Origin of the sequence: Nonomuraea sp. KM90 (genome assembly GCF_052246675.1) — a bacterium.
In the GTDB taxonomy this organism is placed as follows: Bacteria; Actinomycetota; Actinomycetes; order Streptosporangiales; family Streptosporangiaceae; genus Nonomuraea.
This window is the reverse complement of record NZ_JBQQCB010000018.1, coordinates 1-56,379: the sequence shown is the minus strand read 5'-3', so window position 1 is coordinate 56,379 and position 56,379 is coordinate 1. Positions and strand designations below refer to the sequence as shown.

Genomic DNA, 56,379 nt, shown 5'->3' with positions numbered 1-56,379 from the left:
CAACACCGCCACCTCAGCGGTCCACCGCTTCCCGCTCACCGCCGACCCGCGCAAGTGGGCGGCGGGCGCCACCAGCACCATCACGCAGACGGTCACCCTGCCCACGTCGATGGCCGCCGGCACCTACGCGCTGTTCCTCAACCTGCCCGACCCGCAGCTCTCGTCCCGGCCCGAATACTCCGTCCGGCTCGCCAACCAGGGCACCTGGGAGGCCGCCACCGGCCTGAACAACCTCCTGCACACCGTGACCGTGAGCTGACCCGCTCCGGCCCGGTACGTCCTCGGTGACCGGCCCCGCCCGCGCATCCCGGGCGGGGCCGCACCACCGGGCCGCTCACGCCTGGGCGGTGGGTCGTATGACCTGGGTCGCTCACGCCTGCGCGGTGGGCCGCACGACGACCTCACTCACGTCCACCTCGGCCGGCTGCTCGATCGCATACGCGATGGCGCGGGCGACGGCGTCGGGCGAGATGGCGAACGTGTCCCGGGAGACGGCGAGCTCGGCTCGCACCTCCGGGTTCGGCACCCCGTCGATGAACTCCGTACGGATGAAGCCCGGCGACACGATCGTCACCCGCAGCTTGTCGCCGGCCTCCTGCCGCAGCCCCTCGGAGATGACCCGGACGGCCGTCTTCGTCCCGGCATAGACGACCTGATTCGGGACGATCCGGAGCCCCGCCGTGGACGCCACGTTGACGAAGTGCCCGAACCCCTGGCCGCGGAACACCGGCAGCGCGGCCGCGATCCCGTACAGGACGCCCTTGAGGTTGACGTCGATCATCTCGTCCCAGTCATCGACGCGCAGGTCGTCGAGCGGCGAGATCGGCCCGATCCCGGCGTTGCTCACGAGCACGTCGAGCCGGCCGTACCGCTCGCGGGCCAGCCCGACGAGCGCGGCCAGGTCCTCGCGCCGCTTGACGTCCGTACGCACGCAGACGGCCTCGCCGCCCGCCTTCTCGACCCGGCGGACCAGCTCCTCCAGCCGTTCCACCCGGCGCGCCCCGAGCACCAGCCGGGCACCCCGCTCGGCCAGCAGCAGCGCCGTGGCCTCGCCGATCCCGCTGCTCGCGCCCGTGATCGCGACGACCTTGCCGTCGATTCCCATGGTGAGATCCTCTTTCGCATAGACTGAAGAAGCGGAGGCGCCGCCGCTTAGCTTCCACCATAAGTGGGCGCGCCTCCACTTAGCAACCGAGGGAGAGACCGGTTGATGACCGAGGAGATGCAGTGACGCCCGAGGAGACGCAGTGAGCGGGGAAGACGCAGTGAGCGGGGAGACGCAGTGAGCGGGGAGACGCAGTGAGCGGGGAGACGCAGTGAGCGGGGAGACGCAGTGAGCGGGGAGAGCGAGCGGCCACTGCGCGCTGACGCGCGGCGGAACCGGGACAAGATCCTCACCGCCGCGGTCCGCGTGTTCGCGGAAGAGGGCCTGAACGCCCATCTGGAGCGCATCGCCAAGGAGGCCGGGGTGGGCACCGGCACCCTCTACCGCAACTTCCCCACCCGGGAGCTCCTCATCGAGGCCGCCTACCGCAACGAGCTGGCCCGGCTGTGCGAGGCCGCCCCCGACCTGCTGGCCGCGCTGCCGCCGCAGGAGGCGCTGCGCGCGTGGATGGGCCGCTTCATCGACTACGCCTCGGCCAAGCTGGGCATGGCGGAGGCCCTGCGGGCCGTCGTCGAGTCGGGCGTCAACCCGTACGCGCAGAGCCGGGAGATGCTGCTGTCCACCCTGAAGCTCCTGCTGGACGCCGGGGTGGCGGCCGGGGTGATCCGGTCGGACCTCGGACCGGACGACCTGTACGCCGCCCTGGCCGGCGTCGCACTGTCCACGGGCCGGCCGGAGCAGCGGAAACAGGCCGAACGCCTCCTCGACCTCACGATGGACGGCCTGACCACCATCCGACCGTGAGATAAATGGCTGGACGGCGGGCGCCGGCCATCAGGATGATCGGGTGCGTGCACATCGAGTTCCCGAGATTCTCGGCCCGCGACGACACCGAGGCGCTGGTGGATTTCCTGACCGGCGAGGAATGGCCCTTCCACGCGAGCGTCCAGGAGGCGGAGGCGATCAGGCGCCGGGCCGCCGAGGGGCTCTACGACGACGGGGAGAGCCGGACTTTCTGGCTGCTCGCGAACGGGGAGCGGGCCGGGCTGGTGCGCCTGCAGGACCTCACCGACGACACGCCCATGTTCGACCTGCGGGTACGGAAGGCGTGGCGGGGGCAAGGGCTCGGGACGGCGGCGGTCGCCTGGCTGACCTCCTACCTCTTCAGGGAGTTCCCCGAGGTCACGCGCATCGAGGGGAACACCCGGCAGGACAACCACGCCATGCGGACCGTGTTCCGGCGGAGCGGCTATGTGAAGGAGTCGCACTACCGCGAGGCCTGGCCGAGCCCGGACGGGAAACGGTACGACTCGATCGGCTACGCGATCCTGCGCCGGGACTGGCTCTCCGGCACGGTCACCCCCGCCGACTGGAACGACGAGCCTCCGCTTTCCTGATCCCTTCGCGATCGGCTTTCCGCGCTCCCACTCGCCATGACCCTTGCGAGAGCCGCTGGTCACAACTTGGTCGTTCCGGGCCGGGGCGGCGGTCTACGCTGATCACATGGCCCACGCGAAGACGTCCTTCGTCTGCCTGCCCTGCCGCGCCTCGTACAAGCAGCCCTACCCGGCCGGCCCCCGCCACCGGGACCGGCGATGCCCGCGCTGCGCCGAGCCGCTGATCCACGTCGGCTCCGCCTTCGCCGCCCCGCCTCGGCGGGACGCGGCGGCCTGGCGCGTGCTCACTCTCCTGCTGCACGCGGGCGTCCGCTTCCACAAGAGCTGCTGCGGCGGCTCCGGCTACCGCCCGCGCACGCTCGGCGAAGTGCGGGCGCGGATGGCACACGCCCGCAGGACCGGCGAGCCGTTCGCCAAGGCCCTGGTGCGCCACGACCTGCCCTGACCGGGCCTCGCCTCCGGCACCTCTGCACTTGGTCCCTGATCAGACAGTGAGCCAACGCGGCATGAGGGGCACTATGCGACCGGCAAACATCCTGCGGACGGCGGCGACCGTCGGAACCGCGAGCCTTGCGGCGCCAATCATCGGAACGACGGGCACGTCCGGCTTGACTGTGGACGGTCAGGCACTTCTCCAAGGGGCGGCCAGCCTGAGCCAGGCCGGCCACCATGAGATTCTCAGTAAGACGGCCATGTGACGGGCGATCAGGTGAGGGGAACGGCGCCCTTTCCGGCGAGGGTTTCAGCTGAGGCCGTGGGATTCGCCGTCGAGCGCCTTCCTGCTGCTGCCGGGGTCATCGGCTCAGCCCGGTGGCGGCCGGAGCGTGGACGCCGACCCGAAAAGGCGGTCCAGGTAGTAGTCGATGATCGCGGCGGCGGCCTCGTGGCTGCGCTGCCGGCTGAGGACGCTGGAAGTCAGGCCGTTGGCGAGAGCCAGAAGGGCAACAACTTCGGTACGCGGGTCACGATCGGAGTCGATCTCCCCGGCCTGCTGCGCGGCGGCAAGCCGTGCGGTGAGAAAGTTCTCCAGTGCGTTGGGTAGCGTCAGCCCGGCCGCAGCGAGCGCCGGATCGGTGAGGGCAGCGGTGTAGTAGGCGGTCCAAGCCAGCGAGTCCAGGCGGCTCTGCTCGTCGGAGGGAAGAATAGCGCCGGTCGTATCCTAACATCGGGGTTAGGCGACTTGCGGCTTTCGACCACGCCGTGCGCATGGATATCCGTCTGGACGGATCGCAGCCGACCTGAAGCTTCAGATGATCGCTTACACCGGCCATGGGCGTGGAACGGTCCGCCACCGGACCGGTCAGGAATGGAGAAGCAAGGCCAGGGTGCCGCCGCCTAACGTTGGCGACATGGCCGTCGCTCTCCCCTGACGCCAGATCACCGACCAGGGCCGGCGTTCCCGTCGGGTCGCCGCTGACGGCGCGACCCAGCCGTGTGGCCGGCCGGGAACCGGCGTCCGGTACGGCAGGGGCCAGGCGCGGTACGCGGTCGTGCGAGCGCCTCCCGACGGCGTTCGGTGTCGCGAGACGGATGGACTCACCGGAGGTAACCCATGGCCCAGAACCAGCAGGCAAGCAGTCCCGCAGGACGCAAGCCCGGTACGCCCGGGGCGTTCTCACGGTGGATGCAGAACAGGGCGAACGCCCGCATGAACCGCAAGATCCGCCGCGGCAACGGCACCTTCATGGGCATGAACGTGCTGATCCTCAACACGGTGGGCCGCCGGAGCGGGCAGCCGCGGGAAACGCCCGTGGCGTGGTTCGCCGACGGCGAGGACTCCTGGCTGATCGTCGCATCGGGCGGCGGAAGCCGGCACCCGGACTGGCACGCCAACCTCATGGCGCACCCCGACCGGACCTCGATCGAACTGCCCGGCCGCGAGGCCCTGCCGGTGACGCCGCACCGGCTCGACGGCGCCGACCGCGAGGAAGCCTGGCAGCTCATCGCCGCCGCCCAGCCCCGCATCGCGAAGTACCAGAGCAAGTCCGAGCGTCAATACCCGGTGATCCGGCTCACCCCGCGGTGACCGCACCCCATTGACCGCCATCTTGGCCCGGCTATTCCGAAATCCGCACCGCCCCCACGACCTTCTCGATTACCCAGGGAGACGAATTGCTCCGTGTCTTCTCGTCGGTACGGGTTCTCTTGTTCAGGCTTTGACGGCCGGCATCGCCTGAAGCTCCCGGGAACAACTACCTCTCGATGTCACGCTGACTGCCCGTAAAGATGGACCTGCTGGTGCCGGTAGGTGATGTCGCGTAGATGCCGGTGACCGATGCGTTCGGCGACCGAGATGGAGCGTTCGTTTCCGGGCAGGATGAGGGAGATCACCTCGCCGGCTCCGAGTTCCTCGAAACAGTACTGGAGCGCGGCCCGCGCGGCCTCCGTGGCATAACCCTTGCCCCAGTGCTTACGCGCCAGGCACCAGCCGACGCCCAGCCCGGGGAATCCGTACGGCTGCCAAGGTCCGGCGCGGCCGACGAACTCGCCGGTTGCCTTCTCCACCAGCGCCCAGTGTGAGTAGCCACGGATCTCCCGGTGGCCGATGAAGGTGGCCAGGCTCCGCCAGGCATCCGCCGGCGCGGTGCCAACCGACTCTGCGAGCCCTCCGGCTACCTCGGGGTCGGACAGCATGGCTGCGTAGTCGTCGAAGTCCGCTCCGGTGAGAGGGCGCATGATGAGGCGTTCGGTTTCCAGGCGGGTCATGGGTGCCAGTTTGCCGGGGGATGCCGTGGTGGGGGTGTCAATGGTGATCATTGGTGCTGGGTGTGCGGCTTGGCTGTGCCCACGGTTGAGGCTCTCGGGCAGGCGGGCTGTTTGATCGTGCTTGGCGCACGATCCGACCGCTCCCGGGGCTCATGGCGGAGCCGCGAGGCCCGGAGCGGACGGAGCCCGAGCGAAGCGAGGTCCACTCGGGGCGGGCATAGGCGGCCCAGCCGGTAACCACCCCACGGGTGGGGACTGGCGAGCGTAGCGAGCGGGCTTTTCCGGGCGGGCGTAGGGGGCCAAGCCGGTAACCAGCCCACGGGTGGGGGCACGGAGGAAACGCCCGAGCCGAAGGCGAGGACCGCGCAGTTGCGGGGTCGAAGGGGCGGAGCCCCTGGGAGGCAGGGCCCGAGCCATCGCAAGGCGCGCAGCGCCCCCGATGCGAGGTCCTCGCAGTTGGGGCCGGACCCCCAGAGGGGCCCGGAGGGTCTCCTAGCGGGTGTCGGAGTCGGTCTCGGCGAGGGCGGCTCGGCCGGCTTCCAGGCGGGCCACCGGGATGCGGAACGGCGAGCAGGACACGTAGTCCAGGCCCACCTCGTGGCAGAAGTGGACCGAGTCCGGGTCGCCGCCGTGTTCGCCGCAGATCCCCAGGTGCAGGTCGGGTCGGGCCGCGCGGCCCTCGGCCACCGCGATCTCCATCAGGCGGCCGACGCCCTCCCGGTCCAGGGTCTCGAAGGGGGAGACGCCGAAGATGCCCAGGTCGAGGTAGCGGGAGAAGAAGGCGGCTTCCACGTCGTCCCGCGAGAAGCCCCAGGCCATCTGGGTCATGTCGTTGGTGCCGAAGGAGAAGAACTCGGCGGCCTCCGCGATCTGGCCTGCCGTCAGGGCTGCTCTGGGGACTTCGATCATGGTGCCGATCAGGGCCTCGACGCCCACGTCCGCGAGGATCTTGACGGCCTCCTCGCGTACCGCCTCCAGCTCCTGTACGGCCGCCACCAGCGGGATCATGATCTCCGCCTTCGAGCCGGGAACCTCCTTGGCCGCCTGGGCGATGGCCCGCACCTGCATGGTGAACAGGCCGGGGATCACCAGGCCGAGGCGTACGCCGCGCAGGCCCAGCATCGGGTTCTGCTCGTGCAGGCGCTTGACCGCCGTCAGGAGCTTGTGGTCCTTCTCCGTGGCCTCGTCCTTGGCGGCCTTGATCGACAAATCCACGATGTCGGGGAGGAACTCGTGCAGGGGCGGGTCGATCAGGCGGATGGTGACGGGGTCGCCGTTCATGGCCTGGAAGATGCCGGTGAAGTCGGACTTCTGCAGGGGCTCCAGGGCGTCCAGGGCGGCCTGGCGGTCCTCGTCCGTCGCGGCCAGGACCAGGTCCTCCACGAGCTGGCGGCGCTCGCCCAGGAACATGTGCTCCGTACGGCACAGGCCGATCCCCTCCGCCCCGAAGCGGCGGGCCCGGGCGGCGTCCTCCGGGGTGTCCGCGTTGGCCCGTACGCCGAGCCTGCGGGCCCCGTCGGCGTGCCGCATGACGCGGTCGACCGCGCGTACGAGCTCGTCGTCCGGCTCGGCGCCCTCGAAGTACTCGACCACGGCCGAGTCCACGACCGCGACCTCGCCGAGGAAGACCTCGCCGGTCGTCCCGTCGATGGAGATGACGTCCCCTTCGGAGACCACGACGTCGCCGGGGGCGATGAAGCGCTGCTCGGCCGTCCTGACCTCCAGCTCCTCGGCCCCGCACACGCACGTCTTGCCCATCCCGCGGGCCACCACGGCGGCGTGCGAGGTCTTGCCGCCGCGGCTGGTCAGGATGCCCTTGGCGGCGATCATGCCGGCCAGGTCGTCGGGGTTGGTCTCGCGGCGGACGAGGATGACGTCCTCGCCCTGCTCCGAAAGCTCCACGGCCCGTTCGGAGGAGAAGACGGCCTTGCCCACGGCGGCGCCGGGCGAGGCGTTCATGCCCTTGGCGATCTTCTTCTTGGGCGCTCCGCCGTCGAAGCGGGGGAACATGAGCTGGGCGAGCTGGTCGCCGGTGACCCGGGTGACGGCCTCGTCCATGGTGATCAGGCCCTGGTCCACGAGCTGGGTGGCGATGCTGAAGGCGGCCGCCGCCGTGCGCTTGCCGACCCGCGTCTGCAACATCCACAGCTTGCCGCGCTCGATCGTGAACTCGATGTCGCACAGGTCCCGGTAGTGGTTCTCCAGGGTCCGCATGATCCCGAGCAGCTCGTCGTACGAGTCCTTGTCGAGGCGCTCCAGGTCTTCCAGGGGGATGGTGTTGCGGATGCCCGCCACCACGTCCTCGCCCTGGGCGTTCTGCAGGTAGTCGCCGTAGATGCCCTGCCGGCCGGAGCCGGGGTCGCGGGTGAAGGCCACGCCGGTGCCGGAGTCGTCGCCGTAGTTGCCGAAGACCATGGCCATGATGTTCACGGCGGTGCCGAGGTCGGCGGGGATGCGTTCCTGGCGGCGGTAGAGGATGGCGCGCGGGGCGTTCCAGGAGTCGAAGACGGCCATGACGGCCAGGCGCATCTGCTCGCGCGGGTCGGCCGGGAAGTCCTTGCCGGTCTGCTCGCGGACGATCCCCTTGTACGTCTCCACGAGCCCCTGCAGCTCGCCCGTGTCCAGGTCGGTGTCCTGGCGCGTGCCCTTGAGCGCGTCGAGCGCCCGCTCGAAGAGGTCGCCGTCGATGCCGAGGACGGTCTTGCCGAACATCTGGATGAGCCTGCGGTAGGAGTCCCAGGCGAAGCGCTCGTTGCCGCCCGCCTGCTTGGCCAGGCCGTGCACGGACTCGTCGTTGAGCCCGATGTTGAGGACGGTCTCCATCATGCCCGGCATGGAGAACTTCGCCCCGGAGCGCACGCTCACGAGCAGCGGGTCGTCGGTCTGGCCGAGACTCCTGCCGATCTGCGACTCCAGCGCCTCCAGATGCCCGGCGACCTCCTGGTCCAATCCGTCCGGTACGGAGCCTTCCGCCAGGTAGTGGCGGCACGCCTCGGTGGTGATCGTGAATCCAGGGGGAACGGGCAGCCCGAGGTTGGTCATTTCGGCGAGGTTCGCACCCTTACCGCCGAGAAGATCTTTGAGATTCCTGTTGCCCTCGGTGAAGTCGTAAACGTACTTGGCCACCACAGCTCCAATCCAACGCCTCTGTCCCGGACTCTACCGGTGAAATTGATGATGAAACTGCACTCCTCGCTTAGGCAGCTGTTTGTGCTGGTAAACCTAACTCCAGAGGTCTAATCCAATTATACGACCGGGAGATGGAAAATTGGATTAGACCAATTGGTTTACACCAATTCTTGAGAAAGGCGAGCAGGGGGTGCAGAATCGGATCACACCCCCATCAGGAGGCCCCCATGGCCACTCCTACCCAGCCCAAGCGGCGGGCTCGGATAGTCGCCGGTTCCGCGAAGGCGGCCCGCGATTCGGCGATCTACCTCGACGAGCGGCTGCCGTTCGGGCGCTGGCTGCGGCCACAGCTGCGCAAGCTGTTCCCGAGCCACTGGTCGTTCCTGCTGGGCGAGCTGGCGCTCTACTCGTTCGTGCTGCTGGTGCTCACCGGGACGTTCCTGACGCTGTTCTACAAACCGAACCCCGACGTGGCCTACACGTCGGTCGTGGAGATCAGCCTGGAGGTGCGCGGCGGGCTGCTGATGCGGCAGCTGCACCACTGGTCGGCGACCGTGTTCGTGCTGGCGATCGTGGCCCACATGTGCCGGGTGTTCTTCACCGGGGCGTTCCGGAAGCCGCGCGAGCTGACGTGGATGCTGGGGGTGCTGCTGTTCGGGCTGGCGTTGTTCGAGTCGTTCCTGGGCGTCTCGCTGACCGGTGACCAGCTCGCGATGACGGGGCTGCGGCAGGGCCAGGGGTTGCTGCTGTCGGTGCCGCTGGTGGGGACGTACCTGTCGGCGTTCGTGTTCGACGGCGCGTTCCCCGGCCAGGTCATCCCGCGCCTGTTCGTCACGCACGTGCTGCTCGTGCCCGGCATCCTGCTGGCGGTGGTGCCGCTGCACGGGCTCGTCCTCACGTGGCGGCAGAAGCACACCGAGCGCCGCGCCACCGCCGCCGACGAGCGCAAGGTCACCGGCGGGCCGTTCTTCCCGTACTTCGCGGTCAAGAACGGGGCCACGGCGCTGTTCACGATCGGGTTCATCGCGCTGCTGGCCACGCTGGTGAAGGTCAACCCGGTGTGGGAGCACGGGGCGTACCGGCAGGAGGCGCACCCGCCGTCGGCGCAGCCGTTCTGGTACGCGGGGGTGCTGGACGGCGCGCAGCGGATCGTGCCGGGGTGGGAGATCCCGGTCGGCGGGTACGTGCTGCAGGTCGGGCTCTGGATCCCGCCGCTGGTCCTGCTGGCCTTCTTCGGCGTGCTGCTGTTCTATCCGTTCATCGAGCGCCGCTACACCGGCGACGGCGACCACCACCACCTGCTGGACCGGCCCTCGCAGGCCCCGGTGCGCACGGCGCTGGGCGTGGCGGTCATCACGTTCTTCACCACGTTGTGGGCGGGGATGTGGGTGTCGGCGGCTCCGCCCGCGATGCACTCGGCCCCCGGGCTGCCGCCGCCCCCGCCGGCGCCGGCCGCGCTGCTGACCGTCCCGCAGGACACCTACGAGCTGGTCATCGCCGGGCTGCGGGTCGCCGTGTTCGTGCTGCCGGTGCTGGCCTTCCTCATCACCCGCGCGGTCTGCCGCAGGCGGTCAGCCTAGGGGGTTGTCCTCGGGCGGCGTGCCGGGCACGCCGTCGCGGGGCGGCAGCCAGAGCACGAACGTCGCCCCCTGGCCGAGCCGCGAGAACACCGCCACCCGGCCCCCGTGGGACTCCACGATCTGGCGGACGATGGCCAGGCCCAGGCCCGTGTGGCGGTCGCGGCGGCTGGACTCGCCGCGCCAGAAGCGGTCGAACACGCGGGCCTGGTCGGAGTCGTCCAGGCCGGGCCCGTCGTCGCGGACCGCGACCCACAGCCAGCCCTCCCAGCGGCCCGCCGCGACCCGGATCGTGCCGCCCGGCGGCGAGAGGCGGACGGCGTTGGAGAGCAGGTTCGCCACCGAGCGGCGCAGGGCGTCGGCGTCGCCGGTCATCTCCAGCCCGGCGCCCAGGTCACGGGTGATCGTCACCTGGCGGGCGGCGGCCGGGGTGGCGTACTCCTCGCACGCCTCCCCCACCACCCTGGCCAGGTCGAGGTCGGTGTCGGCGAACGCGGTGCCCTGCCGCCTGGCCGTGGCCAGCAGGTCCTCCACGAGCCTGGTCATGCGGGTGGTCGCGCGGTCCACGATGGCCACGGCCCTGGTGCGCTCCTCCTCGCTGGCGTCGGGGGCGGCCAGGACGGCGTCCACGTTGGCCCGGATGATGGTCAGCGGGCTGCGCAGCTCGTGCGAGGCGTCGTCGATGAGCTGGCGCTGCGCGCTGAACGCCTCCTCCAGGCGGTCCAGCATGGTGTCGATCGTGTCGGCCAGGTCCTTCAGCTCGTCGCGCGGGCCGGCCAGCTTGATGCGCCGCTTCAGGTCCGTGGCCTGGATCTCCTCCGTCGTACGGGTGATCGATCGGACCGGCCGCAGCACCCGGCCCGACAGCACCCAGCCGATGCCCAGGCTGGCGACGTAAAGGCCGGCCAGGGTGAGCAGGGAGTAGTTGCGCAGCGTGGCCATCGTCTCGACGTTGACCGCGTTCTCCACCTCCTCCACGAAGACCACCTCGCGCTTGCCCAGGTACTGGTTGCCGCTGTAGGTCTTCGCGAACTCGGTGGTGACCGGGCGCTGGTCGGTGGTCTTGGAGACGGCGAAGTAGATGCCCCCGAGCACGAGCGTGGCCAGCACGAACAGCAGGCCCGAGTAGAGCACGGTGATCCGGAAGCGGATGGTGTGGATCACGTCGGCTCCTTGAGCCGGTAGCCCCGGCTGATCACGGTCTCGATCAGGCCGTCCTCCTGCAGCTTGCGGCGCAGGTTGCCGACCGTGACGCGTACGGTGCTGGTGAACGGGTCGGTGTGCTCGTCCCACACGTGTTCGAGCAGTTCCTCGGCGGACACGACGTGGCCGGGCCTGGTCATGAGGTAGTGCAGCACGCCGTACTCCTTGGGGGTCAGCGCCAGCGACCGGCCGTCGAGCGACACCTCCAGCCTGGCCGTGTCGATCCGCAGACCGCCCACTTCCAGCACCGAGGTGCCGCCTCCGGCCTCCCTGCGCAGGAGCGCCCGCACCCGGGCCAGCAGCTCGGGGAAGGCGAACGGCTTGACCAGGTAGTCGTCGGCGCCCTCGTCGAGGCCGCGGACGCGGTCGTCCAGCCGGTCGCGGGCGGTGACCATGATGATCCGCACTCCCTGCCCCGTCGAGCGCACGGTCCGGCAGAGCTGGAAGCCGTCGCCGCCGGGCAGGTTCAGGTCGAGCAGGACCAGGTCGTAGGTGTTGACCTGCAACTTCTCGTGCGCGGAGGGCGCGTCGTAGGCCGTGTCCACGGCGTAGCCGGCCCGGACGAGGCCCACGCGCAGCGCGTCGACCAGATCCTCCTCGTCCTCAACCACAAGCAGTCGCATGCCCTGCACCCTAATTTCGGATGATTCGTTCTGCGATGGGGGCCGCCCGGTCGATGGGGATGGCGAAGCCGATGCCGATGTTCCCACCTCCGCGGGAGGCCGCTATCGCGGTGTTCACCCCCACGACCTCGCCCCGGGCGTTCACCAGCGGGCCGCCCGAGTTGCCGGGGTTGATGGAGGCGTCGGTCTGCACGGCCGTGCGGCCGGAGCCGCCCAGGCGTACCTCCCGGTCCAGCGCGCTGACGATGCCGGCGGTGACCGTGCCCGACAGGCCCAGCGGCGAGCCGATGGCGAGCACCTGGTCCCCCACGGACAGGTCCGAGGACCTGCCCAGCGTGGCGGGCGTCAGCTCCCTGGGGTAGTCCACCTCCAGCACGGCCAGGTCCTCGTCGTCGTCCACGCCGATCACGGCGGCCGACAGCCGGCTGCCGTCGCCGGTCACGACGGTCACCTGGCTGTTGCCGCTGACCACGTGGGCGTTGGTGAGGATGTGGCCGCGACCGTCCAGGACGAAGCCGGAGCCGCCCGAGCGGCGCGTCTCCACGGAGACGACGCTGGGCAGCACGCGGGCCGCCGTGGCGCTCAGCCCGGACAGGCTGGTGGACGGCGCGGCGGCCACCCTCGGCAGGGCCGCGGGGGGGGCCGGCTCGGTCCCTTCGAGGATCCGGGCCCCCACCACGCCCGCCGCCGCCCCGGTGAGCGCCGCGACGAGCGCGGCGGTCACCAGGAGACGCGCCTTGGGCGGCGACGCGGGGGAAGGTCTCGCCGCGCTCCCAGCGGCCGGCGGCAGGGTCAGGGGCGGTACGCCTCCCGGGGCCTCCGGGTGGGCCCCGAGCGGCACCGTGCGGAACTCCGGCCCACGGGGGCTGCCCAGGCCCATCATGGGAGCCTCGAGAACCACAGCATCGACGTCATCGCCGCGATCAGCGCGAAGACCAGCCCCGCTCCCACGAACCACTGCCAGACCTCCTGCTGCTCGGTGCGGTAGCCGACCGACGTGCCGATGTCCTCGTAGACCGCCTGCAGCTCGTCGCCGCTGGCCGCCTCGTAGAACCCGCCGCCGGCCGCCTCGGCCAGGCCGCGCAGCGCGGGCCCGTCCACCGGCACCGGGACCTCCCGGCCGGACAGGCTGATGGTGCCGTCCGGGGTGCCGTAGGCGATGGTGGTGACCGGGATGCCGCGGTTCGACGCCTCCGCCGCCGCGTCGCTCAGCGTGCGGCCGGTGGTGTTGGAGCCGTCCGACAGCAGCACGATGTGCGCGGGCGGCGCCTCCTCCTCGGAGTCGAGCGAGGCGACGGCCTCCAGCGAGGAGTAGACGGCCTCGCCGATGGCCGTGCCCGAGGCGGTGCTGAGCCGGTCGAGCGCGGTCAGCACCGTCTGGCGGTCCAGCGTGGGCGGCACGGCGACCGAGGCCGCCGACGAGAACGACACCAGGCCCAGGTTGAACCGCTCGGGCAGCCCCTGGACGAACTGCCTGGCCGCCTGCTTGGCCGCCTCGAACCGGTTCGGGGCAACGTCGGTGGCGCCCATGGACGCCGACACGTCGAACGCCACCATGATCGTCGCCCGATCCCTCGGCACCTGCACCTCGGCCGTCGGCCGGGCGAAGCCCACCACGAGCAGCGCGAACATGAGCAGCAGCGCCGCCGCGGGCACGTGCCTGCGCCAGCCCGGCCGCCGGGGCGCCACCTTGTCGAGCAGGTCGAGGTTGGTGAAGCGGACGGCGTAGGCGGTCCTGCTGCGCAGCGCCATGACCACGTACATCAGGGCGATCAGGGCCACGGGGACGAGCAGCAGCAGCCAGAGGGGTGCGATGAGCGTCATGCGGCGTCACCTCCTCCCCCGGGCACGCCGCCCGGCCGGGCCGGGCCGGCGGCCAGCATGGCCAGGCGGCGCTGGCCCATGACGTGTTTGACCAGGTCACGCACCCAGTCCCGGTCGGTACGCAGCCGCAGGTGGGTGGCCCCGGCCCGGCGCAGCGCCTGCGCCACGGCGTCGCGCTGCACGGCCGCCGCCTCGGCGTACCTGCGGCGCAGCCGCGCGTTGCCCGTGGCGACCTCGCGCCGCCGGCCCGTCTCCGGGTCGATCAGCGTGAGGATCCCCACGTCGGGCAGGGTCAGCTCGCGCGGGTCGAGCACCTCCACGGCCAGCAGCTGGTGCCGGGCGGTGAGCCGGCGCAGCGGCAGCTCCCAGGTCTCCGGGGCGTCCAGGAAGTCGGACACGACGACGACCAGGCCGCGGCGCCGTACCACCCGGCCGAGCTGGTCGGCCGCCACGCCTATCAGCGGCTCGGCCACCCCCGGCGAGGTGCGCGGCAGCGCGAACGCCGCCTGCAGCAGCGCCATCAGGTGCGGCCGGCCCGTCCGGGCGGGCAGCGTCCGGACGCCGCCGCCGTGCAGCAGGTGGGTGCCGATCCGGTTGCCGGTCCGCTGGGTGAGGAAGCCGACCGCGGCCAGGGCGGACAGTGCCAGCTCCCGCTTCTCCATCGCCGCGGTGCCGAAGTCCATGCTGGCGGTGGCGTCGAGCAGCGCCCAGATCTCCAGCTCCCGGTCGGCGACCAGGTCCCGGATGTGCGGCTCGTTCGTGCGGGCGGTGACGTTCCAGTCCATCCGCCGTACGTCGTCGCCCGGCTGGTACGGCCGGGACTCCGCCGGTTCGCTGCCGGGACCCGGTACCAGGCCGAGGTGTTCGCCCTGGAGCAGTCCATCCAGCCTCCTGGTGATCGTCAGCTCGAGCCGGCGCAGCGCCGGCTCTGCCATCAGGTACGGCTTCATGCCACGGCGTCCTGCTGCTGGGGCGCGATGACCGGCATCGGCACGGCCGCCAGCACGCGGTCCACGATCTGCCGGGGCATGACCCCGTCGGCCAGCGCGTCGAAGGAGAGCACCAGCCGGTGGGCCATGACGTCGTGCGCCAGGTCCCGTACGTCCTCGGGCAGCACGTAGTCGCGCCCCCGCATGAGCGCCAGCGCCCGGCCGGCCGCGAGCAGGCCGAGCGTGGCCCTGGGGCTGGCCCCGAACGCCAGCAGCCGGCGCACGTCCTGCACCCCGAACCGGTCGGGGTCGCGGGTGGCGTAGACCAGGCGGACGGCGTACTCGGCGACGGCGTGGTGCACGAAGACCTCCTCGGCCCGGCGCTGCAACGCGACGACCTGCGCCGGGCCGAGGATGCTCTGGGGCGTGGGCGGGTTCACGCTCATGCGGTAGACGATCGCCAGCTCCTCCGATTCGCTGGGATAGTCCACGTCGATCTTCATCAGGAAGCGGTCGCGCTGCGCCTCGGGCAGGTGGTAGACGCCCTCCGACTCGATCGGGTTCTGGGTGGCCAGCACCAGGAACGGCGTGGGCACCTCGTGGGTGACGCCGCCGATGCTGACCTGGTGCTCGGCCATGATCTCCAGCAGGGCGGACTGCACCTTCGCGGGCGCCCGGTTGATCTCGTCGGCGAGCAGCAGGTTGACCATGACCGGCCCGAGCTCGATGTCGAACGACTCGGTCGACGGCCGGTAGATCCGGGTGCCGATGATGTCGGCGGGCACCAGGTCGGGCGTGAACTGGATGCGGGCGAACGTCCCCCCGACCACCGTGGCCATGGTCTCGGCGGCCAGCGTCTTGGCGATGCCGGGGACGCCTTCGAGCAGGCAGTGCCCCTTGGCGAGCACCGCCACGAGCAGCCGCTCGACCATGTGGTCCTGCCCGACGATCACCCGCTTGACCTCGAACAGGGCCCTTTCGAGCAGTGCCGGATCGGTCATGGCTGCACGCTGCCGTGGTAGCAGTCGTCCACGACCACGCGCAGTTCCAGAGCGCTCGGCTCCGGATCGGCGAACGCCGCGCTGCCCGTCATGAGGACCGCGCCGGCGGCGAGCAACACAAGAGCGAAACGTGATGTACGCATTGATTCCTCGTCCCTCGTATCGGCTTAGGACGAATGTCATCAAGAGACCGCGAAAACCCGCGTAACCGCCGCCTTTACACGATTTTTCGGTCGACGGGGTTAGACCTCCGACATGACGCCCATCCAGCGCTATCTCGCAGAAGAGGTCGCCCACGACCATGTGGACGGCCTGATCCCCCGCCGCGAAGCGCTGCGGCGGCTCGCGCTGCTCGGCCTGGGCCTGCCCGCGGCCACGGCGCTCCTCACCGCCTGCGGCGCACCCCCGGAGCCCGCGGCCCCGACCACCGCCGCGCCCTCCGCTCCCCCGCCCAGCCCCTCGCCCACGGGCAGCCCGGCCGGGCCCTCGCCGCTGCCGACGGAGGCGATCACGTTCGCCGGGCCCGAGGGCACGACGCTGCAGGCCGCCTGGGCCGCCGCCGAGGACCCCAAGGGCGCGGTCCTGGTGATCCACGAGAACCGCGGCCTCACCGACCACATCCGCTCGGTCGCCGGCCGCCTGGCCGCCAGCGGCTACTCCGCCCTCGCCCTCGACCTGCTGTCCCGCGAGGGCGGGACGGCCACGTTCACCGACACCGCGGCGGCCACGGCCAAGCTCGGGGAGATCACGGACGAGCGGTTCGTGGCGGACATGAAGGCGGCGGTGGGCGAGCTGGCCGAGCGCGCCGACGGGGCGAAGCTCGGCATGACGGGCTTCTGCTTCGGCGGCGGCATGACCTGGCTGCTGCTGTCCTCCGCCGAGCCACGCCTGGCCGCCGCCGTGCCCTTCTACGGGCCGCTGCCGGAGAACGCCGACATGACCGGGACGAAGGCCGCCGTGCTCGGGGTGTACGCCGAGCAGGACGACCGGGTGAACGCCACCAGGGACGCCGCCGAGGCCGCCCTGACCAAGGCGGGCCTGACGCACGAGCTGGTGACCTTCCCCGGGGTGGGGCACGCGTTCTTCAACGACACCGGGCAGCGGTACAACGCGCCCGCGGCGGCGCAGGCGTACGAACGCGTCCTGGACTGGTTCGGCCGCCATCTCGCCTGAGCCCGCGCGAACGGAAGGACGGCCACCCCCGCGGCGGAGGTGGCCGTCCCGGTCGGCGGTCAGCCGATCAGATACCTCAGCATCTTCCGCAGTGCCGCGCTCCGCTGGGCGTCACTGCCCAGCTGCTCCAGCCCGAAGCCCAGCAGCACCGTGTCCCTGGTGGTCACGGCCGCCGTCTTGTCGGCCTGGGCCCGGACGAAGTCGCCGCCGCCCGTCGGGCTGCCCGCCGGCGGACCGGGGATGGCCCACGGCCCGAGCCCGGCCTCGAAGCCCTCGGCGTTCAGCGTGCCGCCGGTCGTGGTGACCCGGGTGTCGTCCACGAACGCGCCGACCCCGCCGGTGCTCGGGTCGGTCACGTAGCTGATCGACACCTCCACCTGCTGCCCCGCGTACGCGGACAGGTCGAAGGCCACCTGCTGCCAGCCGCCCGAGTTCTCGGTGAACCGGTTCCACGAGCCCGTGGTGCCGGTCGGCGTGCAGGGGTTGCCCGGGGTCAGGTAGTGCCGCAGCCACGGGTGCTCCTCCAGGTAGAACCCGGCCTCGCACTCCGTCGGGACGCCGCTGTCCGTGCCGCCGTTCAGGTCGGGCAGCGTGGTCCAGTTGTCCTGGCCGGCCGTGTGAGCCTCGACGATGACGTTGTCGTAGCCGGGCTCGGTGTCGAAGGACAGCTGGAACGCCAGTCGCGGCTGCTGCGCCGCCGTCACGGAGCCCAGGTCGATCGTCCTGGTCAGCCGCATGTAGGAGTCGTCGGCGTGCGCGCCCCTGACGTACCACTGGCCCTCGATCGGGTCGAACGGCCCGGGGGTGCCGAGCTGGTAGTCGGCCGCCGGCGTGCCGGTGAACCTGGGGAAGTCCGTGCCCATGGGGAGCAGGACCCCGGCCTCGTCCAGGGGGTTGTCCGCCGTGGCGGGTCCGCCGAACGTGCCGCTCACCCCGGCCAGCGGACCGGTGCCGGTGAAGCCGCCGGGGTCGGCCCTCGGGATGCGCCCGCCGACGCCCATGTAGTACTGGGTGAAGTCGTCGGCCAGCAGCAGGCACTCGTCGAACAGGCCCTGGACGGTGGTGACCACGCAGTCGCCGTCCGGGTTGCCGTCGATGCCGTAGTAGATGCCGCCGACGATGGTGTCGAGAATGCCGTAGTACGCGGCCGTCTCGCCCGTGTAGAGGAGCTTTCCTCCCTCGTTGAGGTAGTCGCGGATGGAGATCGTCAGGTCCTGCTGCGACCGCTTGACGTCGGCGTCGGGCAGGTTGCCGAGCGGGGTCACCGTGACCACGTCCTGCTGGTCCATGGACAGCCGGTTGTCGCCCAGCTCCCAGACGACGCCCTTGAAATGGGACAGCACGCCGAGGTGGTGCGGCACGCCCTGGGCGTCCACGTCCCACGTCTCGGAGGCGTACCCGGCGGCCTGGATGGCCTGCCGGTAGGTGGCGGCGTACTTGGGCGCGGTCACCGAGGCCGGGTAGTCCGGGTTGAAGCCGGTGTAGTCCTCGTTGGCGAGCACCAGCACCTTGGCCGCGGAGTCCTTGGCCAGCGTGTAGGTGAAGTGCGGGCTGGAGACGACGCCGGTGCCGGGCTTGAGGCCCTGGAACCAGACCTCGACCCTGTCACCCGGTTTCGCGCCGCTGACCGTGCCCCGGTACTCGGCGAAGTACAGGTCGTTCTCGTCGCCGTACCGCTCGCCGCCGTTCCACTCGCTCAGCGGCCTGATCTGCGCCGGGCCGCCGTTGATCCGGTAGCGCAGCACCTTGCCGAGCAGCGACCGGCGGGCAGTGACCGCCACCGGCTGCGGGTCGCCGTACGAGACGGTGAAGGAGTCGGGCGCGAAGTCGGGCACCGTGCGCCCGACCACGGAGACCGGCCGGTCCGGCGTGTGCACGGTCTTGGCGGCGGCGACGGCCAGGGGGATGTTCATCTCGAACTCCTCCCGGATCAGCCGCTCGTCGTCGGGGAAGGTGAAGCCGAGCCCTCCGGCGCAGCCCTCGACCGTCCACTCGTCGTCGGGGTACTTCTGGGCCGCCGCCTCGCACGTGGACATCTCCGGCGTGATCGACATGATCTTCCGGAGGTTCGTCATGTGCCCGTCGGTCTCGCCGTTGGTGGTGTAGAGCTCGGCGCCGATGTCCGGGTCGTACGTCGGGACGGCGGGGGTGGCGTCGTCGCCCAGCATGGCCTCGAAGACGAGGTCGTCCGGCGACGGGGTGGCCTGCTGCCAGCCGATCCCGTACAGGAGCAGCATGGCCGCGGAGTGGTAGTTCAGCAGGTACTTGAACTGCACCCGCTTGGTCAGGTTGTCCAGCGCCACGGTCTCCGGCTCGGACTGGGCCGCCGCACCGCGGTAGGTCTGGCTGGACAGGAGGCTGGAGGAGCCCTCGTCGTCGTAGCGCCACTTGTAGGCGAAGTTGCGGTTGAGGTCCACGCCGTCGGCGCTGGTGATCTGCCCGTCGCCGTCGTTGTCGCGCAGGTTCTTGCGCCACAGGCGGTTGTCGGGGGTGAAGGTGTGGTCGTAGCCGTCGGGGTTGGCGACCGGCAGGAACCACAGCTCGGTGGTGTTGACCAGCTTGGTCAGCTCGGCGTCGGTCCCGTAGCCGCTGAGGAAGTGGTGCAGCAGCCGCCGCACCATCTCGGGGGTGATCCACTCGCGGGCGTGCTGGGCGGCCAGGTACAGCATGGCCGGGCGCCGGCCGTCGGACAGGCTGCGGGCGTCCTTGGTCACCTTGATCGCGGTGATGGGCGTGCCGTTGAGGCTGTTGCCCAGGTTGACGACCTTGGCGATGCCGGGCTTGGCGTTCGCCGCGGCGATGATCTCCTCGCGGATCCCGCCGGCGCCCGCGTACCGCTTGAAGACTCCGTCGCCCTGCGCCGCGACCCGGGCGGCCGCTCGCTGGGCCTGCAGGGTGATGCCCTGCTCGGCGAGCGTGTCGGCGAGCGCGGAGGCGAGGATCACCTCGACGGTGACCTTGCCGTCCGCCCGCTTGACGATGCGCATCTCGTCGCGGTCGACGCCGGCGGCGACGAGCCGGCCCATCTGGTCCGCGGTGAGCTCGCCGGTATAGACGAAGACCCCGTCGGGCCCGGCCGCGGGCTTCGGCACCGCCGAGGCGGGCGGGATCGTGAATGAGCCTAGTAACAGGAACGTGCAGGCGAACATGATTAACGTGCGCTTCATCGCGCCTCCGAGAAATCAGCCCCCGAATACCGCTAGGGATGCCCGCAATGTCCGCGTATGCCGGAGCCTTGTCAATCACGACGACCGCATCCGGCCACATTTCAACGACCCAACGCGAACGGGCCGCCCACCGTGGTCACGGCGAGCGGCCCGTCCGGGGCGTCGAGCGGAGATCAGTCGTTGAGGTGCTGGCGGAGGTAGGACTCCACGCCCTCGATGGCGATGCGCTCCTGGCGCATCGAGTCGCGCTCGCGGATCGTCACCGCCTGGTCCTCGAGCGTGTCGAAGTCGACCGTGATGCAGAACGGCGTGCCGATCTCGTCCTGGCGGCGGTAGCGGCGGCCGATCGCGCCCGCGTCGTCGAACTCGACGTTCCACCGGCGGCGGAGCTGGGCGGCCAGGTCGCGGGCCTTCGGCGACAGGTCGGCGTTGCGCGAGAGCGGCAGCACCGCGGCCTTGACCGGCGCGAGCCGGTGGTCGAGCCGCATGACCGTGCGCTTCTCCATGACGCCCTTGGCGTTGGGCGCCTCGTCCTCGCTGTAGGCGTCGAGCAGGAACGTCAGCGTGGCGCGGTCGACACCGGCCGCCGGCTCGATGACGTAGGGGACGTAGCGCTCCCCGGTGTCCTGCTCGAAGAAGCTGAGGTCGACGCCGGACGCCTTGGAGTGGGACGACAGGTCGAAGTCGGTGCGGTTGGCGATGCCCTCCAGCTCACCCCACTCGGAGCCGACGAAGTTGAAGCGGTATTCGACGTCGACGGTGCGCTTGGAGTAGTGGGACAGCTTGTCCTTGGGGTGCTCGTAGAGCCGCAGGTTGTCCTTGTTGATGCCCAGATCGGAATACCAGCGGAAGCGCTCGTCGATCCAGTATTGGTGCCACTCCTCGTCCGTGCCCGGCTTGACGAAGAACTCCATCTCCATCTGCTCGAACTCGCGGGTGCGGAAGATGAAGTTGCCCGGGGTGATCTCGTTGCGGAACGACTTGCCGACCTGGCCGATGCCGAACGGGATCTTCCTGCGGGCCGACTGCTGCACGTTGAGGTAGTTGATGAAGATGCCCTGCGCGGTCTCGGGACGCAGGTAGGCCAGGCCCGACTCGTCCTCGACCGGGCCGAGGTAGGTCTTCAGCAGGCCGCTGAACTGCCGGGGCTCGGTGAAGGTGCCCTTGTTGCCGCAGTTGGGGCAGGTGATGTCGGCCAGGCCGTTTTCGGGCTGCTTGGCGTTCTTCTCCTCGTACGCCTCGATCAGGTGATCGGCGCGGAAGCGCTTGTGGCAGGACAGGCACTCGGTCAGCGGGTCGGTGAAGGTCTCGACGTGGCCGCTGGCGCGCCACACCTCGGGCGCCAGGATGACGCAGGAGTCGAGGCCCACGACGTCGTCGCGCGACTGGACCATCGACAGCCACCACTGCCGCTTGACGTTGTTCTTCAGCTCGACGCCCAGAGGACCGTAGTCCCACGACGCGCGCAGTCCGCCGTAGATCTCGCTCGACGGGTAGACGAGCCCGCGGCGTTTGGCGAGGCTGACGATGGTGTCCATGACGTCGGTGCGTCGTGCCATTTTGGTTGGTTCTCTTTCCGGCTGGAGGTCGGCGAGTGAAATTGGTGAGATCCCAGCTTAGGGGACGGCCGCCCGCTCTCGCGCGCGAGTAATGCTACGCCTCGTCCCGCGTGTAGACGTCCTCGAACGCACTGGGCTCATTGACCATCAGGATCATCAGGGGATACATCACCATCCGGGCGGAGGAGAGCGCTCTTCGGTAGAAGCCGGCACCCTCCCACTCCGTGACCAGCGCCCACAGGTTGGGCTCGTCGACCGAGCGGGCCAGCCGGCCCCGCTGGTAGCCGGGCTGGGTCGCGAACGTGTCGAGTATCGTGTGGCCCTGCTTGACGAAGTCTTGGGACTGGGACTCTGGAACGGTGTATCGGATCACGGCGAGCACCCGACCAGCCTAGAGGCGATCACCGCACGTGAGGTGCGAACTCCCGTAGGCTCTGTGCCGTGGCCCCCAACAACAAGCGCGGCGGCAAGCGCCCGCTGCCCCAGGGCGAGCAGTTCTTCACGCCGGGCGCGACCGGCCTGCGCAAGGCGGTCGAGGAGCGCAGCGCGGTGCCGATGACGTTCCTGTTCACGCAGGTGCCCCGGTGGCTGGCGCCCGCGGTGCTGGTGATCCTGCTGCTGGCGGGGTTCGCCGTGGCCAACCCGCTGGGTGGCGTGGCGGTGCTGCCGGTGATCGCGTTCATCGGGTGGCTGGCCTACCTGTCGTGGCCGTCCCTGGGAGCGGGCGCGAAGCTGCTGCGGGTCGCCATGCTGACCTTCCTGGTGCTCCTCGTGGCGACCCGCTTCGGGGCCTTCTGAGCCCACCCCTCCTCACCTGCGCGGTGGTCGGGAGCGGGCCGCACGGCTCTCCTCCCCTCGGAGGACCTCACCGGATCGCGGCGGGGAAGGGAGGAGAAGGACGGGTCAGGCGTGGTGACGCGCGGAACCGGGGTTCGGGGCGGTCAGGGCAGCAGCGTGTAGCTCGGGAAGTTGCCGGGCAGGCGTTCGGGCTCCTGGCCGGTGGTGGTGGCGCGGACGAGCAGCTCGCCGCCGACGAACGCGCCGCGCCACGACGCGCCCAGCCCGCCGAAGAGCTCCTCGCGGTCCCCGCGCGAGCGCGGCCTGTTGTGGCCCACCTTGAACGCCCGCACCTCGGGCGCCAGCCGGTGGAAGGTCTCCTCCTCGTCGCAGGACAGGGTCGCCACCAGGGCGCCGTTGCTGGCGTTCATGGCGGCCAGCAGCTCCGCCTCCGTGTCCACCAGCACGATCGTGTCCACCGGGCCGAACGGCTCGGCGTGGTGGAGGGGTGAGGAGGGCGGCGGGTTGAGGAGCGCGGTCGGGGCGAAGTACGCGGAAATATCCTGACCGGGCAGGAAATGTCCGGTGTCGAGGGACGCCCGGTGGACCGGCACGCCGCCCCTGGCCACGGCCTCGTCCACCTGGTCGGCCAGTTCCTTGGCCTTCGAGGCGTTGATCAGCGGGCCGAAGTCCAGCTCCGGCAGCGGGTGGTCCGGGTCCGCCACCGCCAGCGGGTGACCGAAGCGCAACGAGCCGACGGCTTCCAGGTAGGTCGCCAGGAACTCGTGGAACAGCGAGCGCTGCACGACGAAGCGCGGGTAGGCGGTGCAGCGCTGCTTGGCGTAGTCGAACGACGCACGGATCTGCCGGGCGAGCAGGTCCCAGTCCCCGTACTCCCACACGCCCCAGCAGTTGAGCCCCTCCTGCTCCAGCACGTGCCGGCGCCCGAGGTCGGCCACCGACGTCGCGACCTTCGCCCCGGCGCCCCGGCCGCCCACGAACGACACGCAGCCCAGCGACCGGCCGGCCACCAGCACCGGCGACAGCTCCGCCCCTCCCCCGCTGACCAGCGTGAACGGCAACCCTTCGCGGACCGCCAGCGCGCAGGCCAGGGTCAGGCAGGACAGCCCGCCGTCGGTGGGCGTCTTGGCGATCACCGCGTTGCCCGCCAGCGCCTGCACGAGCATGGCGTGCATGAGCACGCTCATCGGATAGTTCCAGCTCGCGATGTTGCTGACCGGGCCGGGCAGGGGCGTGCGCCCGGCCACCATGCGGTCGATCTCCTGGACGTACCAGCGCACGCCGTCCAGGCAGCGGTCCACGTCGGCGCAGGCCGTCTTCCACGGCTTGCCGATCTCCCAGACCAGCAGCAGGGCCAGCAGGTCCCGGTGGGCGGCCATGGACTCCACGGCCGCCGACACCATGGCCTTGCGCTCGGCCAGGGGCAGGTAGCGCCAGCGGTTGTGCTCCTCCACCGCGCCCGCCAGCGCCCGGCCGGCGCCGGCCCGGTCGAGCCGGGGCGGCCCCGCGATGGCGGTGCCGTCCAGCGGCGAGAAGCCGGGCACCGGACGCCCGTCGCGGTGCCAGATGCCGCCCCAGTGGTTCAGCACCCGGTCTTCGTGGAAGGCTTCGGGGGCCGCCGAGCAGCACTGCTCGTAGGCGTCCCGCCAGGACGTGCCCGGCTTGAGCCGCATGTCCATCCTCCTCAGTCCGACCAGTCGGCGGTGATGAGCTCGGGCAGCGGCTCGAACTCCTTGATCGATTCCAGCGAGGGCCCCATGGCGGCGTTCGCCTCGCGCTCCACCATCACCTCGACCAGCACCGGCAGCCGCTCGCGCGCCGCCTCGGCGCTCGCCCAGGCCAGCGCGTCGCGGATGTCGCCGGGCACCTCCACCCGGCGCGCCGGGCAGCCGAACGCCTCCATGGCCTTGACATGGTCGATGCCGCCCTCCCCGTAGTGCAGGTCGACGGCGTAGTTCATGCCGTACGGGAGCTCCGCCTGCCTGATGAGGCCCAGGTACTCGTTGTTGATCATGACGATGACGAACGGCACCCGGTACTGCGCCGCCACCGCCACCTCCTCCATCAGGAACTGGAAGGAGTAGTCGCCGACCACCGCCACGACCTGCCGCTCGGGATGGGCGAGCTTGACGCCCATGGCCGCCGGCACCTCCCAGCCCAGCGGCCCGGCCTGGCCGCAGACCAGGTAGCGGCGCGGCAGGTACGTCGTCTGGAACTGCCCGGACCAGATCTGGTAGAGCCCGATGGCGGTGACGAACGTGGTGTCCCTGGGGAAATACTCGTTGATCTCCCTGAACACCCTGGGCGGCTTGATCGGCACGTCGTCGAAGTCGTCCCGGAGCACCAGGGTGCTGCGCAGCTCGCCGACCTTGCGCACCCACTTGCCCGGCTCGCGCGGCCCGCCCCGGCGGCGCGCCTCGTCGCGCAGCTCGGCCAGCACCGGCCGGGCGTGCCCGACGACCCCGAGGTCGGGCTCGAAGACCCGGCCGAGCTGCATGGGGTCGATGTCCACGTGCACGAACTTGCGCCCCCGGCGGTAGACGTCGAGGTCGCCGGTGTGCCGGTCGCCGAACCTGGCCCCCACGGCCAGCACCAGGTCGCTCTCCAGGAACGCGGCGTTGCCCCACCGCGTCTGCGTCTGGATCCCGGCCATCCCGGCGAACAGCGGGTGGTCCTCGGGGAAGGCGCCCTTGCCCATGAGCGTCACCTGCACCGGCACCTGGAGGTGCTCGGCCAGCGCGCGCAGCTCGTCGTACGCCTCCCCGATGATGACGCCGCCGCCGGCCAGGATGATCGGCCGCCTGGCCTCCTCCAGCAGGTCCATGGCCGCGCCCACGACCTTGGGCAGCGGCTTCGGCACCTCGACGGGCAGCGGCGCGTCCAGGTCGCGGTCGTACAGGCAGGTGCCGCGCTGGACGTCGACCGGCAGGTCGATGAGCACGGGACCCGGCCGCCCCGAGCGGGCGATCCGGAACGCCTCCCTGAACACCCACGGCGCCTGGGCGGGCTCCTTGAGCTGCACCGCCCACTTGGTCACCGGCTTGGCGATCTCCACGATGTCGACCGCCTGGAACGCCTCCTGGTGCAGCTTGGAGCTCACGGCCTGGCCGGTGACGCAGATCATCGGGATCGAGTCGGCCAGCGCGGTGTAGAGGCCGGTGATCATGTTCGTGCCGGCTGGGCCGGAGGTGCCGATGCAGACGCCGACGTTCCCGGTCACCCGGGCCCAGCCGTCGGCCGCGTGGGTGCCGCCCTCCTCGTGGCGCACGGTGATGTGCCGGATCGAGCTGTGCTGGAGCGCGGCGTAGAGCGGCAGGATGGCCGCGCCGGGGATGCCGAAGACCGTGTCCACGCCCTCCGACTCCAGCACCGCGACCACGGCCTCCATGCAAGGCACTCTTTTCATGCGTTCAGCCTTTCGATCACCTTCAGCAGGGCGGAGTGGTCGAGCGAGCCGTGGCCCTGCGCCCGGGCCGCGGCCACGAGCTGGGCGACCTGCCCGGTGAGCGGCAGGCTGACGCCGGCCTCGCGGGCGGCGGAGACGGCTATGCCCATGTCCTTGTGGTGCAGGTCGATGCGGAACCCGGGGGCGAACTCCCGCTTGACCATGGTGTGCCGCTTGAGCTCCAGGATCCGGGAGCCCGCCAGGCCGCCGGCGAGCACGTCGAGCCCGGCCACCGGGTCCACGCCCGACGCCTCCAGCAGCACGATCGCCTCCGACACCAGCCCGTAGATGCCGCCGACGACGAGCTGGTTGGCCGCCTTGACGGTCTGTCCGGAGCCCGCGGGGCCGACGTGCACGACGGTCGTGCCGAGCCGGCCGAGTACGGGTGCCGCCGCCTCGACGTCCTCGGCCACCCCGCCCACCATGATCGACAGGGTGCCGTCGATCGCGCCGCGCTCGCCGCCGCTGACGGGGGCGTCCAGGGCGCGTACGCCGACGGCCGCCGCCTGCCGGGCCACCCAGCGGGAGGTCTCGGGCTTGATGGTGCTCATGTCGATGTAGAGCAGGTTCGGCTTGCCGTACTCGATGACGAGCGGCGCCACCTCCTCCACCTGCGGCGAGTCCGGCAGCATCGTGATGACGACGTCCGCGCCGGCGACCGCGTCCACCACGCTCGGGGCGCCCTTGCCGCCCAGTCCGGCGAGCTGCTCGACCCGCGCGGCGCTCACGTCATATCCGGTCACGACATGTCCGGACTTGAGGAGATTGGCCGCCATCGGGCTGCCCATGATCCCCAAGCCGACGAACCCGATGTTCATCCCTGCCTCCAGTCGAACGCGCCCGGCCCCTCGTGCCGGTACTCCAGGCCGACGTGGCCGCGGTAGCCCGCCGCCTCCAGCCGCGCGAAGATCTCGGGGTACGGCATCCGCCCGCTCCCCGGCCCGCCCCTCCCGGGGTCGTCGGCGACCTGCACGTGCCCGAAGCGGGCCGTGTGCCGGTCGATGAGCCCGAGGACGTCCTCGCCCATCCGGTGCAGGTGGTACAGGTCGGCCAGGAAGGCCACGTTGTCCCGCTCCACCTGGTCGATCAGCTCGAACGCCGCCCCCGCCGACGTGATCGGATATTTCGGGTTCTCGTGGGAGTTGAGGGCTTCGACCACCACGGTCGCGCCGATGCCGGCCGCCGCGTCGGCCGCCCTGCGCAGGTTCGCCACGGCCAGGTCCCGGACGGTGCCGGGGCCGTTGCCGTACAGGGCGTTGAGCACCGTGCAGCCCAGCTCGCCCGCCAGCCGCACCGCGGGCTCGATGTTGGCCTGGAACCGGGCCGAGCCGTCCGGCCTGGCCAGCAGGCCGCGCTCGCCCGCCGCCATGTCGCCGGCGTCGAAGTTGAGCCCGACCAGGCGCACCCCGGCCTCCTCGATGGCCTGCCGCAGGTCCGCGAGCTGCGCGCTCGTGGGCTCCGGCGTGTCGAACGGCCACCACAGCTCGACGGCGTCGAACCCGGCCTTCGCCGCCGCGGCCGGGCGCTCCAGCAGCGGCAGGTCGGTCAGCAGAATGGACAGGTTGACGTCGAATTTCACCGCGTCAGCTCCGAACGCATGAGGCGGGCGGTCTCCGAGGGAGTGCGCCCGACGCGGACCCCGACCGCCTCCAGGGCCTCCTTCTTGGCCTGGGCGGTCCCGGACGAGCCGGACACGATCGCGCCCGCGTGCCCCATCGTCTTGCCCTCCGGCGCGGTGAACCCGGCCACGTACGCGACCACGGGCTTGGTGACGTTCGCGGCGATGTAGGCCGCGGCCCGCTCCTCCGCGTCGCCGCCGATCTCGCCGATCATCACGATGGCGTCGGTGCCCGGGTCGTCCTGGAAGGCCCGCAGGCAGTCGATGTGCGTGGTCCCGACGACGGGGTCGCCGCCGATGCCGACGGCGGTGGAGAAGCCGAGGTCGCGCAGCTCGTACATGAGCTGGTACGTCAGCGTCCCCGACTTCGAGACCAGCCCGATGCGCCCGGCCGAGGTGATGTCGGCGGGGATGATCCCGGCCGAGGACTGGCCGGGGCTGATCAGGCCGGGGCAGTTCGGGCCGATGATCCGGGTCCGGCCGTTCGCCAGGGCGCGGAAGCGTACGGCGTCATGCACGGGGACGCCCTCGGTGATCACCACGCACAGCGGCACCCCGGCCTCGACGGCCTCCTCCACCGCCGAGGCGGTGAACCGCGGCGGCACGAAGATCACCGACACGTCGGCCCCGGTCCCGGAGACCGCGTCGGCCACCGAGCCGAACACCGGCACCGAGCGCTCCCCGAAGTCCACCGACCGGCCGCCCTTGCCGGGCGTCACCCCGGCCACGACGTCGGTCCCGGCGGCGAGCATGCGGGCCGTGTGCCGGGTGCCCTCCGCGCCCGTCATGCCCTGGACGAGAACCCGGCTGTCCTTGGTCAGAAAGATCGCCATTTACGCACCTGCCGCGAGTCTGGCCGCCATCTCGGCGGCGCCGTCCATGGTGGAGACCTGGCGGACCGCCGGGTGCCTGGCGTCGCTGAGGATGCGCCGGCCCACCTCGGCGTTGTTGCCGTCCAGCCGCACGACGATGGGCCTGCCGTGGCCCCGCTCGCCGAGGAGTTCGAGTGCCGTGACGATGCCGTTCGCCACCGCGTCGCAGGCCGTGATGCCGCCGAAGACGTTGACCAGCACCGACCGTACGTCGGGGTCGGCCAGGATGATCTCCAGCCCGTCGGCCATGACCTGGGCGGAGGCCCCGCCGCCGATGTCCAGGAAGTTGGCGGGGTCGGCGCCGGCCCCCGCGACCACGTCGAGCGTGCTCATGACCAGCCCCGCGCCGTTGCCGATCACGCCGACCTTGCCGTCCAGCTTGACGTAGTTCAAACCCTTGGCCCTGGCCCGGGCCTCCAGGCTCTCGGACCGTTCCCCGTAGTCCTCCCAGGAGTGGCGGAAGGCGGAGTTGTCGTCGAGGGTCACCTTGCCGTCGAGCGCCATGATCCGCTGGTCGGTGGTGCAGATCAGCGGGTTCACCTCGACCAGCAGGGCGTCCTCCGCGACCAGCACCTTCCACAGTCGCTCCAGCACCTCGGCCGCCTGCTCGGGCAGCCCGGCCTTGGCGGCCAGCAGCCGGGCGGTGTCGGCGTCCACGCCCGCCACGGGGTCGATCGGCAGTTTCACGAGGGCGTCGGGGTCGGTGGCCGCGAGCTCCTCGATCTCCATGCCGCCCTGGGCCGACACCATCGCCAGGAACCCACCCTCGGCCCGGTCCACCAGGAAGGCCGCGTAGTACTCCTCGAACGGCACCGTCGCGGCCTCCACCAGCACGCGGTGCGCGATGTGCCCCTTGATGTCCATCCCGATGACGCGATCGGCCTCCGCCTCGGCCGCGACCGGCCCCGCCGCCGGTCTGATCCCGCCTGCCTTGCCCCGTCCACCGGTCTTCACCTGGGCCTTGATGACTACGGGCGCGTTCAGCTCGGCCGCGATCGCGCGGGCCTCGGCCGGCGTGGCCGCGACCCCGCCTGCGGGAACCGGGATCCCGTGACGCCCGAAGAGCTCCTTCGCCTGGTACTCGTACAGGTCCATTCGAGCCTCCTTTGTAGACGGTATACCGTATGGAGTATCCTTCGTAAAGGGTCTCGACAGCGGACTGTCTTCTGGATATTCCATACAGTATGGAGAATGCAGTTAAGGATTGGCGCGGGCGTTCGTACCGTCCCGGCCCCGTTCCCGCAGACCGCACCCGGATGTTCTGGCTGGCCCTGGCCGCGATGGCGGCGATCGGCCCGCTCCAGTACGGCTACGCCGCGCTGCTCGCCAAGGAGGCGGCCGGCCTGACACTGCTCGCTGTCTGGATCGCCTGCCAGGCCGCGGGCGCCCTGCCCGCCCTCCACCTCGTCCGCCGCGGGCGGCTGACCGTGCGCGCCTGCCTGGCCGCCGGCGCCGCGCTGAGCGGCCTCGGCCTCGCCACGGCGGCCCTCGCCGGTCCCGCCCTCGCGGCGACCGCCCTCACCGGCCCCGGCCTGGCCGCGCTCGCCGGCTACGCGCTGCTCGGCGGGCTGGGGGCGGGGCTGGTCTACGGGGTGTGCGGCGAGGTCGTCGCCTCCTGGTATCCGGAACGGCCCGCCGCCCGGGTCGGGCTGATCACCGGCGCCTTCGGGTACGGCGCGGTGCCCCTGCTGGTCTGGACCGGGATCGCCCCGGGCGCCACGACCGCCGCCTTCCTGGTCGCCGCCGTCCTGGCGGTGGCCGTCATCGGCACGGCGGCCCGGTGGCTGCGCCTGCCCCCGGCCCTGTGGTGGCCCGGCGACGTGGACCCGCGCACGCACGCCCTGGACGCGGCCCGGCTGCGGACGAGCCCGGAGGCGGTCAAGCAGTTCGGGCTCGCCCAGGCCATGCGCACGCGCACGCTGCCGGCACTCGCCCTGCTGCTGACCTGCGCGGGCGCCGTGTCGGTCTTCGACGTGATCGTGGTGGCGGGCACGGGGACGTGGGGCGCGCTGGCCCTGCTGGTGGCGCTGAACGGGGCCGGCCGGTCGGTGGCCATGCGGGCGGCGGAGCTGTTCGGCCGCAGGCGGGTGCTGGCCACCGTCTTCGGCGCGCTCGCCCTGGGGCAGATCCTGCTGGCCGTGGCCGTCCAGAACGCCGGCGCGCTCGCCCGGACGGCTCCCGGCACGGCGGCCGGGGACGCCCTGGCGGCGGCGGGCGGGAGCGCGCTGGGGGCCTCCGCGCAAGGAGCGGTGGTCGGGAGTGCGCTGCTGTGGCTGGGGGTCGTCGCGGCCGGGCTGGGCGGGGGCGCGTTCTACCCCCTGCTCGCCAGCCTCGTACGCGAGCTCTTCGGCACCGAGCGGGCCACCGAGATCCACGCGGTCGTCTACAGCGCCAAGGCCGTCGCCGGAGTGGTCGCCGTCGCCCTGGCCCTCACCGCCCTGACCGCGCCCGGCGCCGCCCTCCTCGCGGCCGCCGCGCTGGCGGCCCTGCCCGCCCTGGCCACCCCGCGCCTGCGCATCCCCGGCCTGCCCGCCACCATCCCGCTATGACGCCCCCTATGACGCCTGCGACCAGGCGACGCGCTGTGATGAGACTCACGGGCGTGGCTAACCCCTACACGGTATGCTGTAGGCAGTCGACCAAAAACTTTAACGCACTCCTGGAGACGTGACCATGCTGGTGTCGGATCAGGCCGGTCAGGCGGCGGCCGCCAAGATTCCCCGCCCTGCCACGCTCAGGGAGAGCGTGATCGAGGCTATCCAAGAGCTCATCGTCTCCGGTCAGCTCAAGCCCGGCCAGCACCTCGTGGAGAGCGAGCTGGCCGAGCTGCTCGGGGTCTCCCGGCAGCCGGTCCGCGAGGCGCTGCAGCAGCTCAGCGGCGAGGGCTGGGTCGACCTCCACCCGGGGCAGGGCGCGTTCGTGCACGTCCCGACGCTGGAGGAGGCCGACCAGCTGCTCGCCGTCCGCACGCTGCTGGAGACCGAGTCCGCCCGGCTCGCCGCGCAGCACGCGGGCGAGGACGGCGTGAAGCGGCTGCGCGCCCTGTGCGCCCGCGGGATCGCCTCGGTGCAGTCCGACGACGTCGACGGCGCCGTGGCGACCAACTCGGAGCTGCACGCCCTGGTGACCGCCCTGTCGGGCAACAGGGTCCTGGCCGAGCTGGCCGCCCAGGTGGCCAGGCGGGTGCGGTGGTACCACACGCCGGTGGCCCGCCAGCGCGGCATGGCCTCGTGGGACGAGCACACGTCGCTGATCGACGCCATCGAGGCCGGCGACGAGCGGCGGGCGGCGAAGATCATGCGGGAGCACACCGAGCACACCCGTGCCTCCTACATGGAGCAGCGGGAGAGCGAGCCGGTGGAGCCGGCGCCCAAGCCCGTCCGCCGGCGCCGCCCCCGCCAGCTGGGTTGACCTGGCGTTCACAGAAGACCACATGCTCCGAAACACCTCGGGTAGAGGCTGGGGGCAGTACGGATTGGAGGTGCATGACAATGAAGGCGTTCATCCGCTTTCTCCTTGGTGATCCCATGGGCCAGGCAGCAGACGGCCGAGCCATCGGGATCGGCCTGAGCGCAGCGCTCAGAAAGCACTACTCCGCCGATGAGGCGGACAGCTACCTGCGCCGCTGGAGCGCGGAGCACGACGTGCGCAAGAGCCCTCGCCACTGAGCCAGGGCATGCCGCTGAGCCGCGGCAGGGGGGCGGCCACCCGTAAGCAGCCTCCGCCCCCGCGCGCGGCCCGATTCAGCGGTCCACGGGTTCCGGCTCCACCACCTTCGACTTGGCGTCGCGAGCCGACTTGATCAGGCTGAGCACCGTGGTGACGGCGAGAGTGCCGAGGATGACCCCGAGAGACACCATGATCGGGATCTCCGGCGCCCACGACACCCCGTCATGGTGCAGGGCCTCGAGAATCAGCTTCACGCCGATGAAGGCGAGCACCACCGACAGGCCCTTGCTGAGATAGACGAGCCGGTCGAGCAGCCCGCCGATCAGGAAGAAGAGCTGCCGCAGCCCCATGAGGGCGAAGGCGTTGGCGGTGAAGACCAGGTAGGGCTCCTTGGTGAGGCCGAAGATGGCCGGGATGGAGTCCAGCGCGAACAGCAGGTCGGTGGTCCCGATCGCGACCATCACGATCAGCATCGGGGTGACCATCCTGCGCCCGTGATGCACGGTGAGCCGGGCGCCGTGATAGGTGTCCGTCGTGGGGAGCACCCGGCGAACCGTGCGCAGGGCGAGGTTCTCGGAGAACTCCGCCTCCTCGTCCTCGTGCCCGATCAGCTTCCACGCGGTGTAGACGAGGAAGGCGCCGAACACGTAGAAGAGCCAGTCGAACCTGGCCACGGCCTCCGCGCCGGCCGCGATGAAGCCGCCGCGCATGATCAGCGCCAGGATGATGCCGATGAGAAGGACCTTCTGGCGGTACTGCCGCGGCACCTGGAACCTGCTCATGATCAGCAGGAAGACGAAGAGGTTGTCCACGCTGAGCGAGTACTCGGTGATCCACCCGGCGAAGAACTCCCCTCCGTGCGCGGGGCCGGAGAACACGAGCAGGCCGACGCCGAAGGCCACGGCCAGGCTCACGTAGAACGACACCCAGCCCACGCACTCCTTGAAGGAGGGCTCGTGGGGGTTGCGGGCGACGAGCCAGAAGTCGAAAGCGAGCACGAGACAGAAGCCGCCGATCGTGGCCAGCCAGATCCACAAGGGCAGATTCACTTACGTGCTCCCTTCCTCGTCTGCACCATCTGTGCGTACCGGATGTACTGGGCGAGCAGGTCCTTGGCGATCGGGTTGTCGCCGGCCCGGCGGACCAGCCAGTGCGGCATGAGCCGCTCGTGCAGCCAGACGAAGCCGATCGCGAAGCCGAGGCTGACCATCGCCTGGTACGCCAGGAACAGCGGGATGCCGTCGGCCATGCCGACCCCGGCCACGCTCTCCTGCATGAGCCGGGAGACCGGGAAGGCCGCCATCCAGTACAGGCCGACGGGCCCGAACGTGCCGGGCCGGAACACGCCGTGGCCGAGGAGCACGCCGTACAGGCCGCCGAAGAGGGCGAGCGGTGCGGCGAGCGCCAGGGCCGACAGCGCGGCCATCCCGGTGGGCTGCCCCGCGAGCAGGGTCAACCCACCGGCCATGGCACCGGCGACGGCTCCGATCGACGCCCCGGGCAGGGCGAGTTCGAGGCTGTGCCGTCCTCCCATCAGCCCACGACCACGCCGTAGGCGAACAGGCTGTAGAAGAGCATTCCGAGGTAGAACACCGCACCGAACCCGATGATCACGTTGGTCCACCACTTGGGCCTGATCGGTTTGGGCAGCATGCGGTTGTTCACCAGGAGCAGCGTCACGCAGTACGCGCCCATGGCGAACGTGGACAGGAACGCCAGCGTGTCCAGGATCCCGCTGGGACCGTCGGCCGGGCCGAACAGCAGGATCAGGATCCCGAAGAGGATCACGCCCCAGAGGAAGATCCCGTACAGGCGCGACATGCCCAGCTTCTTCGCCCCGCGGACGAAGTTGAAGGTCATGTCAGCCTGACCCCGGGAGAAGGAGTCGAACAGGCCCAGCGTCGCGTTCAGGCCGATCAGCGCGATGAACCCGAGGAACACGACCCCGAGAACCGAGCTGCCCGCCGAGGAGACGGCGTCGGCCATCGCGGACAGCGCCACCTCCCGGTCGTCGCCCTGAATGGCCGTCCGGACGTCCGGGTTCTGCCGCACCGCCGACTGGGCGATCACCGTGAAGGAGATCGTGACCAGCATGGTGATGCCCCAGAACAGCAGCAGCGCGTCGAAAGTGACCCAGCGCCGCCACCCTCTCCACTTGGCCATCTCCGCCGGGTCCTCGGTGTCGAACATGAACCCGCGGGAGGGCATCTCCTCTTCCTCGCCCGCGTGCCGCAGCCCGCGCACCTTCGGGATGTGCACGCCCATGCCGGCCCCGGAGTCGCGCAGGTGCAGCGTGTACCACATCTGCTGCATGCCCGACGGTCCGGCGAACGCGCACGCCCCCACGATGACGGGGAACCAGGCGGCCGACATGGCCTCCGCCGGCAGGTAGCCGAAGGAGAACATGCCGCTGATCGTGGTGACCACGTCTCCCCAGGAGCCCACCATGGCCGCGACCACGGCCGTGCCGAGCACGAGCGCGCCGATGAGCAGCGACAGCACGTTCTCGAGCAGGTTGTAGATCACCTTGGCCAGGGTGAAGACCACGCCGACGAGGATCAACCCGGCGACCGCGGTCACCACCCAGGGTATTCCGGTGATCTCCTCGAACGCCGCCGCTCCCGCCGACAGGTGTCCCGGCCAGATGTAGACGGCGATCGCCACGATGAAGAAGAACCACATCAGTGGCTTGAACACCCTGGCCGCGCCGGAGAAGATGCTCTCCCCCGTGGCCATGGCGTACCGGGCCATCTCCAGCATCACCACGGCCTGCAGGGTGACGCCGATCAGGAACAGCCATCTGATCTCGGGCCCGAACAGCAGCACCAGCCTGGGCCACATGTACGACTCGCCCATGCCCACGCCCAGCGCGACGAGGAAGACCGTCGGCCCGAGAATGTGCACCGAGGGAGGTGCGTCGGGGAGCTTCCTGATGGGCATCGGCTCAAGCCGGCCCGCTTTCCATACTCGTTCATCCTCGACCGGCGGCGTGGCCGTCGCCGGTGGTGTGTTCGATGTGTCCACCTACGGACCTCCTGGGGGGTTGTTGCCTTCCTCGTGCGCCCCGAATTAAGCCCCCTCGCCTGGCGCTGCTGTGGCTCGGCTCTTAGCCCAGCAGCCCGGCCGCCCTGGCCCAGCGGTACTTCGCACCGAGGACCGCCACGGGCTTCTCTGTCGTGTACGGGTACGCGACCACGCCGTGCTCGAACAGGTACTCGCTGGCCTCCTCAACCTCGGTGTCGCCGGCGAGCGATGCCACCACCGGCTTGACGTTGCCCTTCGCCCGCTCCTCCGCCACCACACGCGCGATGAGCTCGGCGAATACCATCGGCGGCGTCACGATCGTGTGCCAGTAGCCCAGGACCAGCGCGTGGATGCGCTCGTCGGCCAGGCCGAGGCGGACCGTGTTCTCGTAGGTCGAGGGGGGTTCGCCGCCGGTGATGTCGATGGGATTGCCCGCCGCGCCGAACGGCGGGATGTAGGCGCGGAATGCCGCGTCCAGGTCGTCCGGGATGTCCATGAGGGTCAGCCCGGCGTCCACGATGGCGTCGGAGAGCAGCACGCCCGAGCCGCCGGCACCGGTGATGATGACGACGTTCTCGCCCTTGGGCGCGGGCAGGATCGGCAGCGCGCGGGCGTACTCGAGCATGTCGTTGAGCCCCGGCGCGCGCACGACGCCCGCCTGGCGCAGGATGTCGTCGTACACCTTGTCGTCGCCGGCCAGCGCCCCGGTGTGCGAGCCGGCGGCCCGCGCGCCCATGGCGGTGCGCCCGGCCTTGAGCACGATGACCGGCTTCTCCTTGACCACCCGGCGGGCGGCCTCGACGAAGCCGCGCCCGTCCTTGAGATCCTCCAGGTGCATGGCCACGGCCTTGGTGTTGTCGTCCTGCTCGAAGAAGGTGAGCAGGTCGTCCTCGTCCACGTCGGCCTTGTTGCCGACGCCGACGATGGCCGAGACGCCCATCTTGGTCGTGCGGCTGAAGCCCAGGATGGCCATGCCGATGCCGCCGCTCTGCGAGGTCAGCGCCACGCTGCCCTTGACGTCGTACGGCGTGCAGAACGTCGCGCAGAGGTTCTCCGGCGTGTAGTAGTAGCCGTAGATGTTCGGGCCGAGCATGCGCACGCCGTGCCTGCGGGCGATCTCGACGATCTCCTTCTGGCCCTCGACGTTCCCGGTCTCGGCGAACCCGGACGGGATCATGACCGCGCCCGCCACGCCCTTCTCGCCGACCTCCTCCAGCGCCGGCGCCACGAACTTGGCCGGGATCGCGAACACGGCCACGTCCACGTCGCCGGGCACGTCCCCGATGCTCTTGTACGCCGTCAGCCCCATGATCTCGTCGGCCTTGGGGTTGATCGGGAAGATCTGCCCCCGGTAGCCGCCGTTGATGAGGTTCTTCATGACCGAGTTGCCGATCTTGCCGGACTCGGCCGAGGCGCCGATCACGGCGACGGAGCGCGGCTTGAAGATCCGCGTCATCTGCCGCAGGATCTCCTCGCGCGACAGCCGGACGACCTCGGGCTGCGGCTCGCCGATGAGGATGCGCACGTCGGCGGCGACCGCCCCGTTCGCGTCGGCGAAGACCGGGTTGAGGTCGATCTCGACGATCTCGGGGATGTCGGTGACGAGCCGGCCTACGCGCTCGATCAGGGCCGCGAGCGCGTCCCTGTTGGCGGGCTCGGCGCCCCGTACACCGCGCAGAATCTCGGCCGCTTTGATGTCGTCCAGCATCCCAAGCGCATCATCACCCGAAACCGGGGCAAGCCGGAAGGTCACGTCCTTAAGTACTTCAACTAGGACACCGCCCAGACCGAAGGCGATGATCTTGCCGAAGGTGGGGTCGGTGACCGCGCCCACGATGACCTCGTGGCCGCCGCCGACGAGCTGCTGCACCTGGATGCCGTCGATCTTCGCGTCGGGGTTGTAGGCGCGGGCGTTGGCCAGGATCGTGTCGTACCCCTCCCGCACCTCTTCGACGGTCTTCAGGCCGACCAGCACGCCGCCGGCGTCCGTCTTGTGCAGGATGTCGGGCGAGACGATCTTCAGCACGACCGGGAGCCCGATCTCCCCGGCCAGCCGCGCGGCCTCGTCGGCCGAGGTGGCCAGGCCCTCGCCCGGGGTGGCGATGCCGTACGCCTGGCACAGCTCGCGGCCCTCGGGAGCCGTCAGGGCGGTGCGCCCTTCGGCGAGCGCCTTCTCGATGACTTCCCTGGCGGCCACTAGATGACTCCGTTCGTCTTGAGTTCGTTCAGCTCGTCCGCGCTCACGCCGAGCTCGCCGTAGATCTCCTGGTTGTGCTCGCCGAGCAGCGGCGGGGTGCGGACGTCCACTGGCGAGTCGGACAGCTGCAGCGGGCTGCCGACGGTCACGAACTCGCCGCGCTCCGGGTGCTCCACCGAGACGACGATGCCCTCCTCGCGCAGGCTCTCGTCCTCCACCAGCTCCTTGGTGGACAGGATCGGCCCGCACGGGATGTTCTCGGCGTTCAGCCGGTCGAGCACCGACCACTTGTCGTGCCGGATCGTCCACTCCTCGATGAGCTGGAACATCTTGTCCAGCTTGGACAGCCGGGCCTCCGGCGTCGCCCACTCGGGGTCCTCGGCCAGCTCGGGCCGGCCGATGATGTTCGCGATCGGCTTCCAGCCGACCGGCTGGACGATGACGTAGATGTAGTCGTTCGGCCCGCCGGGGGCGCAGCGCACCGCCCAGCCGGGCTGGCCGCCGCCGCTGGCGTTGCCCGAGCGCGGCACCTCGTCGTTGAACGTCTTGTTGGGGTATTCACGCAGCGGCCCGTGCGCCAGGCGCTGCTGGTCGCGCAGCTTGACGCGGCACAGGTTCAGCACGGCGTGCTGCATGGCCACCTGTACGCGCTGCCCGCGGCCGGTCTGGTTGCGCTGGAAGAGGGCCGCCAGGATGCCGGCCACCGCGTGGATGCCGGTGCCCGAGTCGCCGATCTGGGCGCCGGTCGCCAGCGGCGGTCCCTCCTCGAAGCCCGTGGTGCTCATCGAGCCGCCCATGGCCTGGGCGATCACCTCGTACGCCTTGAACTTGGCGTACCGGCCCTGGCCGAAGCCCTTGATCGAGGCGTAGACGAGGCGGGGGTTGAGCTCCTGGAGGCGTTCCCAGGGGAAGCCCATGCGGTCGACCGCGCCGGGGCCGAAGTTCTCCACGAGGACGTCTGCGCTCTTCACCAGCTCGGTGAAGATCTCCTTGCCGCGCTCGCTCTTCATGTTGAGGGTGATGCTGCGCTTGTTGCAGTTGAGCATCGTGAAGTAGAGGCTGTCGACATCGGGCACGTCGCGGAGCTGTTGCCGGGTGATGTCGCCGGTGGGGGCCTCAAGCTTGACCACGTCGGCGCCCAGCCAGGCGAGCAGCTGGGTGGCCGACGGGCCGGACTGGACATGGGTCATGTCGAGGACGCGGACACCTTCGAGAGCCTTCATGTCGGAGTTCCCCTACTTGTACATGGTCTGGTTCATGGTTCCGGGGGCGTAGACCTCTGGGTCGACCCAGACGTTGATCAGCGAGGGTTTGCCGGACTGCCGTGCCCGCTCCAGCGCGGGGCGGATCTCGGCCGGGTCGCGCACCTCCTCGCCGTAGCCGCCGAGGAGCTTGGCGAACTCCCCGTAGCGGATGTCGCCGAGGGTGTTGCCGACGCGGGCGCGCTCCTCGCCGTACTTGGCGGCCTGGCCGTACCTGATCTGGTTCATCGAGGAGTTGTTGCCGATGACGCCGATGAACGGCAGGTCGAAGCGGACCATCGTCTCGAAGTCCCAGCCGGTGAGGCTGAAGGCGCCGTCACCGAACAGGCACAGCACCTCCTTGTCGCGCCGGGCCTGCTTGGCGGCCATCGCGAAGGCCATGCCGACGCCGAGCGTGCCGAGCGGCCCGGGGTCCATCCAGTGGCCGGGGGACTTGGGCTGCACGACCTGCCCGGAGAAGGTGACGATGTCGCCGCCGTCGCCGATGTAGATGGTGTCCTCGGTGAGGAACTCGTTGATCTCGTGGACCAGGCGGTAGGGGTCGATGGGCTGGGCGCCGGAGAGCTGGCGGGGCAGGCGCTTCTCGTACGCCTGGGTCTCGACGGCGCGCAGCTCCTCCAGCCACTCCTTGCGCCGGGCCGCGCCGTTCTCGATGCGGCCGCTCGCGGCCTGGGCCACCGCCGAGAGGATGAGGCCGGCGTCGCCCACGATCCCCAGGTCGATGTCCCGGTTCTTCCCGACAGTGCGGTAGTCGAGGTCGATCTGGACGACCTTGGCGGTCGGCGACAGGCGCTTGCCGTAGCCCATCCGGAAGTCGAACGGGGTGCCGACGATGATGATGAGGTCGGCCTCGGTGAAGGCGTACCTGCGGCTGAGCTGGAAGTGGTGCGGGTCGCCGGGCGGGAGCGTGCCGCGGCCCGAGCCGTTCATGTACGCCGGCACGTTCAGGGACCTGACGAAGTCGATGGCCGCGTCGGTCGCCCGGCACGTCCAGACCTGGCTGCCGAGCAGGATGCACGGCTTCTCGGCGTGCGCCAGCAGGTCCGCCAGCCGCTCGATGGCCTCGGGGTCGCCCTGCTGACGGGTCGAAGCGCGGTAGTGGCCCGGCGCGGGGATGCGGGCCTTCTCCACCGGCACCTTCGCGTCGAGCACGTCACGCGGGATCTCCAGGAACGCCGGCCCGGGTGCCCCGTGGTAGCACTCCCGGAAGGCCATCGACACGATGTCGGCCACCCGTTCCGTGCTGGGCACCGTCGCGGCGAACTTGGTGATCGGGGTCATCATGTCCACGTGCGGCAGGTCCTGCAGCGAGCCCATCTTGTGCTGGCTCAGCGCGCCCTGGCCGCCGATGAGCAACATCGGGCTCTCCGCGCGGAAGGCGTTGGCCACGCCGGTTACCGCGTCGGTCGTGCCCGGCCCGGCGGTGACCACGGCGCAGCCGGGCTTGCCGGTGATGCGCGCGTAGCCGTCCGCGGCGTGCGCGGCCACCTGCTCGTGGCGTACGTCGATGACCTCGATGCCCTCATCGACGCAGCCGTCGTAGATATCGATGATGTGGCCACCGCAGAGCGTGTAGATCACGTCCACGCCCTCGGCCTTCAGTGCCTTGGCTACGAGATGACCACCCGAGATCGTTTCGGACATCATGCCACCCTTTCCCGGCGACGAAGCTCTCTGTCTTCCGCATACTGCATACCGTATGAACGCAATGGTTACTCCCTCTCGTTGGGCCTGTCTAGCCCCCCGGCGCTATCTCGATCAGCTCAGTGGGAAGTCGATCAGCTCGATCCGCTCCCCGGCCCACCCCCGGCGGCACGACCGCCGGCGCGTCCACCTCCACCGGGATGGCCCGCGCGGAGCCCCATGGCATCGCTTCCATCTCCGGCACAAGCCGCAAAACGGTCACAAGGACACTCCTTGACCCGCGTTTTTCCATACTGTATACCGAATGCACCGGCGGGTCTCGTCCAGCGACTCGCCGCAAGCACCGGGGCCCCGTATTTACGGCGGTTCGCATCACGCGGCCGCCGCAGCTACGGGGCCCCGTGCTTACAACCCGACGCGAGAACGGAGCGCGAGCATGAAGGTCGCTGTTCTTGGCGCCGGCGCCATCGGCGCATACGTGGGGGCCGCCCTCCACAGGGCGGGAGCCGAGGTGCACCTCATCGCGAGAGGCCAGCATCTCCAGGCGATACGCAGTGCCGGTGTGCGGGTGCTCACCCCCAGGGGCGATTTCACCGCCCATCCCCATGCCACCGACGACCCCACCCAGGTCGGACCGGTGGACCACATCTTCCTGGGCCTCAAGGCGAACAGCTACGCCTCCGCGGGCCCCATGATCAAGCCGCTCCTGCACGAGACCACGAGCATCATCGCCGCGCAGAACGGCATTCCGTGGTGGTACTTCCACGGACTCAAGGGCCCGTACGAGGGCTACCGCATCGAGAGCGTCGACCCGGAGGGCGCGGTGACGTCCGCACTGCCCCTGCACCGCGCGATCGGATGCGTCGTCTACGCCGCCACCGAGATCGAGGAACCGGGCGTGATCCGCCACCTCGAAGGCACCCGCTTCTCCATCGGCGAGCCCAACGGCGAGCTGACCGAGCGGTGCGCCGAGTTCAGCCAGGCCGCCGTCGCGGGCGGGCTGAAGTGCCCGGTGGAGCGCGACCTCCGCCGGGACGTCTGGATCAAACTCATGGGAAACATCGCCTTCAACCCGATCAGCGCGCTGGCCAGGGCGACGATGGCCGGGATCTGCCGCCACGACGGCACCAGGGAACTGGTCGTGGCCATGATGAGAGAGACGGTGGACGTGGCCAGGCGGGTGGGCTGCGATCCGGGGATCTCCATCGAGCGCCGCCTGCGGGGCGCGGAGAAGGCGGGCGAGCACAAGACGTCCACACTCCAGGACCTGGAGAAGGGCAAACCGCTGGAGCTCGACGTGCTGCTGGCCGCGGTCGTCGAGCTGGCCGACCTCACCGGCGCCGAGGTGCCGACGCTGCGCGCGATCCACGCGGTGAGCGACCTGCTGAGCGAGAACGTTGTCCGGGCGGGCTAGCTGGAATACCGTATACCGAATGGAGGGATCATGAGCCACGACCGCCTGGATCTGAGATTCCGCGGCGCCGAGCCGCCAGAAGAGCAGCGCGCGGCCGTCGACGACCTGCGCGGGAACCCCGCACCTTCTCCACCACCTCCTCCCGCGGCGTCTGCGGCAAGGCGTCGCCGCAGGCCGTACGCACGGTGGCTCACCGGAGCGGGGGTGACGGCGACTCGATGAGCGTCCACACCGGCGGACGGCGGCTGCGCTCATGGGAAACCGCGGGCGAGAGCGCGGGTGAAAGCGTCACCTCGGGCGTCGGCAACGGCTCTGCCGGCGCACGATCACCGGGGTGATGACGGGATGCCGCACGGCGCGCCTGGCCCCCAGCCGCCGTCGGCATCCCACTGCGCGCCCTTAGTGCGTTTTGACAACCATTTTCATTTTGGCGCATACTGACTCACATGATGTCAGGATTTTCCCGGTCGTGTGCTGTCGGTCTACTGGCCACAGCGTCCCTGCTCACCGCCACTGCTTGCGGCTCCGGCACCGCGCAGACCGCCACTCCGGCTGCGGGCGCGAAGCCCGAGGTGGTCGCGGCCTTCTACCCGCTGCAGTGGCTGAGCGAGCAGGTCGGGGGATCCGACGCGCAGGTGAAGGTGCTGACCGCGCCCGGCGTCGAGCCGCACGACCTGGAGCTGGGCATCCAGCAGGTGACGGAGATCAAGAACGCCGCGCTCACCGTCTACATCAAGGGCGTCCAGCCGGCCGTGGACGACGCCGTGGACCCGGAGAAGAGCTTCGACGCCGCCACCGCCGTCACCACCCTGCCCGCCGGCGAGCCCGCCGAGGAGGAACACGCGGAAGGTGAGGAGGAGCACGGCCACGAGGAGGTCTCGTACGACCCGCACCTCTGGCTCGACCCCTCACGCCTGGCCACCGTCGCCACCAAGCTCGGCGAGCGCCTGGCCACGGCCGACCCCGCGCACGCCCAGGGCTACAAGGACCGCGCCGCCAAGACGGCCGCCACGCTCGGCACGCTCGACCAGGAGCTCACCCAGGGCCTGACCACCTGCAAGACGAAGACGCTGGTCACTGCACATGAGGCGTTCGGCTACCTGGCCGACCGTTACAAGCTCAAGCAGGTCGGCATCACGCTCGACCCGGAGACCGAGCCGTCCCCCGCCCGCCTGTCGGAGGTCGCCAAGCTGGCCAAGGCCGAGGGCGTCACCACGATCTTCACCGAGTCCCTGGTCAGCCCGAAGGTGGCCGAGGTGCTCGCGAGCCAGGTCGGCGCCAAGACCGCCGTGCTGGACCCGCTGGAAAGCAAGCCCTCGGGCGATTACCTGTCCGCCATGCGCGATAACCTCAAAACCCTACAAACAGCACTGGGGTGTACGGCATGAACGAAACGGCCTTCGCGATGACCGACGGCCGGGTCTCCTTCGACGGCAAGCCCGTCCTTCGAGGGATCGACCTGACCGTCTGTCCCGGGGAGGTCGTCGCCCTCCTGGGCGCCAACGGGTCGGGCAAGTCGACGCTGGTCCGCACGTTGCTCGGTCTCACGCCGCTGACCAGCGGCAAGACCCTGGTGTACGGCACCCCGCCGGGCAGGTTCCGCGACTGGTGGCGCATCGGCTACGTGCCGCAGCGGCTCCAGGTCGGCGGCGGCGTGCCCGCGACCGTGCGCGAGGTCGTCGCCTCGGGCCGGATCGCCAGGCAGAGCAGGCTGCGCAGGACCAGCGCGGCCGACAAGGCGGCCGTGGCCGCCGCGCTGGAGGCCGTCAAGCTGGCCGACCGCGCCAACGACCCCGTCCAGTCGCTGTCAGGGGGGCAGCAGCAGCGGGTGCTCATCGCCCGCGCGCTGGCCGGGGAGCCGGACACGTACGTGATGGACGAGCCCACCGCGGGCGTCGACGCCGAGACCCAGCGGCTGCTGGCCGACACAATGGCCGGGCTCGTCCTCGCCGGCAAGACCGTGGTGCTCGTGGCACACGAGCTGGGCCCGCTGGAGCCGATCATCACGCGCGGCGTGGTGATCCGCGAGGGTCGCGTCGCCCACGACGGCCGGCCGCCGCGCCCCGAGGGCGACTGCGCCCGGCCGGGACACGAGCACCAGCACCCGCACGCCCCGGAGCATGTCTCCCCCTGCCGGGCCCGTCGTGGGCCCGCTCACCGGGTGGCAGGGGGAACCAAGGTGATCTTCGAACTTCTGCAGGAAGAGCTCTTCCAGCTCGCGCTGATCGCGGCGCTGCTGGTGGGCCTGTGCGCGCCCGCGGTCGGCACGTTCATCGTGCAGCGCCGGCTGGCGCTCCTGGGCGACGGCATCGGGCACGTGGCGCTGACCGGCGTGGCCCTGGGCTTCCTGACCGGCACCACGCCCGTGCTGACCGCCGTCCTCGTGTCCATCGCCGGCGCGGTGGCCATCGAGCTGGTCAGGGCACGCGGGCGCACCAGCGGCGACGTGGCCCTGGCGCTGCTGTTCTACGGGGGGATCGCGGGCGGCGTCATGCTCATGGGCATCGCGCCCGGCGGGAGCAACGCCAAGCTGAACTCCTACCTGTTCGGCGCCATCGCCAGCGTCACGCCCCAGGACATCTGGGTCATCGCCGCGCTGGCCGTCCTCGTGATCGCGGTCGTCGTGATCTTCGGCAGGGAGCTGTTCGTGCTCTGCCAGGACGAGGAGATGGCCAGGGCCAGCGGCCTGCCGGTGCGCTTCCTGAGCCTGCTCATCGCCGTCACGGCGGCGCTCACCGTGGTCATCGCCATGCGGGTGGTGGGCCTGCTGCTGGTCAGCGCGCTGATGGTGATCCCGGTGGCCACCAGCCAGCAGCTCACGCGCGGGTTCCGTACCACGATGGGGCTGGCCATGCTGTTCGGCGTGCTCGCCTCCGTGGGCGGGCTGCTCGCCTCCACGTACTCCGCCAAGGTCCCGCCGGGGGCCGCGATCGTGCTTCTTGCGCTCGCCGGCTTCGTCCTGGCGCTCGGTGTCGGTAAATTCGTACGGCGAGGCCGTACCCAGGAGTCGACAATGAGCGAGCGACCAACGCTGCGCGTCGAGGAGGTCGCATGACGACAAGGCGCGATGCCGTGCACGACACCCTGCGCAGGAGCGAGGGTTTCCGCAGCGCGCAGGACGTCTATGCCGAGATGCGCCTGCACGGGGCGAAGATCGGTCTGACGACCGTCTACCGCGCGTTGCAGGCGCTGGCCGACGGGGGCCAGGTCGACGTCCTGCGCACCGACGACGGCGAGTCCGTCTACCGGGCGTGCGCGACCGACACCCACCACCACCACCTGGTGTGCCGCCGCTGCGGCCGCACCGTGGAGGTGGCCGGCCCGGCCGTCGAGCGGTGGGCCGAGATGGTGGGCAGCGAGCACGGCTTCACCGAGATCACCCACACGGTCGAGGTCTTCGGCACCTGCTCATCCTGCTCGACCTCGGCCAAGACCGGCTGAGACCGGCCAAGGGCCGCCCAGCGGGCACGCCGGGGACGGGGAGGGCGCCTCACATCGCTCGCAGACCGAGGCGACCTGTGGACGGCGGGGCCGCCCGCCCCCGCCCTCTCCCCCATCCAAACCCCACCGCCACCTCCACCTCCTACTGCCGCGGCCGCATGCCCTCCGAGGAGACCGCGGGGAGACCCGCCGGGGCGACGTCCACCGGAGGCTGGGCGCGCCGGGAACCGTACAGGACACCCAGCACGATCACCGCGCACCCGGCGAACTGCAACACCGACGGACGCTCCCCGAGCCCCAACGCGGAGATCGCCACCGTCGTCATGGGCTGGATCAGCAGCAGCAGCGCGGTGAGCGCGGCCGGCTGGCGCGGCAGCGTGAACGTGATCAACGACCACCCCAGCACCTGCGGCCCGAGCGCGAGCACCACCAGCCACCCGTGCTCCGGCCGGCTCGGTACGAAGTCCGCGCCCCCGAACAGCGGGCTGAGCAGCGCGATGGCCAGCGTGGCCACCACGGTCGCGTGCGCCAGCGGCCCCGCGGCCCGGTCGGACCCGCCCTTCATCAGCAGCAGGAACGCCGCGTAGGAGATGGACGTCGCCACCCCCGCCAGCACCCCCATCATGGGATCGCTGCCGTAGGCGGCGCTGTCGAACACTCCGGAGATCAGCACGACCCCGGCGAACACGACCGGCGTACTGATCATCAACCGGTTGGACGGCCGCTCCCTGAACAGCCCCCAGGCGGCGAACGCCACGATGAACACCTGCAGGTTGCCCAGCACGGTCGCCAGCCCGGCGCCGACGTAGTCGATGGCGTGGTGCCAGAACAGCAGGTCGAGGGCGAACACCACGCCCGCCGCCCAGGCCGTCAGAAGCCCCTTGCGCGGCAGCGGCCCGAGCCTGCGCCGCTCCAGCCAGGCGAGGAGCAGCATCGGCGGCACCGCGTACGCACAGCGGAACAACGCCGACGTCGCAGGCGATACATCTGAAAGCCTGACCAATGGAGCGGAGGTGGAGATGATGAGCGCACCGATGATCGCGATCAGCACGATACGGCGATGTGCGCTCACGGAAACCCCCCGACCCCCATGCAAGAGATACGCTGCGACCACGCTAGAACCCGGCCCGGACAGGAGTCAACATGCCGTTTGGCCATGACATGGTGCATTCATTGGCCACCGTTGTCGAGCTGGTCAACACCTCGCCGTCAACCGGCGGCGAAGAGGGCCTGCCGGGCCTGTCCGACTTGCAGGCTTTCGTGGAATCCCGCCAGGTCAGCGGCATCGGCACGCTCACGGCCCGCGACCTGGGGCAGGTGCGGATGGTGCGGGAGGCGTTCCACCGCGTCTTCACGGCCCCGGACCAGCCGACGGCCGTACGCACCTTGAACGCGCTGCTGGCGGAGACACGGATCACGCCCCGGCTGACGGAACACGACGGACACCCGCTGCATGTGCACTATTTCGCGACGGACGCGACGCTGGCGGAGCACCTGGCGGCGGACTGCGGGGTGGCCCTGGCCCACCTGCTGGTGGAGGGGGAGGCGGAGCGCCTGCGCACCTGCTCGGCCCCCGACTGCGACCGGGTGTTCGTGGACGAGTCCCGCAACCGCTCCCGGGTTTACTGCGACAGCCGTACGTGTGGGAACCGTATGCACGTAGCCGCCTACCGCGCCCGCCGCCGCGCCTGACCAGACCTCCACCCCGGGAGCCACAAGCAAGGACCAACGCCGGGGGCCGGCCGAACTCCTGGGACGACGCAAGCCCCGATTCGAACATGGTCACTAGTTCCGCCTTGCGATTTTCGCAAGTGGCTCGTAGGCTTTTCCCATGGCCGGGGACACAGCAGCACGAGTTCGTCATCTGATAGCGGAAAGCGGCCTCACCCAAGCGGAATTCGCCGTCAAGGCGGGCCTTGATGCCCCGAAGATGTCCAAGTCCCTGTCGGGCGTTCGAAGATTCACCTCACTGGACCTGGCCAGGATCGCCGACCTGTGTGGTGTGTCCGTCGACTGGTTGCTCGGCGTCGACCCGCTCACACCCTCAATGGCAGCACGAGCAGCCACCGTATCCCCCACTTCAGCGGACGCGGCCATCCGCGAAGCGGAACGCCTCGCACAGATGCGGACCGACCTGTCCTTTCTCGGATATCGGCAGGACGTGGCGCGCTTCGAGGTGCCCAGGGCCTCCACCTCATCCCTCCGTCAGGGCCGTGAGCTCGCCGCTCTCGCAACGGCGCATGCCGCCGAAAAGGGGATCGAGCTGTGGCGGTGCAAGGACCTGGCCGGTGCCGTGGAAGCCGCCTTCGGCGTGGATGTCCGGGTCCATCGCCTGGCCGACGGCTTCGACGGACTGTCGTGGTCCGACGAACACAGCTCGCTGATCGTGGTGGCGACCTCGGAGGTGCCCGCGCGTCAGAGGTTCACGATCGCGCATGAGCTCGGCCACCTCCTCGCCGGCGACGATCAAGGGCTCCACCTCGACGGGGACCTCCACGACGCCGACCACAGACGAAAGCCCTCCGAGAAACGCGCGAACGCCTTCGCCGCGGAGCTGCTCCTGCCGGCCGAGATGCTGCGCGAGAAGGCCGGGCACATCACCTGGGGGTTGGAGGAGTTCGCCAGGCTGGCGTGCGAGCTGTGGGTCTCGCCCAGCACGCTGGCGTGGCAACTGTTCAATCTCCAGCTGATCGACAAGGGCCAGTGCGAATCCTTCAGGGCTTTGACCGCCTGGGATGCGGCCTGGAAAGCGAATGCCGTCGAATCGCTCGGTGAGTGGATCCAGCACACCTCCCGGCCCCGAGTCCCCCTCCCGCTGGTGCGTACGACGTTCCAGGCGTACGCCGACGGAAAGGCGACGCTACGCCCGTTCGCGAACCTGATCGGCGTCGACACCGACACGATGCGGCAGGCCATCACCGGCATGAGAGAGGACCCCCCACTCGAGCCATGACCTGGTACTGGTTCCCCGACAACACGGTGCTGTGCAACTTCGCAGCGGTGGACAATCTCTCGCTCTTGCAGGAGATCCTGCGCGAGCGGGGTCGCTGGACGGAAGCGATCGCGTATGAGGCGACCCGGTCAGCCCGCTTCTACCCCGATCTCGGCAAGGTGGCGAGTGATGGCTGGCTCGGTGACCCCATCGAGATCGATGATCCGGTGGAGGCCGACATGGTCGAGCGGACCCGCCGCGCCGTATTCGGCGGCTCGAGACTCGAACCGCTGAAACATCTTGGAGAGGCTCAGACCTGCCACGTCATCCGCAACTGGGAGGCCTACGCCGGCTCCTACTGGATCAGCGATGACCGTGACGCGCTCGACTATGCGCGACGCATCGGGATCACGGCGCGCGACACGGCCGATCTGATCACCGAGGGCATCAACGACGGCTGCTGCACTCGCATCGAGGGCTACCAACTCCTCCAGCTCATGCGTGCGAGGGGACGAAAACTCCGCGTACCACCAAACCAAATGCATCTATGAGGGCCCGTGAGATGCGAGCCGCGAATCCACCCCTTTGCCATGGAATGAAGCGCCGCCCTCATCCGGCACATGTCCAGCCGTGACCCGTCTGATGGCCGACCACGTGCTCGACGACGACGAACGCCTTCTGGGAGTCCCCTCGGTTTCGTCCAGGTCGACACGGACGATCCGTTGCCGGGATGGCAGCCGGGCAATCCGGGCGCCATCCACATCGAGGCCGTGAAGCGGACTAGACCGCCCGTCTGATCGCCCCGCTCCCAGGCGGCCCGGCTGAAGGAGGGCATCCCGTCGCCTCCTCATCGGAACGGGTCCCGGCTAGCAGCCGAAGTCGCGGCGGCGCAGGGCCAGAAGGCCGCCGGAGGCGAGGAGTGCCGTGATCGCGACCAGTCCCGCCGTGGGCAGGAGCGCGAACGGTGGCTCGGTCATCGCGTTCCCGACGTAGTGGAACGGCTCCAGCGGGCTCCCGCCCCACAGCCCGTACAGGGGACCGGCTACCTGGCCCAGGAGGGCGGTCAGGGTCCACACGAGCCATGAGATCGCCACGCTCGCCCGCGGCAGCAGACCGTACGCGAGCACGCATACCGCCCCCACGCACCAGGCCGCGGGTACGGTGCTCAGCGCGCCCGCCAGGAAGCGCGGCAGGTCGGTGGTCAGGTCGCCGACGAGCAGCGAGTAGACGAGGCCGAAGGCGAGGCCGGCGACGGCCATCAGGGCCGCCGTCCCGAGGGCGGTCACGACCAGGTGGCCGGCCGCCCAGCGCAGGCGGGTCATCGGAGTGGCCTGCAGGGCCTCCGCCCGCCCCGAGCCCTCCTCCGAACGCAGCCGCAGCGTCATGAGCACCGGGTAGAGCGCGACGGCGTACGCGATGATCAGGATCAGGTACCACGAGTACCCGGCGAGCTGCGTCGCGCCCATCGGGACGCCGAGGAACCGCGTGATGTTGTCGACCACGATGCTGGGCCGGGACAGCAGGTCCCGCGTCAGCGGCCCCAGCGAGCCTCCCGCCACGGCGAACACCGCCACCCCCGCCGCCCACTTCGCCAGCAGCCCGCGATGCAGCCGCCAGGCCAGGCTGACCGGGCCGCGCAGCTCGGGTGCCGACTCCCGCCCCAGGCGCTCCGGCAGCAGGCCGGAGCCGAGGTCGCGGTGGTCGAGCAGCCGGTACGCGACCGCGTACAGGATCGCGGCGGCCAGTGCCGAGACCCCGAGCATCCACCACCGCTCGTCCTGGTACGGCTGCACCAGGTGGCTCCAGCCCACCGGCGACAGGTACTTCATCCACAGTTGCCCGCTCGCGTCCGCGGCGAAGCGCAGCATGTAGGCGGCGCCGAGCACGGTGAGGGCGATCGCGGTGGCCGTGCGGGCGCTGCGCGCGAGCTGGGCGGCGACCGCGGCGACACCACCGAACACCCAGCCGGCGACCGTGATGGCGGCGCCGTACGCGAGCGACCCGGTCGGCTCCAGGCCGATCCCGATCAGCACGGCGGCCGTCAGAGCACCGCCGGTCAGGCTGATCCCGCCCGCGACCAGCAGTGCCGCGGTCAGGGGAGCGGGACGGCCGGCCGTGCCCGACAGGACCAGCTCGCTCCGGCCGGCGTCCTCCTCCCTGCGGGTGTGCCGGATGACGGACATCAGCGCGGCGAAGGCGCTGGCCACGTAGAGGAAGCCGCCGCTGCGCCAGGTGGCGAGCACCTCGAGCCGCGGCTCGACGACGCCGCCGCCGAGCGCGTGCAGGAAGGGGCTGGCGTCGATGACCTCCAGGTAGGAGAGCTTCAGCTGGTACGTGCCCATGTTCGTGTTGATGTAGGAGACCATCACGAGGGCCAGGGCCACGATCAGCAGCAGCCACCAGGGCGCGATGGCCCGCTCTCGGCGCAGCGCCAGGCGGGCCAGGGTGGCAGTGCCCGGGAAGGCGCTCATCGGGCCTCCCGGCGGTCGAGCGGTACGTTTCTCACCGCGACCAGCTCCTATTCGTCGGTATAGCTGACTGTTCGTCAGAATAGGAGGCTATACCCGCGTATAGCGGCCGGGCAAGCGAGGGCCCGGCCGGACCTGTCCCCCGCCGGCAGCCGGTGACGGCCGGCGGTTCGCCGTCAGGGCTACGCCAGGCCCTCCTACGGTGGCACCTGCCAGGTGACGCCCTGGGAGGTGAGGTGGTCGAGGAAGTCGGCGGGGTCGAAAGCCTGGGCGGGGGTCCGGGGGCCCGGGGGTCCCCGCCGGTGCCCCATCGGTAACCTGGGCGGGGGGTCAGGGTCCCGGCCGGGGCCCCGTCGGTCACGAGGCGGCGTGCGCCCTCGACGGCGAGCAGAGAGCCGGCCCGGAGGCCTGGCCGGCGGCTGGGGCGCGGCGCTGCGCGGCCCGGCGGTCTCGGCGGGCGCTGCGGGCCATCCACCGGCACCCGGCTCACCCGTGGACGGTCCGGTCGCCGGCCGACCGCGCGGGGCTGTCGCCGGCCGACCGCGCTGGGCTGTCGCGGGCGGCGTTCGCGCAACGGTTCGCGGGCAAGGTGCGCTCGCCACCGCCCGGCGTAACGGAGTGGTGGCGCATGACGGCGGCGGCCCGGCTGCTTCGCGCGACACCGACCTGCCGTTGCGCTCGGTCCGCGGAGCGGACGGGGTACGCCGCCGAGTTCGCCTTCGCCAAGGCGTTCAGGCGGGAGGTCGGCACGGCCCCGGACGTTGTCGGAGCGGGGCCGACGGCGTCCGGGAAGCGGGCCGAACGACGGCGCTAGACCTGGTTGGGGACGGCTCCGCCGTAGCGCCTGTCGCGCTTGGCGTAGATCTCGCACGCCTCCCACAGGTCCCGGCGGTCGAAGTCGGGCCACAGCCGGTCGAGGAACACCATCTCGGCGTAGGCGGACTGCCACAGCAGGAAGTTCGAGAAGCGCTGCTCCCCCGACGAGCGCAGGAACAGGTCGACCGGCGGGATCTCCGGCTCGTCCAGGTAGCGGGCGAACACCTTCTCGTTGACCTTGGACGACTTGACCCGCCCGGCCGCGATGTCCGCCGCCAGCCGGACCGCCGCGTCGACGATCTCGGCCTGACCGCCGTAATTGACACAGAATTGCAACGTGAGTTTCCGGTTGGACACCGTCATCTCCTCGGCCGTCTGCAGCTCGGAGATGACGCTCTTCCACAGCCGCCCGGGCCGGCCCGCCCAGCGCACGCGCACGCCCATGGCGTTGAGCTCGTCACGCCGCCGCCGGATGACGTCGCGGTTGAACCCCATCAGGAAGCGCACCTCGTCAGGCGAGCGCTTCCAGTTCTCCGTCGAGAACGCGTACGCGCTCAGGTAGGGAACGCCGAGCTCGAGAGCGCCCTCGATGACGTCGAACAGCGAGGACTCACCCGCCTTGTGCCCCTCGGTGCGGGGCAGGCCGCGGGCCTTGGCCCAGCGGCCGTTGCCGTCCATGACGATGGCGACGTGCCGCGGCACCAGGTCGCGCGGGATCGGCGGCGGGGTCGCCCCGGACGGGTGCGGGGACGGGGGTCGTACGTTCACGCGGGCTCCCTTTCGACGTGTCGAAGAGAGCGTATTCCGTGTTCGAGGTGCCATTGCAGATAGGCGGCCACCAGGCCGCTGCACTCGCTGCGATGGCGTGACTCCGAGGCGTCAGCGGTGACCCAGTCGCCGCGCAGCAACGCCGTCATGAGCCCGATGGTCTCCCCCGCGGGCACGGCCGAGCCGGCCGGCTTGCACGCCCCGCACACCACGCCCCCGGCGACGATCGCGAACGCCCTGATCGCCGGGGCCTGGCACTTGGCGCACGCCTCCAGCGCGGGGGCGTAGCCGGCCACGGCCAGGGAGCGCAGGAAGTAGGCGTCCAGGACCAGCCGGGCCTCGTGACCCCGGTCGGCGAGCGTGCGCAGCCCGCCCACCAGCAGCAGGAACTGCCGCAGCGCCGGCTCCTTCTCCCCGTGCGTCAGCCGGTCGGCGGTCTCCAGCATCGCGCTGCCCGCGGTGTAGCGGGGATAGTCGGCGGCCAGCGCCTCCCCGTACGGTCTGATCGTCTCCGCCTGGGTGACGACGTCGAGCGTGCGGCCGGTGTGGAGCTGCACGTCGACGTGCGTGAACGGCTCCAGCCTGGCCCCGAAGCGGGAGGTCGTGCGGCGGACGCCCTTCGCCACCGCCCGGACCTTGCCGGTGCGCTTGGCCAGGATGGTGACGATGCGATCTGCCTCACCGAGCTTCTGGGTGCGCAGGACCACGCCTTCGTCACGGTAGAGACTCACTCGCACATCTTACGGCCGTCTCTATACCGACGGACGGGACGTTACGGGCATGCTCTGATGACGCGACTTTGCGTCACTCTCACTAGACTTTGACGTCTGTCCCCGCATTACCCGTTGTTCAACCCCCCGATACCGCCTCGAAAGGGAGTCATGACCCGCGTGGTCCTGCTGGGCGCCTCGCCCGGCCCCGACACCTCTCCGACCGGCCTGAGGCTGGCCGCGCTGCCCGGCAACCCCACCGTGGCCGAACGCCTACGCAGCCAGCTCACCTCGATGGATCCGCGTTTCGCCACGGTCCAGTCAGGCGATGTGGCAGCCGCTCTCCGCGCTCTGGCCGACGTCGCCGAGTCAGCAACGGAGAGCCTGTTCATCATCCCGGAGAACTCGGTCGTCCACGACGAGCTGATCTACCAGATCACCAAGTCCAAGCGCGGTGCGCTGGCGCTCGTCGCGAAAGAGCCACGGCCGGAGGTGACGGAGGAGCAGGAGGACAACGGCCAGGAGGATAACGGCGCCGAGGACCGGATCCCGATCGACGAGGCCGACCCCGAGATCGGCCAGAACCGCGTCGAGGGGCTGCCGGTGCGCGCCCGCGTCGGCAAGTCGCGCGTGGTGTCGGTGGGCACCGCGAGCCACGCCGTGACCCGGCCCAACGCGGTGCTGCTCGGCCCGCTCCACGTGAGCGCGCGCAACGCGCCGGTGCTGGCCCAGACCTGCCGCGAGCTGGCCGACATCGCCGACCGGTTCGGCACCGACGACGACCTGGTGCAGCTCATCGTGTTCGGCCTGGTGCGCAACGGCGTGTCGGTCGGCATCCGGGGCCGCCGCGACCTGTTCTACCGCCGGGTCACCACCCAGGAGGAGATCAACGAGGCCGGCGCCGAGATGGCCGGCATGGACGAGGACCGCGCCCGGCTCAACAACGCGGTCAAGGGCGCCGACGGCTTCTTCACCACGTTCTTCGTCTCCACCTACTCCCGCTTCATCGCCCGCTGGGCCGCCCGGCGTGGGCTGACGCCCAACCAGGTGACGCTGATCTCGATCGTCCTCGGCGTCGCCGCGGCCGCCTGCTTCGCCACCGGCGACCGCCCCTGGATGGTGCTGGGCGGCGTGCTGATCTACTTCGCCTTCGTCTTCGACTGCGTCGACGGGCAGGTCGCCCGCTACGCCCGCAAGTTCGGCGTGCTGGGGGCGTGGCTGGACGCCACGTTCGACCGGTTCAAGGAATATGTGGTCTTCGCCGGGCTGGCCGTCGGCTGGGTGGTCTCCGGCAACGGCGACGAGATCTGGATCCTGGCGCTGGCCGCGCTGGGCCTGCAGTCCGTTCGTCACCTGCTCGACTTCTCCTTCGGCATCTCCAACCGCCGCAAGCCCCCGTCCTCGCTGCCCACGACCCCGCTGGACGCCCCCGACGACCGGGAGCTGCGCCAGGCTCTCGTGCGCCGCAAGGTGGAGCGCAGCCAGGGCCTTCGCGGTGTGCTCAAGATGTGGACGAAGGCCGGAAAGTACCGCGCTGTCCACTGGGCGCGTAAGATGATCGTCTTCCCCATCGGCGAGCGCTTCGCGGCCATCGCGATCACCGCCGCCCTCTTCGACGCCCGGATCACCTTCCTCACCTTGGTGATCTGGGGCTCCGTCGCCGCCGCCTACACGCTCACCGGACGCCTCATGAGGTCGCTCGTATGATCACCCAACCGCAGGCCATGGCCACCCCCACGCCGGACCCCGACGAGGAACGCCGCCGCATCCAGACCGCCCGCCTCCTCGCCTACCGGGACGACGGCCCCCTCGCCCATGCCCTGGCCGGCAGGATCGGCGCCGGCGTGCCCCCCGTGCCCGCCACGCTCGTGGCCCTGCTCGCCGTGGTCGGAATCTCGGTCGCGGGGCTGCTGAAGCCGGGCCCCATCCTCCTCCTGCCCGTGGCGATCATGCTGCTGCTCGTGCTGCCCACGACGCCGCGCAACCACCTGGGCCGCTTCGACTGGCTCACCCCGCCGCTGCTGCGCGGCGCGGAGTTCTTCACGGTGATCGCGGTCGGTCTGGCGGCGGACGCGCCGAAGTGGCTGCTGTTCGTGCTGGTGTACGTCGTGGGTTACCACACCTACGACACCGTCTACCGGACGCGGCAGAGCATCTGGCCGCCCGCCTGGGTGTTCCACGCGGGCCTCGGGTGGGAGCTGCGGCTGCTGATCATCGGTGCCGGGGCGGCGTTCGGCGTGCTGACGCCGGTGCTGGCGGTGCTGACGGCGTACCTGTTCGTGCTGTTCGCGGTGGAGAGCGTGACGAGCTGGGTGCGCCTGGACAAGGCCTCCGCCCAGGCTGGCGCGGACGCCGAGCAGGACCTGGAGGCCTCCCCCGAGGACGCGCTCGAACAGGCCACCGGCGAGGCCGAGAAGGGGTAGCTCCCTCCCGCTCCCGGGTCATCGCGGCGCCGCACCTCCGTGCGGCGCCGTACGACTTCCTGGAGCTCCTGTTTTCGCAGATCAAGCGGGGTCCAAGTGATCTCCGGCATCGTTGCGAGCCATGTGGAACGATCGGGAGACCCCCGCGAACGATCAGTCCGGGCACCGGCGAGAGCCGGCCTACCGGCAGCCGTCCCCCACCCGTGCGGCACGGGAGCGCCGGCCGGTCCTGGCCGCGATCGGCCTCCTGGTCTTCCTCTCCGGGGTCATCGCCGCCGGCCTGATCATGGTGTACGCCGACAAGCGGACCGAGGTGGTCGGCGTCTCGCGGCTCGTCGAGGCTGGGCGGCCGATCCCCGTCACCGCCATGGAGCGGAGAGAGGTGCTCCCGCCGATCGGCGCGTTCGTCCCGTGGGCCGAGCGCGAGCGCCTCGGCGGGATGGTCACCACGGTCACCCTCCTCCCCGGCACGCTGCTCACCCGGGCCATGACCGCGTCGGCCGCGAGCCGGCGCGGTCCCGGCGGGGTCGCCGGGACCGCCGGTGGTCGGGCTGGACCGCGGGCCCGGCCGACTCCCGGACGGCCGGGGGCTCGTGCCCGACATCAGGTGACATCACCGCCATCGCGGGAACTGACCGCTTAGTCTGGGTGCAGGGTCACTCGGGCCGGGGTGCCGGTCCGGACGGAGCCAGGAGACGCGGATGGCGTTCTTGTCGCGGCTGTTCAGGCGGGACGACCCGCTGGCCGAGCGGGAGGAGGCGCATCGGCAGGGGATGCGGGACGCCCGCCGGCATCCCCTGGGCGAGTTCACGGATCCGCAGTTCCAGCCCGCGTACGTGACGGAGATCCGGGCGCGGGCGCGCGAGGAGATCACGGAGGTCGACCGGCGGCTGGCGGCCACGCGTACGGCACTGCTGGAGCGGGCGCTCGGGGAGCGGGAGGCCATCCTGCGGGAGCTGGGCAGGAGCGACACGCGGCCGGAGCCGCCCGCGTACGCGAACGGGCACACCGCCGCGACGGGCCCGGACGCCTCCGCGGACCCGTTCATCACGATCGCGGAGTCCAGGGCGCGGCGGGCGGAGGCGCGGCGGCGGGCGGTGGTCGAGGAGTCGAACGCCGGCGTGCAGCGGGCCAGGGCCCGCATCGAGCACCTCACCCAGGAGTGGGAGAGCGCGCTGATCGAGCGCGACCACGAGGTGGAGGCCGTGTACGCCCGGGCCGAGCGGCTCATCGCCGCGTACAAGAGCGGGGTGCTGCGCAACCATCCGCGCAAGGAGGAGATCCCGTCCCTGTGGAAGGGTGAGGTCACCGCGATGGACGCCACGTCGGGGTCGGCGGCGGCGGTCTCGGGGCGGGAGGAGATCGGGCGGATCCTGCGGGAGGTGGAGGCCCGGATCGAGGTGTGGCACGCCGAGGTCCTGCCCAGGGAGCTCCCTCCCGACCACCCCCGCCCCCAGCTCTCCCCATCCCCCGCACCCGACCCGT

The 56,379-nt window shown here is 70.7% G+C and carries 53 protein-coding genes and 1 pseudogene (1 of these 54 only partly in view); 24 read left to right on the top strand and 30 right to left on the bottom strand.

Going from position 1 to position 56,379, the window contains the following annotated elements; genetic code table 11:
- Positions 1-259 carry the final stretch of a DUF4832 domain-containing protein gene (locus ACTWPW_RS20985; protein WP_443169661.1) on the top strand. It extends 1,478 nt beyond the left edge of the window, so only the last 259 of its 1,737 coding nucleotides appear in the window; the start codon falls outside the window, past its left edge; the stop codon is at positions 257-259.
- Positions 260-370: 111 nt separating this feature from the next.
- Here ACTWPW_RS20985 and ACTWPW_RS20980 read toward each other — a convergent pair whose 3' ends face one another.
- Positions 371-1,105, bottom strand: coding sequence for an SDR family oxidoreductase (locus ACTWPW_RS20980; RefSeq protein ID WP_375111848.1), 735 nt, complete (start codon positions 1,103-1,105; stop codon positions 371-373).
- Between the two features lie 228 nt (positions 1,106-1,333).
- Between ACTWPW_RS20980 and ACTWPW_RS20975 the strand changes: the two genes are divergently transcribed.
- The 3 genes from ACTWPW_RS20975 to ACTWPW_RS20965 all read left to right on the top strand — a co-directional run bounded on the left by ACTWPW_RS20975 (position 1,334) and on the right by ACTWPW_RS20965 (position 2,947).
- Positions 1,334-1,909: a TetR/AcrR family transcriptional regulator gene (locus ACTWPW_RS20975; RefSeq protein WP_443169660.1), complete on the top strand. Its 576-nt coding sequence runs from the start codon at positions 1,334-1,336 to the stop codon at positions 1,907-1,909.
- Positions 1,910-1,914: 5 nt separating this feature from the next.
- A complete protein-coding gene (locus ACTWPW_RS20970) occupies positions 1,915-2,502 on the top strand; it encodes a GNAT family N-acetyltransferase (protein ID WP_375111850.1) in 588 nt (195 codons plus the stop codon).
- A 106-nt stretch (positions 2,503-2,608) separates the two neighbouring features.
- Positions 2,609-2,947, top strand: a complete 339-nt coding sequence (locus tag ACTWPW_RS20965) for a hypothetical protein (protein WP_443169659.1) — start codon at positions 2,609-2,611, stop codon at positions 2,945-2,947.
- 357 nt (positions 2,948-3,304) lie between these two features.
- On the opposite strand, the gene ACTWPW_RS20960 is transcribed toward ACTWPW_RS20965, so the two are convergent.
- Positions 3,305-3,646 (bottom strand): TetR family transcriptional regulator C-terminal domain-containing protein, encoded by a 342-nt coding sequence (locus ACTWPW_RS20960; protein ID WP_443169712.1) that lies wholly within the window; start codon positions 3,644-3,646, stop codon positions 3,305-3,307.
- Positions 3,647-4,126: 480 nt separating this feature from the next.
- On the opposite strand from ACTWPW_RS20960, the gene ACTWPW_RS20955 reads away from it, so the two are divergent.
- Positions 4,127-4,528: a nitroreductase family deazaflavin-dependent oxidoreductase gene (locus ACTWPW_RS20955; protein WP_443169658.1), complete on the top strand. Its 402-nt coding sequence runs from the start codon at positions 4,127-4,129 to the stop codon at positions 4,526-4,528.
- Between the two features lie 179 nt (positions 4,529-4,707).
- Here the strand turns inward: ACTWPW_RS20955 and ACTWPW_RS20950 are convergent, their stop codons facing one another.
- Positions 4,708-5,208 (bottom strand): GNAT family N-acetyltransferase, encoded by a 501-nt coding sequence (locus ACTWPW_RS20950; protein WP_443169657.1) that lies wholly within the window; start codon positions 5,206-5,208, stop codon positions 4,708-4,710.
- 492 nt (positions 5,209-5,700) lie between these two features.
- Complete coding sequence (gene ppdK / locus ACTWPW_RS20945) at positions 5,701-8,334, bottom strand: pyruvate, phosphate dikinase (protein WP_443169656.1); 2,634 nt, start codon at positions 8,332-8,334, stop codon at positions 5,701-5,703.
- 230 nt (positions 8,335-8,564) lie between these two features.
- On the opposite strand from ppdK, the gene ACTWPW_RS20940 reads away from it, so the two are divergent.
- Entirely contained in the window at positions 8,565-9,917 is a 1,353-nt protein-coding gene (locus ACTWPW_RS20940) for a cytochrome b (RefSeq protein WP_443169655.1), read from the top strand.
- Here ACTWPW_RS20940 and ACTWPW_RS20935 read toward each other — a convergent pair.
- From ACTWPW_RS20935 to ACTWPW_RS20905, 7 genes are read right to left on the bottom strand one after another with little or no spacing between them, the layout of a single operon-like run.
- A complete protein-coding gene (locus ACTWPW_RS20935; protein WP_375111856.1) occupies positions 9,909-11,078 on the bottom strand; it encodes a sensor histidine kinase in 1,170 nt (389 codons plus the stop codon). The two genes, ACTWPW_RS20940 and ACTWPW_RS20935, sit on opposite strands and share 9 nt — an antisense overlap.
- Positions 11,075-11,740, bottom strand: coding sequence for a response regulator transcription factor (locus tag ACTWPW_RS20930; RefSeq protein WP_364134313.1), 666 nt, complete (start codon positions 11,738-11,740; stop codon positions 11,075-11,077). The genes ACTWPW_RS20935 and ACTWPW_RS20930 overlap by 4 nt, the downstream gene beginning before the upstream one ends.
- A gap of 10 nt (positions 11,741-11,750) precedes the next feature.
- A complete protein-coding gene (locus tag ACTWPW_RS20925; RefSeq protein ID WP_443169654.1) occupies positions 11,751-12,641 on the bottom strand; it encodes a trypsin-like peptidase domain-containing protein in 891 nt (296 codons plus the stop codon).
- Positions 12,620-13,564: a VWA domain-containing protein gene (locus tag ACTWPW_RS20920; protein ID WP_375111858.1), complete on the bottom strand. Its 945-nt coding sequence runs from the start codon at positions 13,562-13,564 to the stop codon at positions 12,620-12,622. The genes ACTWPW_RS20925 and ACTWPW_RS20920 overlap by 22 nt, the downstream gene beginning before the upstream one ends.
- Positions 13,561-14,514: a DUF58 domain-containing protein gene (locus tag ACTWPW_RS20915; RefSeq protein WP_375111859.1), complete on the bottom strand. Its 954-nt coding sequence runs from the start codon at positions 14,512-14,514 to the stop codon at positions 13,561-13,563. Before ACTWPW_RS20915 ends, ACTWPW_RS20920 begins: the two co-directional genes overlap by 4 nt.
- Positions 14,511-15,494 carry an AAA family ATPase gene (locus ACTWPW_RS20910; protein ID WP_364123625.1) on the bottom strand — a complete coding sequence of 328 codons (984 nt, stop codon included), beginning with the start codon at positions 15,492-15,494 and terminating at the stop codon, positions 14,511-14,513. The genes ACTWPW_RS20915 and ACTWPW_RS20910 overlap by 4 nt, the downstream gene beginning before the upstream one ends.
- Positions 15,491-15,637: a hypothetical protein gene (locus ACTWPW_RS20905; protein WP_364123623.1), complete on the bottom strand. Its 147-nt coding sequence runs from the start codon at positions 15,635-15,637 to the stop codon at positions 15,491-15,493. The genes ACTWPW_RS20910 and ACTWPW_RS20905 overlap by 4 nt, the downstream gene beginning before the upstream one ends.
- Before the next feature lie 112 nt (positions 15,638-15,749).
- Here ACTWPW_RS20905 and ACTWPW_RS20900 point away from each other — a divergent pair, with 112 nt between their 5' ends.
- Positions 15,750-16,667, top strand: a complete 918-nt coding sequence (locus ACTWPW_RS20900) for a dienelactone hydrolase family protein (protein WP_443169653.1) — start codon at positions 15,750-15,752, stop codon at positions 16,665-16,667.
- 59 nt (positions 16,668-16,726) lie between these two features.
- On the opposite strand, the gene ACTWPW_RS20895 is transcribed toward ACTWPW_RS20900, so the two are convergent.
- From ACTWPW_RS20895 to ACTWPW_RS20885, 3 genes are all read right to left on the bottom strand, one after another.
- Entirely contained in the window at positions 16,727-19,834 is a 3,108-nt protein-coding gene (locus tag ACTWPW_RS20895; RefSeq protein WP_443169652.1) for a M14 family zinc carboxypeptidase, read from the bottom strand.
- A 173-nt stretch (positions 19,835-20,007) separates the two neighbouring features.
- A complete protein-coding gene (locus ACTWPW_RS20890; RefSeq protein WP_375111863.1) occupies positions 20,008-21,393 on the bottom strand; it encodes a glycine--tRNA ligase in 1,386 nt (461 codons plus the stop codon).
- 94 nt (positions 21,394-21,487) lie between these two features.
- Complete coding sequence (locus tag ACTWPW_RS20885; RefSeq protein WP_375111864.1) at positions 21,488-21,775, bottom strand: antibiotic biosynthesis monooxygenase family protein; 288 nt, start codon at positions 21,773-21,775, stop codon at positions 21,488-21,490.
- A 59-nt stretch (positions 21,776-21,834) separates the two neighbouring features.
- Here ACTWPW_RS20885 and ACTWPW_RS20880 point away from each other — a divergent pair, with 59 nt between their 5' ends.
- Positions 21,835-22,191, top strand: a complete 357-nt coding sequence (locus tag ACTWPW_RS20880; protein WP_375111865.1) for a DUF6703 family protein — start codon at positions 21,835-21,837, stop codon at positions 22,189-22,191.
- A 143-nt stretch (positions 22,192-22,334) separates the two neighbouring features.
- On the opposite strand, the gene ACTWPW_RS20875 is transcribed toward ACTWPW_RS20880, so the two are convergent.
- From ACTWPW_RS20875 to sucC, 6 genes are read right to left on the bottom strand one after another with little or no spacing between them, the layout of a single operon-like run.
- Positions 22,335-23,870, bottom strand: coding sequence for an aldehyde dehydrogenase family protein (locus ACTWPW_RS20875; RefSeq protein WP_443169651.1), 1,536 nt, complete (start codon positions 23,868-23,870; stop codon positions 22,335-22,337).
- Between the two features lie 5 nt (positions 23,871-23,875).
- Positions 23,876-25,597 carry a glyoxylate carboligase gene (gene gcl / locus ACTWPW_RS20870; RefSeq protein WP_443169650.1) on the bottom strand — a complete coding sequence of 574 codons (1,722 nt, stop codon included), beginning with the start codon at positions 25,595-25,597 and terminating at the stop codon, positions 23,876-23,878.
- A complete protein-coding gene (locus tag ACTWPW_RS20865; RefSeq protein WP_443169649.1) occupies positions 25,594-26,454 on the bottom strand; it encodes an NAD(P)-dependent oxidoreductase in 861 nt (286 codons plus the stop codon). The genes gcl and ACTWPW_RS20865 overlap by 4 nt, the downstream gene beginning before the upstream one ends.
- Positions 26,451-27,215: a hydroxypyruvate isomerase family protein gene (locus ACTWPW_RS20860; protein ID WP_443169648.1), complete on the bottom strand. Its 765-nt coding sequence runs from the start codon at positions 27,213-27,215 to the stop codon at positions 26,451-26,453. The genes ACTWPW_RS20865 and ACTWPW_RS20860 overlap by 4 nt, the downstream gene beginning before the upstream one ends.
- Positions 27,212-28,087 carry a succinate--CoA ligase subunit alpha gene (sucD, locus tag ACTWPW_RS20855; protein ID WP_375111870.1) on the bottom strand — a complete coding sequence of 292 codons (876 nt, stop codon included), beginning with the start codon at positions 28,085-28,087 and terminating at the stop codon, positions 27,212-27,214. Before sucD ends, ACTWPW_RS20860 begins: the two co-directional genes overlap by 4 nt.
- Complete coding sequence (sucC, locus tag ACTWPW_RS20850) at positions 28,088-29,221, bottom strand: ADP-forming succinate--CoA ligase subunit beta (RefSeq protein ID WP_364123601.1); 1,134 nt, start codon at positions 29,219-29,221, stop codon at positions 28,088-28,090. It lies immediately after the preceding gene.
- Positions 29,222-29,382: 161 nt separating this feature from the next.
- Between sucC and ACTWPW_RS20845 the strand changes: the two genes are divergently transcribed.
- The 3 genes from ACTWPW_RS20845 (at position 29,383) to ACTWPW_RS20835 (ending at position 31,794) form a co-directional block, all read left to right on the top strand.
- Positions 29,383-30,675 (top strand): hypothetical protein, encoded by a 1,293-nt coding sequence (locus ACTWPW_RS20845; RefSeq protein WP_443169647.1) that lies wholly within the window; start codon positions 29,383-29,385, stop codon positions 30,673-30,675.
- A 124-nt stretch (positions 30,676-30,799) separates the two neighbouring features.
- The gene (locus ACTWPW_RS20840) at positions 30,800-31,537 is read left to right on the top strand and encodes a GntR family transcriptional regulator (RefSeq protein ID WP_375111872.1); all 738 of its coding nucleotides are present in this window, start codon (positions 30,800-30,802) and stop codon (positions 31,535-31,537) included.
- Between the two features lie 80 nt (positions 31,538-31,617).
- The gene (locus ACTWPW_RS20835; protein WP_364123595.1) at positions 31,618-31,794 is read left to right on the top strand and encodes a hypothetical protein; all 177 of its coding nucleotides are present in this window, start codon (positions 31,618-31,620) and stop codon (positions 31,792-31,794) included.
- A 75-nt stretch (positions 31,795-31,869) separates the two neighbouring features.
- On the opposite strand, the gene ACTWPW_RS20830 is transcribed toward ACTWPW_RS20835, so the two are convergent.
- The 6 genes from ACTWPW_RS20830 to ACTWPW_RS20805 all read right to left on the bottom strand — a co-directional run bounded on the left by ACTWPW_RS20830 (position 31,870) and on the right by ACTWPW_RS20805 (position 39,925).
- Complete coding sequence (locus ACTWPW_RS20830; RefSeq protein WP_375111874.1) at positions 31,870-32,844, bottom strand: TerC family protein; 975 nt, start codon at positions 32,842-32,844, stop codon at positions 31,870-31,872.
- Positions 32,841-33,329 (bottom strand): hypothetical protein, encoded by a 489-nt coding sequence (locus ACTWPW_RS20825; RefSeq protein ID WP_364123591.1) that lies wholly within the window; start codon positions 33,327-33,329, stop codon positions 32,841-32,843. The genes ACTWPW_RS20830 and ACTWPW_RS20825 overlap by 4 nt, the downstream gene beginning before the upstream one ends.
- Entirely contained in the window at positions 33,329-34,735 is a 1,407-nt protein-coding gene (locus ACTWPW_RS20820; RefSeq protein WP_364123589.1) for an Nramp family divalent metal transporter, read from the bottom strand. Before ACTWPW_RS20820 ends, ACTWPW_RS20825 begins: the two co-directional genes overlap by 1 nt.
- Before the next feature lie 166 nt (positions 34,736-34,901).
- Positions 34,902-37,016, bottom strand: a complete 2,115-nt coding sequence (locus tag ACTWPW_RS20815) for an acetate--CoA ligase family protein (RefSeq protein WP_375111875.1) — start codon at positions 37,014-37,016, stop codon at positions 34,902-34,904.
- Positions 37,016-38,239, bottom strand: coding sequence for a formyl-CoA transferase (gene frc / locus ACTWPW_RS20810; protein WP_443169646.1), 1,224 nt, complete (start codon positions 38,237-38,239; stop codon positions 37,016-37,018). The genes ACTWPW_RS20815 and frc overlap by 1 nt, the downstream gene beginning before the upstream one ends.
- A gap of 12 nt (positions 38,240-38,251) precedes the next feature.
- Entirely contained in the window at positions 38,252-39,925 is a 1,674-nt protein-coding gene (locus ACTWPW_RS20805) for a thiamine pyrophosphate-binding protein (RefSeq protein WP_364123583.1), read from the bottom strand.
- Positions 39,926-40,358: 433 nt separating this feature from the next.
- Here ACTWPW_RS20805 and ACTWPW_RS20800 point away from each other — a divergent pair, with 433 nt between their 5' ends.
- From ACTWPW_RS20800 to ACTWPW_RS20780, 5 genes and pseudogenes are all read left to right on the top strand, one after another.
- Entirely contained in the window at positions 40,359-41,336 is a 978-nt protein-coding gene (locus ACTWPW_RS20800) for a 2-dehydropantoate 2-reductase (RefSeq protein ID WP_375111878.1), read from the top strand.
- 446 nt (positions 41,337-41,782) lie between these two features.
- Positions 41,783-42,724 (top strand): metal ABC transporter substrate-binding protein, encoded by a 942-nt coding sequence (locus ACTWPW_RS20795; protein ID WP_375111879.1) that lies wholly within the window; start codon positions 41,783-41,785, stop codon positions 42,722-42,724.
- Positions 42,721-43,446 (top strand): annotated as a pseudogene (locus ACTWPW_RS20790) (metal ABC transporter ATP-binding protein); the annotation flags it as partial. The gene ACTWPW_RS20795 and the pseudogene ACTWPW_RS20790, both read left to right, overlap by 4 nt.
- Positions 43,447-43,518: 72 nt before the next feature.
- Positions 43,519-44,391, top strand: coding sequence for a metal ABC transporter permease (locus tag ACTWPW_RS20785; protein WP_375111988.1), 873 nt, complete (start codon positions 43,519-43,521; stop codon positions 44,389-44,391).
- Positions 44,388-44,777 (top strand): Fur family transcriptional regulator, encoded by a 390-nt coding sequence (locus tag ACTWPW_RS20780; protein ID WP_375111881.1) that lies wholly within the window; start codon positions 44,388-44,390, stop codon positions 44,775-44,777. The genes ACTWPW_RS20785 and ACTWPW_RS20780 overlap by 4 nt, the downstream gene beginning before the upstream one ends.
- 142 nt (positions 44,778-44,919) lie before the next feature.
- On the opposite strand, the gene ACTWPW_RS20775 is transcribed toward ACTWPW_RS20780, so the two are convergent.
- A complete protein-coding gene (locus ACTWPW_RS20775; protein ID WP_443169711.1) occupies positions 44,920-45,828 on the bottom strand; it encodes a DMT family transporter in 909 nt (302 codons plus the stop codon).
- 113 nt (positions 45,829-45,941) lie between these two features.
- On the opposite strand from ACTWPW_RS20775, the gene ACTWPW_RS20770 reads away from it, so the two are divergent.
- From ACTWPW_RS20770 to ACTWPW_RS20760, 3 genes are all read left to right on the top strand, one after another.
- Entirely contained in the window at positions 45,942-46,469 is a 528-nt protein-coding gene (locus tag ACTWPW_RS20770) for a CGNR zinc finger domain-containing protein (protein ID WP_375111989.1), read from the top strand.
- 139 nt (positions 46,470-46,608) lie between these two features.
- A complete protein-coding gene (locus tag ACTWPW_RS20765; RefSeq protein ID WP_443169645.1) occupies positions 46,609-47,730 on the top strand; it encodes a helix-turn-helix domain-containing protein in 1,122 nt (373 codons plus the stop codon).
- Positions 47,727-48,260, top strand: a complete 534-nt coding sequence (locus tag ACTWPW_RS20760; protein WP_443169644.1) for a hypothetical protein — start codon at positions 47,727-47,729, stop codon at positions 48,258-48,260. The genes ACTWPW_RS20765 and ACTWPW_RS20760 overlap by 4 nt, the downstream gene beginning before the upstream one ends.
- Positions 48,261-48,575: 315 nt before the next feature.
- Here ACTWPW_RS20760 and ACTWPW_RS20755 read toward each other — a convergent pair whose 3' ends face one another.
- The gene (locus ACTWPW_RS20755) at positions 48,576-50,180 is read right to left on the bottom strand and encodes an ABC transporter permease (protein ID WP_443169643.1); all 1,605 of its coding nucleotides are present in this window, start codon (positions 50,178-50,180) and stop codon (positions 48,576-48,578) included.
- A gap of 457 nt (positions 50,181-50,637) precedes the next feature.
- Between ACTWPW_RS20755 and ACTWPW_RS20750 the strand changes: the two genes are divergently transcribed.
- Positions 50,638-50,991: a helix-turn-helix domain-containing protein gene (locus tag ACTWPW_RS20750; RefSeq protein WP_443169710.1), complete on the top strand. Its 354-nt coding sequence runs from the start codon at positions 50,638-50,640 to the stop codon at positions 50,989-50,991.
- Here ACTWPW_RS20750 and ACTWPW_RS20745 read toward each other — a convergent pair.
- Both ACTWPW_RS20745 and recO read right to left on the bottom strand, forming a co-directional pair.
- On the bottom strand, positions 50,988-51,761 hold the full coding sequence (locus ACTWPW_RS20745; protein WP_364123567.1) for an isoprenyl transferase: 774 nt from the start codon (positions 51,759-51,761) through the stop codon (positions 50,988-50,990). The genes ACTWPW_RS20750 and ACTWPW_RS20745 overlap by 4 nt on opposite strands.
- Entirely contained in the window at positions 51,758-52,492 is a 735-nt protein-coding gene (recO, locus tag ACTWPW_RS20740) for a DNA repair protein RecO (RefSeq protein ID WP_375111889.1), read from the bottom strand. The genes ACTWPW_RS20745 and recO overlap by 4 nt, the downstream gene beginning before the upstream one ends.
- A gap of 150 nt (positions 52,493-52,642) precedes the next feature.
- Here recO and ACTWPW_RS20735 point away from each other — a divergent pair, with 150 nt between their 5' ends.
- From ACTWPW_RS20735 to ACTWPW_RS20720, 4 genes are all read left to right on the top strand, one after another.
- Positions 52,643-54,178: a CDP-alcohol phosphatidyltransferase family protein gene (locus ACTWPW_RS20735; RefSeq protein WP_443169642.1), complete on the top strand. Its 1,536-nt coding sequence runs from the start codon at positions 52,643-52,645 to the stop codon at positions 54,176-54,178.
- Complete coding sequence (locus ACTWPW_RS20730) at positions 54,175-54,894, top strand: DUF5941 domain-containing protein (RefSeq protein ID WP_375111891.1); 720 nt, start codon at positions 54,175-54,177, stop codon at positions 54,892-54,894. The genes ACTWPW_RS20735 and ACTWPW_RS20730 overlap by 4 nt, the downstream gene beginning before the upstream one ends.
- A gap of 121 nt (positions 54,895-55,015) precedes the next feature.
- Entirely contained in the window at positions 55,016-55,537 is a 522-nt protein-coding gene (locus ACTWPW_RS20725; RefSeq protein ID WP_443169641.1) for a hypothetical protein, read from the top strand.
- A gap of 58 nt (positions 55,538-55,595) precedes the next feature.
- The coding region (locus tag ACTWPW_RS20720) for a hypothetical protein (protein WP_443169640.1) at positions 55,596-56,379 on the top strand (784 nt) is incomplete at its 3' end.

Coding starts and splice junctions, on each gene's coding strand:
- ACTWPW_RS20980 (WP_375111848.1), bottom strand. CDS start 1,105: ATGGGAATCGACGGCAAGGTCGTCGCGATCACGGGCGCGAGCAGCGGG.
- ACTWPW_RS20970 (WP_375111850.1), top strand. CDS start 1,915: ATGGCTGGACGGCGGGCGCCGGCCATCAGGATGATCGGGTGCGTGCAC.
- ACTWPW_RS20965 (WP_443169659.1), top strand. CDS start 2,609: ATGGCCCACGCGAAGACGTCCTTCGTCTGCCTGCCCTGCCGCGCCTCG.
- ACTWPW_RS20955 (WP_443169658.1), top strand. CDS start 4,127: ATGCAGAACAGGGCGAACGCCCGCATGAACCGCAAGATCCGCCGCGGC.
- ACTWPW_RS20950 (WP_443169657.1), bottom strand. CDS start 5,208: ATGACCCGCCTGGAAACCGAACGCCTCATCATGCGCCCTCTCACCGGA.
- ACTWPW_RS20940 (WP_443169655.1), top strand. CDS start 8,565: ATGGCCACTCCTACCCAGCCCAAGCGGCGGGCTCGGATAGTCGCCGGT.
- ACTWPW_RS20930 (WP_364134313.1), bottom strand. CDS start 11,740: ATGCGACTGCTTGTGGTTGAGGACGAGGAGGATCTGGTCGACGCGCTG.
- ACTWPW_RS20920 (WP_375111858.1), bottom strand. CDS start 13,564: ATGACGCTCATCGCACCCCTCTGGCTGCTGCTGCTCGTCCCCGTGGCC.
- ACTWPW_RS20915 (WP_375111859.1), bottom strand. CDS start 14,514: ATGAAGCCGTACCTGATGGCAGAGCCGGCGCTGCGCCGGCTCGAGCTG.
- ACTWPW_RS20910 (WP_364123625.1), bottom strand. CDS start 15,494: ATGACCGATCCGGCACTGCTCGAAAGGGCCCTGTTCGAGGTCAAGCGG.
- ACTWPW_RS20905 (WP_364123623.1), bottom strand. CDS start 15,637: ATGCGTACATCACGTTTCGCTCTTGTGTTGCTCGCCGCCGGCGCGGTC.
- ACTWPW_RS20900 (WP_443169653.1), top strand. CDS start 15,750: ATGACGCCCATCCAGCGCTATCTCGCAGAAGAGGTCGCCCACGACCAT.
- ACTWPW_RS20895 (WP_443169652.1), bottom strand. CDS start 19,834: ATGAAGCGCACGTTAATCATGTTCGCCTGCACGTTCCTGTTACTAGGC.
- ACTWPW_RS20890 (WP_375111863.1), bottom strand. CDS start 21,393: ATGGCACGACGCACCGACGTCATGGACACCATCGTCAGCCTCGCCAAA.
- ACTWPW_RS20875 (WP_443169651.1), bottom strand. CDS start 23,870: ATGGACATGCGGCTCAAGCCGGGCACGTCCTGGCGGGACGCCTACGAG.
- gcl (WP_443169650.1), bottom strand. CDS start 25,597: ATGAAAAGAGTGCCTTGCATGGAGGCCGTGGTCGCGGTGCTGGAGTCG.
- ACTWPW_RS20865 (WP_443169649.1), bottom strand. CDS start 26,454: ATGAACATCGGGTTCGTCGGCTTGGGGATCATGGGCAGCCCGATGGCG.
- sucD (WP_375111870.1), bottom strand. CDS start 28,087: ATGGCGATCTTTCTGACCAAGGACAGCCGGGTTCTCGTCCAGGGCATG.
- sucC (WP_364123601.1), bottom strand. CDS start 29,221: ATGGACCTGTACGAGTACCAGGCGAAGGAGCTCTTCGGGCGTCACGGG.
- ACTWPW_RS20845 (WP_443169647.1), top strand. CDS start 29,383: ATGTTCTGGCTGGCCCTGGCCGCGATGGCGGCGATCGGCCCGCTCCAG.
- ACTWPW_RS20840 (WP_375111872.1), top strand. CDS start 30,800: ATGCTGGTGTCGGATCAGGCCGGTCAGGCGGCGGCCGCCAAGATTCCC.
- ACTWPW_RS20835 (WP_364123595.1), top strand. CDS start 31,618: ATGAAGGCGTTCATCCGCTTTCTCCTTGGTGATCCCATGGGCCAGGCA.
- ACTWPW_RS20825 (WP_364123591.1), bottom strand. CDS start 33,329: ATGGGAGGACGGCACAGCCTCGAACTCGCCCTGCCCGGGGCGTCGATC.
- ACTWPW_RS20820 (WP_364123589.1), bottom strand. CDS start 34,735: ATGCCCATCAGGAAGCTCCCCGACGCACCTCCCTCGGTGCACATTCTC.
- frc (WP_443169646.1), bottom strand. CDS start 38,239: ATGAAGGCTCTCGAAGGTGTCCGCGTCCTCGACATGACCCATGTCCAG.
- ACTWPW_RS20805 (WP_364123583.1), bottom strand. CDS start 39,925: ATGATGTCCGAAACGATCTCGGGTGGTCATCTCGTAGCCAAGGCACTG.
- ACTWPW_RS20800 (WP_375111878.1), top strand. CDS start 40,359: ATGAAGGTCGCTGTTCTTGGCGCCGGCGCCATCGGCGCATACGTGGGG.
- ACTWPW_RS20795 (WP_375111879.1), top strand. CDS start 41,783: ATGATGTCAGGATTTTCCCGGTCGTGTGCTGTCGGTCTACTGGCCACA.
- ACTWPW_RS20780 (WP_375111881.1), top strand. CDS start 44,388: ATGACGACAAGGCGCGATGCCGTGCACGACACCCTGCGCAGGAGCGAG.
- ACTWPW_RS20765 (WP_443169645.1), top strand. CDS start 46,609: ATGGCCGGGGACACAGCAGCACGAGTTCGTCATCTGATAGCGGAAAGC.
- ACTWPW_RS20760 (WP_443169644.1), top strand. CDS start 47,727: ATGACCTGGTACTGGTTCCCCGACAACACGGTGCTGTGCAACTTCGCA.
- ACTWPW_RS20755 (WP_443169643.1), bottom strand. CDS start 50,180: ATGAGCGCCTTCCCGGGCACTGCCACCCTGGCCCGCCTGGCGCTGCGC.
- ACTWPW_RS20735 (WP_443169642.1), top strand. CDS start 52,643: ATGACCCGCGTGGTCCTGCTGGGCGCCTCGCCCGGCCCCGACACCTCT.
- ACTWPW_RS20730 (WP_375111891.1), top strand. CDS start 54,175: ATGATCACCCAACCGCAGGCCATGGCCACCCCCACGCCGGACCCCGAC.
- ACTWPW_RS20725 (WP_443169641.1), top strand. CDS start 55,016: ATGTGGAACGATCGGGAGACCCCCGCGAACGATCAGTCCGGGCACCGG.